The 57,671-nt window shown below is 36.6% G+C and carries 55 protein-coding genes (2 of these 55 cut by a window edge); 11 read left to right on the top strand and 44 right to left on the bottom strand.

All coding sequences use genetic code 11. From position 1 onward, the window contains the following. From SPB_RS10425 to treP, 8 genes are all read right to left on the bottom strand, one after another. Window positions 1-666 carry the start of a M13 family metallopeptidase gene (locus SPB_RS10425; protein ID WP_003104456.1) on the bottom strand. It extends 1,230 nt beyond the left edge of the window, so the window shows 666 of its 1,896 coding nt (coding positions 1-666); it begins with the start codon at window positions 664-666; its stop codon lies beyond the left edge, outside the window. Window positions 667-817: 151 nt separating this feature from the next. Further along, complete coding sequence (locus SPB_RS10420; RefSeq protein ID WP_003105340.1) at window positions 818-1,738, bottom strand: transketolase family protein; 921 nt, start codon at window positions 1,736-1,738, stop codon at window positions 818-820. Beyond that, window positions 1,738-2,592, bottom strand: coding sequence for a transketolase (locus SPB_RS10415; RefSeq protein ID WP_003104065.1), 855 nt, complete (start codon window positions 2,590-2,592; stop codon window positions 1,738-1,740). Before SPB_RS10415 ends, SPB_RS10420 begins: the two co-directional genes overlap by 1 nt. 3 nt (window positions 2,593-2,595) lie before the next feature. Then, entirely contained in the window at window positions 2,596-3,936 is a 1,341-nt protein-coding gene (gene ulaA / locus SPB_RS10410) for a PTS ascorbate transporter subunit IIC (RefSeq protein ID WP_003105031.1), read from the bottom strand. Window positions 3,937-3,948: 12 nt separating this feature from the next. Further along, window positions 3,949-4,233 (bottom strand): PTS sugar transporter subunit IIB, encoded by a 285-nt coding sequence (locus SPB_RS10405; protein WP_003103797.1) that lies wholly within the window; start codon window positions 4,231-4,233, stop codon window positions 3,949-3,951. Between the two features lie 4 nt (window positions 4,234-4,237). Beyond that, complete coding sequence (locus SPB_RS10400) at window positions 4,238-6,280, bottom strand: BglG family transcription antiterminator (protein WP_003104854.1); 2,043 nt, start codon at window positions 6,278-6,280, stop codon at window positions 4,238-4,240. Window positions 6,281-6,493: 213 nt separating this feature from the next. Beyond that, entirely contained in the window at window positions 6,494-8,119 is a 1,626-nt protein-coding gene (gene treC, locus SPB_RS10395; protein WP_003105838.1) for an alpha,alpha-phosphotrehalase, read from the bottom strand. Between the two features lie 67 nt (window positions 8,120-8,186). Then, window positions 8,187-10,172: a PTS system trehalose-specific EIIBC component gene (gene treP / locus SPB_RS10390; protein ID WP_003102755.1), complete on the bottom strand. Its 1,986-nt coding sequence runs from the start codon at window positions 10,170-10,172 to the stop codon at window positions 8,187-8,189. A 221-nt stretch (window positions 10,173-10,393) separates the two neighbouring features. On the opposite strand from treP, the gene treR reads away from it, so the two are divergent. Continuing rightward, the gene (gene treR, locus SPB_RS10385) at window positions 10,394-11,107 is read left to right on the top strand and encodes a trehalose operon repressor (RefSeq protein WP_037620338.1); all 714 of its coding nucleotides are present in this window, start codon (window positions 10,394-10,396) and stop codon (window positions 11,105-11,107) included. 23 nt (window positions 11,108-11,130) lie between these two features. On the opposite strand, the gene SPB_RS10380 is transcribed toward treR, so the two are convergent. Next, window positions 11,131-11,457, bottom strand: a complete 327-nt coding sequence (locus SPB_RS10380) for a winged helix-turn-helix transcriptional regulator (protein ID WP_003104509.1) — start codon at window positions 11,455-11,457, stop codon at window positions 11,131-11,133. Between the two features lie 201 nt (window positions 11,458-11,658). Here SPB_RS10380 and SPB_RS10375 point away from each other — a divergent pair, with 201 nt between their 5' ends. Together SPB_RS10375 and yaaA are read left to right on the top strand one after the other, a co-directional pair. After that, complete coding sequence (locus tag SPB_RS10375) at window positions 11,659-12,513, top strand: VOC family protein (protein WP_003104582.1); 855 nt, start codon at window positions 11,659-11,661, stop codon at window positions 12,511-12,513. A gap of 52 nt (window positions 12,514-12,565) precedes the next feature. Next, the gene (yaaA, locus tag SPB_RS10370; protein ID WP_003105405.1) at window positions 12,566-13,297 is read left to right on the top strand and encodes a peroxide stress protein YaaA; all 732 of its coding nucleotides are present in this window, start codon (window positions 12,566-12,568) and stop codon (window positions 13,295-13,297) included. 117 nt (window positions 13,298-13,414) lie between these two features. On the opposite strand, the gene nrdG is transcribed toward yaaA, so the two are convergent. From nrdG to argR, 19 genes are all read right to left on the bottom strand, one after another. After that, complete coding sequence (gene nrdG / locus SPB_RS10365) at window positions 13,415-14,029, bottom strand: anaerobic ribonucleoside-triphosphate reductase activating protein (protein ID WP_003104313.1); 615 nt, start codon at window positions 14,027-14,029, stop codon at window positions 13,415-13,417. 2 nt (window positions 14,030-14,031) lie between these two features. Beyond that, the gene (locus SPB_RS10360) at window positions 14,032-14,538 is read right to left on the bottom strand and encodes a GNAT family N-acetyltransferase (RefSeq protein ID WP_003105183.1); all 507 of its coding nucleotides are present in this window, start codon (window positions 14,536-14,538) and stop codon (window positions 14,032-14,034) included. 10 nt (window positions 14,539-14,548) lie between these two features. After that, on the bottom strand, window positions 14,549-15,481 hold the full coding sequence (locus SPB_RS10355; protein ID WP_003105306.1) for a Gfo/Idh/MocA family protein: 933 nt from the start codon (window positions 15,479-15,481) through the stop codon (window positions 14,549-14,551). Window positions 15,482-15,504: 23 nt separating this feature from the next. Further along, entirely contained in the window at window positions 15,505-15,654 is a 150-nt protein-coding gene (locus SPB_RS11405; RefSeq protein WP_003102372.1) for a hypothetical protein, read from the bottom strand. A gap of 89 nt (window positions 15,655-15,743) precedes the next feature. Further along, window positions 15,744-17,933: an anaerobic ribonucleoside-triphosphate reductase gene (gene nrdD, locus SPB_RS10350; RefSeq protein ID WP_003102395.1), complete on the bottom strand. Its 2,190-nt coding sequence runs from the start codon at window positions 17,931-17,933 to the stop codon at window positions 15,744-15,746. Window positions 17,934-18,032: 99 nt separating this feature from the next. After that, window positions 18,033-19,592, bottom strand: a complete 1,560-nt coding sequence (locus SPB_RS10345; protein WP_003103459.1) for a glycosyltransferase family protein — start codon at window positions 19,590-19,592, stop codon at window positions 18,033-18,035. A 148-nt stretch (window positions 19,593-19,740) separates the two neighbouring features. Further along, on the bottom strand, window positions 19,741-20,058 hold the full coding sequence (locus SPB_RS10340) for a DUF1292 domain-containing protein (RefSeq protein WP_003104776.1): 318 nt from the start codon (window positions 20,056-20,058) through the stop codon (window positions 19,741-19,743). Between the two features lie 10 nt (window positions 20,059-20,068). Then, window positions 20,069-20,488, bottom strand: coding sequence for a Holliday junction resolvase RuvX (gene ruvX, locus SPB_RS10335; RefSeq protein WP_003105581.1), 420 nt, complete (start codon window positions 20,486-20,488; stop codon window positions 20,069-20,071). Continuing rightward, window positions 20,485-20,754 (bottom strand): IreB family regulatory phosphoprotein, encoded by a 270-nt coding sequence (locus SPB_RS10330; RefSeq protein ID WP_003104158.1) that lies wholly within the window; start codon window positions 20,752-20,754, stop codon window positions 20,485-20,487. Before SPB_RS10330 ends, ruvX begins: the two co-directional genes overlap by 4 nt. Window positions 20,755-20,867: 113 nt before the next feature. Next, the gene (spx, locus tag SPB_RS10325) at window positions 20,868-21,266 is read right to left on the bottom strand and encodes a transcriptional regulator Spx (RefSeq protein ID WP_003104943.1); all 399 of its coding nucleotides are present in this window, start codon (window positions 21,264-21,266) and stop codon (window positions 20,868-20,870) included. A gap of 354 nt (window positions 21,267-21,620) precedes the next feature. Then, entirely contained in the window at window positions 21,621-22,760 is a 1,140-nt protein-coding gene (gene recA / locus SPB_RS10320; RefSeq protein ID WP_003102546.1) for a recombinase RecA, read from the bottom strand. Between the two features lie 79 nt (window positions 22,761-22,839). Further along, the gene (locus tag SPB_RS10315; protein WP_003103228.1) at window positions 22,840-24,111 is read right to left on the bottom strand and encodes a competence/damage-inducible protein A; all 1,272 of its coding nucleotides are present in this window, start codon (window positions 24,109-24,111) and stop codon (window positions 22,840-22,842) included. A 388-nt stretch (window positions 24,112-24,499) separates the two neighbouring features. Continuing rightward, window positions 24,500-25,051 (bottom strand): DNA-3-methyladenine glycosylase I, encoded by a 552-nt coding sequence (locus SPB_RS10310; RefSeq protein ID WP_003104649.1) that lies wholly within the window; start codon window positions 25,049-25,051, stop codon window positions 24,500-24,502. A 3-nt stretch (window positions 25,052-25,054) separates the two neighbouring features. Then, window positions 25,055-25,648, bottom strand: coding sequence for a Holliday junction branch migration protein RuvA (gene ruvA / locus SPB_RS10305; RefSeq protein WP_003103584.1), 594 nt, complete (start codon window positions 25,646-25,648; stop codon window positions 25,055-25,057). A gap of 1 nt (window position 25,649) precedes the next feature. Next, the gene (locus tag SPB_RS10300) at window positions 25,650-26,873 is read right to left on the bottom strand and encodes an MDR family MFS transporter (protein WP_003103803.1); all 1,224 of its coding nucleotides are present in this window, start codon (window positions 26,871-26,873) and stop codon (window positions 25,650-25,652) included. A gap of 10 nt (window positions 26,874-26,883) precedes the next feature. Continuing rightward, window positions 26,884-28,860, bottom strand: a complete 1,977-nt coding sequence (gene mutL, locus SPB_RS10295; RefSeq protein ID WP_003102604.1) for a DNA mismatch repair endonuclease MutL — start codon at window positions 28,858-28,860, stop codon at window positions 26,884-26,886. Between the two features lie 77 nt (window positions 28,861-28,937). Next, window positions 28,938-31,493, bottom strand: a complete 2,556-nt coding sequence (mutS, locus tag SPB_RS10290; RefSeq protein ID WP_003105604.1) for a DNA mismatch repair protein MutS — start codon at window positions 31,491-31,493, stop codon at window positions 28,938-28,940. Next, window positions 31,480-31,833, bottom strand: coding sequence for a YlbF family regulator (locus SPB_RS10285; protein ID WP_003104802.1), 354 nt, complete (start codon window positions 31,831-31,833; stop codon window positions 31,480-31,482). The genes mutS and SPB_RS10285 overlap by 14 nt, the downstream gene beginning before the upstream one ends. Continuing rightward, on the bottom strand, window positions 31,830-32,267 hold the full coding sequence (argR, locus tag SPB_RS10280) for an arginine repressor (RefSeq protein WP_003105697.1): 438 nt from the start codon (window positions 32,265-32,267) through the stop codon (window positions 31,830-31,832). Before argR ends, SPB_RS10285 begins: the two co-directional genes overlap by 4 nt. A gap of 286 nt (window positions 32,268-32,553) precedes the next feature. Between argR and argS the strand changes: the two genes are divergently transcribed. Beyond that, entirely contained in the window at window positions 32,554-34,242 is a 1,689-nt protein-coding gene (gene argS / locus SPB_RS10275; protein WP_003104213.1) for an arginine--tRNA ligase, read from the top strand. A 35-nt stretch (window positions 34,243-34,277) separates the two neighbouring features. Here argS and SPB_RS10270 read toward each other — a convergent pair whose 3' ends face one another. From SPB_RS10270 to hisS, 5 genes are all read right to left on the bottom strand, one after another. Beyond that, window positions 34,278-35,156 carry a YitT family protein gene (locus tag SPB_RS10270; RefSeq protein WP_003102528.1) on the bottom strand — a complete coding sequence of 293 codons (879 nt, stop codon included), beginning with the start codon at window positions 35,154-35,156 and terminating at the stop codon, window positions 34,278-34,280. Window positions 35,157-35,211: 55 nt separating this feature from the next. Next, window positions 35,212-36,090: a YitT family protein gene (locus SPB_RS10265; RefSeq protein ID WP_003102526.1), complete on the bottom strand. Its 879-nt coding sequence runs from the start codon at window positions 36,088-36,090 to the stop codon at window positions 35,212-35,214. 17 nt (window positions 36,091-36,107) lie between these two features. Then, a complete protein-coding gene (locus SPB_RS10260; RefSeq protein ID WP_003105610.1) occupies window positions 36,108-37,079 on the bottom strand; it encodes a YitT family protein in 972 nt (323 codons plus the stop codon). After that, complete coding sequence (gene aspS, locus SPB_RS10255) at window positions 37,072-38,820, bottom strand: aspartate--tRNA ligase (RefSeq protein ID WP_003105942.1); 1,749 nt, start codon at window positions 38,818-38,820, stop codon at window positions 37,072-37,074. Before aspS ends, SPB_RS10260 begins: the two co-directional genes overlap by 8 nt. A gap of 154 nt (window positions 38,821-38,974) precedes the next feature. Beyond that, window positions 38,975-40,252: a histidine--tRNA ligase gene (hisS, locus tag SPB_RS10250; protein WP_037620328.1), complete on the bottom strand. Its 1,278-nt coding sequence runs from the start codon at window positions 40,250-40,252 to the stop codon at window positions 38,975-38,977. A 396-nt stretch (window positions 40,253-40,648) separates the two neighbouring features. Here hisS and rpmF point away from each other — a divergent pair, with 396 nt between their 5' ends. The 4 genes from rpmF (at window position 40,649) to SPB_RS10230 (ending at window position 42,298) form a co-directional block, all read left to right on the top strand. Then, entirely contained in the window at window positions 40,649-40,831 is a 183-nt protein-coding gene (gene rpmF, locus SPB_RS10245; RefSeq protein WP_000290414.1) for a 50S ribosomal protein L32, read from the top strand. Window positions 40,832-40,846: 15 nt separating this feature from the next. Next, window positions 40,847-40,996 carry a 50S ribosomal protein L33 gene (rpmG, locus tag SPB_RS10240; RefSeq protein ID WP_002982147.1) on the top strand — a complete coding sequence of 50 codons (150 nt, stop codon included), beginning with the start codon at window positions 40,847-40,849 and terminating at the stop codon, window positions 40,994-40,996. A 163-nt stretch (window positions 40,997-41,159) separates the two neighbouring features. Beyond that, entirely contained in the window at window positions 41,160-41,720 is a 561-nt protein-coding gene (locus tag SPB_RS10235; RefSeq protein ID WP_003103928.1) for a GNAT family N-acetyltransferase, read from the top strand. A gap of 83 nt (window positions 41,721-41,803) precedes the next feature. After that, window positions 41,804-42,298, top strand: a complete 495-nt coding sequence (locus SPB_RS10230) for an NAD(+) diphosphatase (protein WP_003103021.1) — start codon at window positions 41,804-41,806, stop codon at window positions 42,296-42,298. 29 nt (window positions 42,299-42,327) lie between these two features. Here SPB_RS10230 and SPB_RS10225 read toward each other — a convergent pair whose 3' ends face one another. Beyond that, window positions 42,328-42,912, bottom strand: coding sequence for a helix-turn-helix domain-containing protein (locus SPB_RS10225; protein WP_003105558.1), 585 nt, complete (start codon window positions 42,910-42,912; stop codon window positions 42,328-42,330). 202 nt (window positions 42,913-43,114) lie between these two features. Here SPB_RS10225 and SPB_RS10220 point away from each other — a divergent pair, with 202 nt between their 5' ends. Further along, window positions 43,115-43,957, top strand: coding sequence for a DUF368 domain-containing protein (locus SPB_RS10220; RefSeq protein WP_003104418.1), 843 nt, complete (start codon window positions 43,115-43,117; stop codon window positions 43,955-43,957). Between the two features lie 31 nt (window positions 43,958-43,988). Here SPB_RS10220 and SPB_RS10215 read toward each other — a convergent pair whose 3' ends face one another. The 10 genes from SPB_RS10215 to SPB_RS10170 all read right to left on the bottom strand — a co-directional run bounded on the left by SPB_RS10215 (window position 43,989) and on the right by SPB_RS10170 (window position 56,824). Continuing rightward, complete coding sequence (locus SPB_RS10215; RefSeq protein WP_003104478.1) at window positions 43,989-46,190, bottom strand: helix-turn-helix domain-containing protein; 2,202 nt, start codon at window positions 46,188-46,190, stop codon at window positions 43,989-43,991. A gap of 122 nt (window positions 46,191-46,312) precedes the next feature. After that, window positions 46,313-47,884, bottom strand: coding sequence for an acyl CoA:acetate/3-ketoacid CoA transferase (locus SPB_RS10210; protein ID WP_003103740.1), 1,572 nt, complete (start codon window positions 47,882-47,884; stop codon window positions 46,313-46,315). Between the two features lie 26 nt (window positions 47,885-47,910). After that, window positions 47,911-49,449, bottom strand: a complete 1,539-nt coding sequence (fadD, locus tag SPB_RS10205; RefSeq protein ID WP_003102814.1) for a long-chain-fatty-acid--CoA ligase FadD — start codon at window positions 49,447-49,449, stop codon at window positions 47,911-47,913. Between the two features lie 42 nt (window positions 49,450-49,491). After that, the gene (locus tag SPB_RS10200; protein WP_003105854.1) at window positions 49,492-51,540 is read right to left on the bottom strand and encodes a 3-hydroxyacyl-CoA dehydrogenase/enoyl-CoA hydratase family protein; all 2,049 of its coding nucleotides are present in this window, start codon (window positions 51,538-51,540) and stop codon (window positions 49,492-49,494) included. 23 nt (window positions 51,541-51,563) lie between these two features. Beyond that, window positions 51,564-52,814, bottom strand: a complete 1,251-nt coding sequence (locus tag SPB_RS10195) for a thiolase family protein (protein WP_003105042.1) — start codon at window positions 52,812-52,814, stop codon at window positions 51,564-51,566. 70 nt (window positions 52,815-52,884) lie between these two features. Next, window positions 52,885-54,102: an acyl-CoA dehydrogenase family protein gene (locus tag SPB_RS10190; RefSeq protein ID WP_003104225.1), complete on the bottom strand. Its 1,218-nt coding sequence runs from the start codon at window positions 54,100-54,102 to the stop codon at window positions 52,885-52,887. A gap of 41 nt (window positions 54,103-54,143) precedes the next feature. Continuing rightward, a complete protein-coding gene (locus SPB_RS10185; protein WP_003103360.1) occupies window positions 54,144-55,007 on the bottom strand; it encodes a 3-hydroxyacyl-CoA dehydrogenase family protein in 864 nt (287 codons plus the stop codon). A 153-nt stretch (window positions 55,008-55,160) separates the two neighbouring features. Then, the gene (locus SPB_RS10180; protein ID WP_003105427.1) at window positions 55,161-55,496 is read right to left on the bottom strand and encodes a thioredoxin family protein; all 336 of its coding nucleotides are present in this window, start codon (window positions 55,494-55,496) and stop codon (window positions 55,161-55,163) included. A gap of 10 nt (window positions 55,497-55,506) precedes the next feature. Then, window positions 55,507-56,511 carry a permease gene (locus SPB_RS10175; RefSeq protein ID WP_003104528.1) on the bottom strand — a complete coding sequence of 335 codons (1,005 nt, stop codon included), beginning with the start codon at window positions 56,509-56,511 and terminating at the stop codon, window positions 55,507-55,509. Window position 56,512: 1 nt separating this feature from the next. Next, on the bottom strand, window positions 56,513-56,824 hold the full coding sequence (locus SPB_RS10170; protein ID WP_003103705.1) for an ArsR/SmtB family transcription factor: 312 nt from the start codon (window positions 56,822-56,824) through the stop codon (window positions 56,513-56,515). Between the two features lie 197 nt (window positions 56,825-57,021). On the opposite strand from SPB_RS10170, the gene SPB_RS10165 reads away from it, so the two are divergent. Further along, entirely contained in the window at window positions 57,022-57,348 is a 327-nt protein-coding gene (locus tag SPB_RS10165; protein ID WP_003104268.1) for a PadR family transcriptional regulator, read from the top strand. Further along, on the top strand, window positions 57,335-57,671 hold the 5' portion of the coding sequence (locus tag SPB_RS10160) for a DUF1700 domain-containing protein (RefSeq protein ID WP_003103158.1). 245 nt of this gene lie beyond the right edge of the window; only the first 337 of its 582 coding nucleotides appear in the window; the start codon lies at window positions 57,335-57,337; its stop codon lies beyond the right edge, outside the window. The genes SPB_RS10165 and SPB_RS10160 overlap by 14 nt, the downstream gene beginning before the upstream one ends.

Genomic DNA, 57,671 nt, shown 5'->3' with positions numbered 1-57,671 from the left:
TTTGCTAAAGTCAGCCCATTCGTATGGATGATAAAGCTTAACATATTCAGACGCTTCTTCTTGCGAAAGAACATACTGTGCCAATTGCTTATCTAGTTCAAGTGTTTTATCTAATAAGTCCGAAATTTCTTCGTCTGAAAAATTAAAGTTCCGCAGAATTTTTTCTTGTGACTGACGCCAAACCTGACGCAATTCATCAGCTTTTTCGTGCCCTTCTTCATAATAAGTTGTATCTGGTAATAAAATAGATGGTGCTTCTGCCCAAAGTACATTTAACTGAGCATTCATAAAGTCAGGTGCTACACCAAATGGGAAGAGGTTTGGTTTACCAGTCATTTCGAATTCAGCAATCTTAGAGGCAAATTCTTCAAACGAGTTTAAATTTTGGTATTCTTCAATCAAAGGTAAGACAGGTTGTACACCTACTTCTTCACGTTTAGCATAATCTGATGTCATTTGGTGAAACTTAATAAAGTTTCCTAAAATAGCATCTTGAGGTTGTTCTTGCCCTGCTAACCATTTGTCTGTTGTCTCTAACATGAAATTTTCAATTTCATCAGCTAAGTCTGAAAATCCACCAGTTCTAGGTTTATCATCAGGGATTACAGCTGTTTCAGCCCATTTACCATTAACAGCGTGATAAAAATTTTCTTTATAATCGACCATTATGTCTCCTTCTAATAGTTACTGCTATTACTTATTAAAAAGCAGTGTAATCTCTTACATTGTACCAAATTTCTAGTAAAAAAACTAAGAATATTCAGCTTTAAACACCATTTTAAAAAATGAGCAGCTTCGTATAAGCTGCTCATTTTTTTCATAAGGACATGACTGTTTCAACAATGTGATTAGTAGATAAGCCATAAACATCAAGTAGGTAATCACTTTTTCCGACTTGACCAAAGGACTCTTTTACACCCATTCGAGTAACAGATGTATTTTTCTCTGTTGATAGTGCTTCACAAATAGCAGACCCAAGACCACCAATTTGATTATGATTTTCTACAGTAACAATTGTTTTCCCAATAAGATTAGCTATTGATGATTCCGGTAATGGCTTAATTCTAAAGAGGTCAACAACTTCAACTTCTTTTCCTTTTTCTGATAAGAGCTCTGCTGCTTCCATTGCTTTTGCGACCATGATACCAGAAGCAACAATTGTTGCATCCTTGCCACTACGAAGAACTTTGTACCCTTGTGAGAAATCTTCGCCAGCTTCATATATCGGAAGTGGTTTTTTACGAATCGTTCTAATATAGGATAGTCCTGAAATACTTAATGTTTCTTGCAAAACAGCCTCAAATTGGATGTCATCACTGACTTCATAAACAGTAGCTTTTGGAACCAAGCGGAGTAATCCTAAATCTTCAAATGGCATATGTGTTCCACCATTCATCTCAGCACTCACACCTGCATCTGAACCAATAATTGTCGCTTGTAACTGTGCGTAACCAAGGGAGATAAATAGTTGGTCAAAAACACGTCTAGAAGCAAACGGACCAAAAGTATGTATATAAGGATGGTAGCCTTTTACGGCTAATCCGGCCCCTAATCCAATCATCTGCGCTTCCATTATTCCCAAGTTGACAAAACGTTTGCCTAACCTCTGAGATAAGTTGTTAGTAGCCATTGAACTTGATAAATCTGCTTCAAGTGCTGCTACTTGAGGATGACTATCACTCACTTCGGCTAAAAAGTCACGATAAACATGGCGCATTTCTTTTGTTTGTCTAGTCATTAGTCAACCTCCAATTCTTTTCTCAAATCATTTGCTGCAGAACTTAAAGCGGAGAGTTGTGCCTGATCTGGTCTTAAATGGTGGTTAGAAGTCATATTTTCAATTAATGATACACCTTGACCTTTAATTGTATCTAAAACAATGCACTTAGGTTTAGAGCTATTAGATAATTTTAAAGCTAATATTGCATCATAAATTGCTAGAATGCTACTACCATCGACACGGACAGCTTCAAAACCAAAAGCTTCAAATTTTTGAACATAATCACCTGGTTGACAGATTTCTTCAGTCAAACCATCCAATTGTTTTTTATTGTCATCGACGAAAACAAATAAGTTTGATAATTTTTGATGCGCAGCAAATTGGAATGCTTCCCAACACTGTCCCTCATTCAATTCACCATCACCAACAATTGTATATGTGAAGTGGTCTGATTTTTCAATTACTTGGGCATATGCAATACCGGTGGCTACACTCACACCCTGTCCCAATGACCCTGTTGTCATGTCAACTCCAGGTGTTAAATTTTTATCAGGATGTGAAGGAAGTCGTGTTCCATTTGCATTTAAAGAATGAAGAAACTCTTGATTAAAAAATCCTTTTAGGTACAAGGTACTATAGAGGGCCGGCCCAGCATGACCTTTTGATAAAACAAAATAATCACGATCTTTCTTGCTAAAAAGCTCTGGGGTCATTGGTATGATTTCACCATAGAGAACTGCCAATGTTTCAACAATTGACAAACTTCCACCATAGTGACCAAAGCCCAAATGGTTCAGCGTTTCTAATATATTCACTCTAATCTCTAGAGCAAACTGTTCTAGTTCTGCTAGTTTTGCTTCACTTAAGGTCATTCATTACGCCTCCTTAGATTGTTTTCCTACAAATGAGAATGCTACGAGGGTTACTAAAATAAGAACAAGTCCAATAGCAATAGCAGTCGCACCACCGATTTTATTAAGCATGCCAAGAACGATACCTGATAAACCAAAGTCTGCATCAGAGAAGGTTGTTCCTTTAAATCCTAGTCCACCAAGTACTGGCATCAAGAAGATTGGAAGATAACTAATTAATACCCCTTGCATAAATGCACCTACAGTTGCTCCTCTAACACCACCTGCAGCATTACCAATAACACCTGCAGTAGCTCCACAGAAGAAATGAGGGACAACTCCTGGTAAAATAACTGTTGTACCAGTCATAATCATCACAGCCATACTTACTAACCCACCTGCAAAACTTGAAATAAAACCAAGTAATACTGCGTTAGGTGCATATGGATAAACAATTGGACAATCCAAAGCAGGTTTTGAATTTGGAACCAATTTTTCTGAAATACCTTTGAAGGCAGGGACAATTTCACCCAAAATGAGACGAACCCCTGCAAGAATTACAAAGACACCTGCAGCAAATTGTCCAGCTAATTGAAGAGCAAATACAAGTCCGTGTGTTCCATTACTCAATTCTTTAGCAATCCATCCTGGTCCAGCAAAAATCGCAACAATCAAGTAAATTATGGCCATTGAAATAGTAATACTTACTGTACTATCACGTAAGAAAGATAAAGATTTTGGAAATTTAATATCTTCAGTTGATTTAGATTTGTCACCAACTAAACCACCGATAGTTCCACTTAGCCAGTAGCCAAGTGAACTAAAGTGCCCCAAAGCTACTTTATCATTACCTGTCAATTGAATCATAAATTTTTGAACAAATGCAGGAGAGATACTCATAATAATACCTAATGCTAAACCGCCAAAGATGATAAGTGATGCTGACTTAAATCCAGAGACACTCATTATCACAGCAATCATACATGCCATATAAAGCGTATGGTGACCAGTTAAGAAAATGTATTTAAACTTTGTAAAGCGGGCAATAAGAATGTTGAAAATCATACCTGCAAACATGATTAGAGCGGTTGCTGAACCATATTTTGTCAAAGCAACAGCCACAATTGCTTCATTATTTGGTACTACGCCTGACAGATGGAAGGCGTGTTCAAACATTGTTCCAAATGGATTTAATGAACTTTGTACAATACCGGCCTCGCCAGATACAACAAGGAAGCCAACGAAAGTTTTAATACCACCCTTGACAATATCAGGTGTTGCTTTTTTTTGAAGCAAGAGACCAATAACCGCAATCAAGGCAACCAAAATAGCTGGTGTACTGGCAATATCAACTAAAAATTTCATTTCTCTCTCCTCCTAGATTAATCCTTTTTCCTGACAGATAGCTGTAACCAATTCTCTTAATTCATCCATATCAATAATACTGTTCAGGATACGAACATCCCCAAGGTGCCCAGCAGAATCTTCTAGGTCACGTCCCACAATCCATACATCAGCTGCAGAAGGATCTGCGCCTCCTAGGTCATAATGCTCTACTTCAACATCAGTGACACCAAGATCTTTAAGAATAGATTCGATATTCATTTGTACCATAAAACTTGAGCCCAACCCTGAGCCACATGCTGTACCAATTCTTAACATTATATTACGCCTCCTGATTAATAATTTTTTTTATTTCCTGGTAGTTACGTGAAGCAAGTAATACCTTAACATGCTCATTATCTCTTAAAATTGTGGTTAATTGTGACAAAGCCTTTAGATGGGTTTCATTATCCACAGCAGCGATACAAATCAGTAAATGGATTTCTTGCTTGGGATCATCCAAAAGGTAAATTGGCTGTTCAAGGACTAACATGGACATACCCACATCGACGACACCATCTTCGGGTCTGGCATGTGGAATGGCTATCCCTTTCCCAAGATTGATAAATGGTCCAAATTCCTCCACCTTTTCAATCATTGCTTGGGGATAATGGTCCGTAATTTTTCCTTGATCAAGCAATGGCTGAGCAGCCAGTTTGATTGCTTCTTTCCAATCTAGCTTTTGTGAGCTGGTTTGATAAGTCTGTTCTGTAATTAATTCGTGCAGCAAGGGGCTCACGTCCTTTCTTAATAAATCTTGTTTCAATATTTTACGCAATGCAATCCGTAGTTCTTTTTCCTTAGTCACTGTAGCGTAATGCTTAATAGTAGTAAGTATTTTTTCAACTTCTAAATCCTCATCAGCAAGATTTGGAAAATCTTGACAAACCAAGTCAACTAGTTGAAAAGATTGTTCTTCGGTCATTATCATTGGTACTAAGTAACATGGCTTTTTTCTATCCAAAATGATAGTCGAAAAAATCATGTCATAATCATTTGGGTCGATACCATCTAACTGATCAACTCGTGAAATACCTTGAAAACTGAGCTGAGGAAAAAGGATTTTTAAATTTTCCTTAATGATTAAGGAGGAACTAACCCCATTAGGACAGATAATGACTGCCCGATATTTGCTTTCAAAGACTGATTTTTGCTGGTGTAAGTAGCCACCAAAATGTAAGACAAAATAAGCAATTTCACTGGATGGAATTGGATAACCCACTTCTCTTTCAAGTGGTTGCAAGGCTTGCCGAACCATGGTAAAAAGCTCTGGGTAATCCTGCTTAATCCGATAAGCATAATCATTTGATGAAGATAAACCAAATTGCAGTCGATAATAAGCTGGAATCAGATGACGCTTCATGGTTGCCAACATAGCTCCCTTATCTTCAAAGCGCAACAATGATATGCCCTCCAACTGATTAATGATTTCTAATGTCAACTCACTAAAATAATAGTCATCACTATCCTGGTCACCTTCAAAAGACCCCGAAAGCAAAAGTCGCAGATAATTTTGTTGAGGATCTGTGAGCTCTAAATCGACCTTCTCCTCTTGCTTAACCTCATTTGCCACCAAACTAATCAGATCTTCTATTTCCTTGGAAATCGGTGTCCGGTTATCTTCGATTCGAATAACAGGACGCTGATAACGACTAAGGATAAAGATAATAATGTAGAGACACTCTTTCAAACGATCGAGAATTGGTGTCATTTGGAAAGTCTGATAATAATCAGTGACTTTCTGCTCCAGTAACTCATAAGAAACCTTATAATCCCACTCAGATAGAATGTAGTCAAGGGCCCATCGTCCATTGGCTGATTGAATCAAATCCGTGATTATCTTGATAGCCATCCGGTGTTTATCTTGTTCTTTGCCTCTTAAGGTATAGCCAAGTTGACGAGAGTAGATTAACTTCAATTGGTAACTGGCCATTAAGGAACGTAAAGCCTTGATATCCGTTAAGGTCGTATTTTTACTGACTTTCAAAAAATATTGATAGTGAGTATTGGATACAAAATCTTTCCGACAAAAGGTATAAAGGTAAATAAAAGCTATTCTTTCTTCTTGTCCAAGAAAAATATGCTGTGAATTTAATAAGTTAAAAATTAATTGTGACTTATTTTCTAACTTTTTTGAAAGGCTGTAGTTGCCATTAGAGATGACAAGTTGGGGAAATTTATTTGCTTCTAACAACTGATTGATTGTTGCTATTTCATCTTTTAAAGTTTTTATGGAAAACTTTGTCTTTACAGATAATTCATAAAGAGAAAGTTGTTGATTTCTAATCAACGTCATCAATATTACTAGTGATTTATTATCAACCATAACCTTACCTTTCCTCTTTCATTTTAGACTATTGACCGAGAGCTTCCTAGTCCCTATTGGGCACAATTTAATCTATCTATTATTTAAAATACTTTGTGCTAAAGTCAGATAATCCTATTATACAATGCCTCTAAGCAGATGAGAACACAAAAAAGCCCAAGCAAAACAGGTATCATCTACCTCTTTCCTTAGGCTTATATCTTTATTTCTATATTATTTAGCGAGAATTGCAATTGTTTGATAAGCTTCTAAAGTTAGATTTGTACCAACTAAGTCGACCTCATAATTACTAATTAACACTCGTCCATTTTGATACTCAATTGGCAGTTCAACTTGAGCTTGATCAGAATAGAAATTATTTAGGACTAATAATTTTTGTCCATCCAACTCACGTTCAAAGGCATAAATGCGCTCACTATCTTTGAGAGCTGCTTTATAATCTCCCTCAGAGATTAATGGCATTTCTTTACGTAATTGAATTAATTTTTGATAGAATGGGAAAATCTTTCCATTCTTCTCTGCTTCAACATTAATTTCTTTGTAAGTCTTACCTGCTTTGAGCCATGGAATTCCAGTAGTAAATCCAGCATTTTTACTGGCATCCCATTGCATTGGTGTACGTGAATTGTCCCGAGATTTTGCACTAATAATTGTAAAAGCTTCTTCTTCAGTCTTACCTTCATCTAGAAGCATTTGATAGGCATTTAAACTTTCAATATCAACGTAGTCAGTCATGGTATCATAATCAGGATCAACCATACCAATTTCTTCACCCATATAAATATAAGGTGTTCCACGTGATAAGTGAATTGAAGCAGCAAGCATTGTCGCACCTTCCTCACGGAAGTTTTGGATATCTACAAAACGATTCAATGCACGTGGTTGGTCATGGTTATTGTAGAATAAAGCATTCCAACCATTACCAACACTCATTCCTTCACCCCAAGAATGGAAAAGGTCACGCAAGGTAATAAAATCAAAATCCATTAAGGTCCATTTTTGACCATCTTTGTAGTCAACTTTTAAATGGTGGAAATTAAATGCCATTGATAATTCTTCCCGTTCAGGAGCTGTATAAAGAATACAATTTTCAATAGTCGTTGCAGACATTTCACCAACTGTCATAAATGAATCATCTTTACCAAAGCTGGCATTATTCATCATCTTTAGGTATTCGTGCGTAATTGGTCGGTCAGTGTAAGCAGGTTTACCATCATTGATAGCACAATCTTCTAAGACTTCATCTTTACCAATCAAGTTAATAACATCAAAACGGAAACCTTTTACGCCTTTATCTTTCCAGAAATTAACAACTTTAAAGAGTTCTTCGCGAACATTAGGATTTCTCCAATTCAAGTCAGCCTGTGTCACATCAAATAAATGAAGATAATATTTGCCAGTATCACCAAACGGTGCCCATGCATTACCACCAAATTTTGATAACCAATCTGTTGGTTGATCTCTTAAAATGAAGAAATCTTGATAGTATTTATCACCAGCTAATGCTTTTTGGAACCACTCGTGTTCCGTAGAACAATGGTTTAACACCATATCTAACATAAAGTCAATCTTATTTTCCTGACCAACTCGGATTAGTTCTTCAAAATCTTCCATAGTTCCAAAATCAGGGTTTACAGCAGTGTAATCTGCTACATCGTAACCATTATCTCGTTGTGGACTTGGATAAAAGGGATTTAGCCAAACCATGTCAATTCCTAATTCACGCAAATAAGGAATTTTTTCAATAATGCCACGTAAATCACCTACGCCACTTCCATCAGTATCTTTATATGATTTTGGATAAATTTGATAGACAACTTTTCTTTTGTCAATAGCCATATCTCTTCCTCCCTAGAAATGGAGACAGGAACTGCCTCCAGTTCCTGTACTCTCTATTTGAATTCTTTTATTTTTTAACAGCAGTCATTAATGGTTGTTTACGAGAAATCTCAGATGGCAAAGTAGCATCTACAGTAACATCGTAAGCATCTTGATTTGTGACAACAAATGGTGTTTCAGTTGGATATCCAGCAGCTTTAATTGCTTCCATATCAAATGAAATTAATTTGTCGCCAGCTTTAACAATATCACCTTGGTTAACGTGGGCTGTGAAGCCTTGGCCATCTAGGTTAACGGTATCCATACCAATATGCATTAAAATTTCAACGCCATCAGTAGAAACAAGTCCTACAGCATGTTTAGTTGGGAACAATACTGACACTTGTCCATCAACTGGTGAAACTAATTCACCTTCGGTTGGTTGGATCAGAACACCTTGTCCCATTACTGCTTGTGCAAATACTGAGTCAACAGCTTCACTTAAAGGTTTTACTTGACCTGTAAGTGGGCTAACCATTTCAACTTTAGAACCTGAAGTAGCAACAGTTGATGTCGCTTCAGTAGCAACAGGAGCCGCTACTGCTGAATCAGCTAAACGATCAGCAATTGCTTCATCTTCAGCTTTAGTCATGATGTTTGATTTACGGAAAAAGAAAGTTAAGAACATTGGAATTGCAATAGCAACTGCCATACAGATAAAGAATGGAATCATTGATTTAACGTGGATTGCCATGAAACCTGGAAGTCCACCAACACCAATAGAGTTAGCTTGAACGTTCATTGTTGTTGCAAGTAAGCCAGCAACACCAGAACCAATCATACCAGCAACAAATGGATAAACATATTTCAAGTTAACCCCAAATAATGCAGGTTCAGTTACACCTAGGTAAGCTGAGATTGTAGCTGCTACAGAAACTTCTGCTTCGCGCTCATTATGACGGTTCATTAAGTAGTAAGCAAATACAGCAGAACCTTGTGCAATATTTGAAAGTGCAATCATTGGCCATAGACCTGTTGTATGAGTTGCAGTATCTGCAATCAATTGAGTATCAATGGCATTTGTCATATGGTGCAAACCAGTGATAACAAGTGGCGCATATAAAGCACCGAAGATAGCACCGAACAACCATTTCACTGGACCAGTTAAACCAGCAAGTACTACAAATGAGATACCTTTACCAATTGTCCAACCTAAAGGACCTAAAACCGTATGGGCTAAGATAATTGCTGGAACTAATGATAAGAATGGTACAAAAATCATAGAAACTACTTCTGGAATACGTTTACGCCAGAAAATTTCAAGATAAGCTAATGTTAAACCGGCAAGTAAAGCTGGAATAACTTGAGCTTGATAACCAATACGGTTAATTGTGAACGATCCAAAATCCCATACCCAGTTTTTAGCAATTTCAGAAGCTGGAGTGCTTGCAACTGCATAGGCATTAAGTAATTGTGGAGAAACCAAACAGATACCTAGAACGATACCTAAGATTTGAGTTGTCCCCATTTTACGAGTTACCGACCAAGTGATACCTACTGGTAAGAAGTGGAAAATTGCTTCCCCTGGTAACCATAAGAATGAATCAACACCAGCCCAGAATTTTGAAACTTCTACAATTGTTTTCCCATCAAGGAAACTCCATGGAACACTATCAATAACGTTACGGAATCCTAAAATAAGACCCCCAACGATAATAGCTGGAATAATTGGTGTGAAAATTTCAGCCAACATTGTCATAACACGTTGGAATACATTTTGATTACTTTTGGCTGCCGATTTAGCAACTTCTTTCGAAACGCCTTCTACACCAGAAACAGCTGTAAAATCATTATAAAAAATTGGAACATCATTACCAATGATAACCTGGAATTGACCAGCATTTGTAAAAGTTCCTTTTACAGCAGAAATTTTTTCAATTTCTTTGACATTAGCTTTGCTATTGTCATTCAAAACAAAACGCATGCGGGTTGCGCAGTGTGTAACAGCTTTGATGTTTTCTTTACCGCCTATGGCAGAAAGAAGTGTCTTAGCTTCATTTTCAAATTTTCCCATTTGATTTCCCCTAGTTTTTCCATAATTAAAACCGACTGAATAATTCAGTTGCTTTCAATGAATAAGTGATGTAACAGACCAATATTAAATTAGCTTATACTTTAATTGTAATCGATTCCAAACTTGTAGGCAAGTTGTTTGCTTGAAAATCAGGATATTTCTGTTAAAATAAGATAGGTTGTCCGTAAAAAAATAGACAAATGAAAGAAATAATTACGATTATGAAAAAATATGAACGCATTTTCAAAGATTTAGAAGAAAAAATTGCCAAAGAAATTTATGCTATTGATGACTTTTTACCAACTGAAATTGAACTCTGTAAAGAGTATGATGCAAGTAGAGATACTATTCGTAAGTCACTGAACCTTCTAGCGAAAGCTGGACTAGTTAAAAGCCAACAAGGTCGTGGAACTCAAGTCATCAAACACCATCAAATATTATTCCCCATTTCTGAATTAACGAGTTATCATGAGTTAGTTTCCTACTTCAATATGGATTCGAAAACAAATGTTATTGCTATTGATAAATTAATTGTAGACAAATATGTTTCAAAATTAACTGGCTTCAAAGAAAATACAATTATCTGGCGAATCACCCGTCAGCGTGTTGTTGATGGCGTTGCCTCAGTTTTAGACATTGATTACTTGAATAAGGATATAGTCCCTACAATCTCAAGAGAAATTGCTGAAGTATCACTTTATCAATATTTGGAGAAAGAACTCCACTTACCAATTGATTTTGCCTTAAAAGAAGTTACAATTGACCAAATCAATGATCGGGATAAAATTTTACTAGATTTAGGATCTGACAAACATGTTGTCTCTGTGAAATCAAAAGTCTATTTGTCAAATAATGAACAATTCCAATTTACAGAAAGCCGGCATAAATTAGAAAAATTCAAATTTGTTGACTTTGCCAGACGAAATCCAAAATAAAAAAGAGGTGCCTAGCACCTCCTTTAGTTAGTCAGATATTTTTCTTGGTAGTTTTGCCCCCAAGCTAGCATTGAATCGATGACCGGTTCTAGACTAAGGCCCGTTTCAGTCAGTGAATATTCAACACGAGGTGGAACTTCTGCAAAGACTTCACGGTGAACTAGACCATGGGCTTCCATATCACGTAATTGACTGGTTAAAACTTTTTGACTGACCTTGCCAATTGATTTTTGCAACTGACTAAAACGCATGGTCCCCTTCAACAAATCCCTGAGGATCAGAATCTTCCACTTATCCCCAATTAAGGATAAGGTAGTTTCCACAGGGCAAACTGTATTTTCTTCTGACATGGGGGTACCTCATTTCATTAGTATCATTTTGTAACTTACTTTACATTATATCCTAAAAAATTTTTTGTGACAAGTAGGTTAAAAACACTTAAATTACACATTTGTTACTTATAAGTAACTTACTTACTAAATTGTGCCTACTTTTCATTTAGAAACTAAGGCGATAAAATATACTTATTACCAATACAGGAGATTTTAAATATGACTTACACATACAATTCAGCTATTCGCTTAGGAATGGTCTCACTAAATGTCAAAGACCTGACAAATATGACTAACTTTTACACAGAAATTATTGGCTTATCCATTCTTAGTCAAGACGATAACAAATCATTACTAACTTTTGACGGCAAAGAAGCCATTATTGAACTTCGCTTAGTTAACTCCGACCAAGAAGCAACTTATGGACTTTACCATACTGCCATCTTAGTTCCAAATCGTAATGCTCTCGGCCTTGCCTTACGGCAAATCTTGGTTACACAAGCGCCACTTGATGGTGCCGCAGATCATGGTTACAGTGAAGCCATTTACATTAGCGACCCCGAAGGAAATGGTGTCGAAATCTATCGCGATAAAGATGTTTCCGAATGGGATGTTAAAGAAGATGGGCAAATCATCGGTGTGACAGACCCAATGGATGGTCAAAGTATGCTTGATAACTTAACTGAAATTCCTGAGGTTTACAAGTTAGACCCAGCAACAATAATTGGTCACGTTCATCTTAGTGTCCATAACGCCTTAGCGTCGTCTCAACTTTATCAAAAAGTTTTCCAAATGGGCAACAAAATGACGATTCCAACTGCCTCATGGATCGCCTCAGGGCAGTATCACCACCACCTAGCCTTCAATAATTGGGGTGGACCTAGCTTGCAGAAACATCAAGAGAGCAATCTTGGCCTAAATTACCTAACAATTGAGTATAGTGATCAGATTTTTTTTGATGCGACATTTAAAAAAGCTCAGCTTCATGGCATGATCGTCATTGAAAAAGAAAAGAATAATTATCTTCTTGAAGACTTGGATGGGATAAGAACACACGTTACTTTAGTGAAATAATTCAGATAGTCCACTCTTGACAAGTGGGCTTTTACTTTACTACAATGAAGTTATGTTAAAATTCCTGATTCCAACGGCCAAGGAAATGAAAGTGCCAACAGAAAGTTTTCCACCACTTATCCCCAAGTTCAGCCAGCCAATTATTGCAATGATGGCAGAGCTGACTTTGGAGGAACTTGCCTCAGTTTACAAAATTAAGCCTGAAGCTGCGCAAAAAGAATTAAATCGAATCAGGGAAATCCACCAAAATCAGGCCCTAACTTATCCCGCTTATAAGCTCTTCAATGGCTTAATGTACCGTTATATTAAACGCGAAAACCTCAGTAAAAAAGAGGAAAACTATTTAACCAAACGGACTTATATTACTTCATCTTTATATGGTATTATCCCCATGGATTTCCCAATTGCAGAGCATCGACTTGACTTCCAAACGAAAATAAAAATCAATGGTCAAAATTTAAAAGCTTATTGGCGTCCACGTTACGACCAATTTTTATCACCTGAGGATGTTTATATCTCTTTACTTTCTAGTGAATTTGAGGATATATTCTCCACAGATAAACGAAAACTGTGGATAAGTATCACCTTTTTAGAAGAAAAAGACGGCATCCCCAAAAGCCATTCCACAATTTCCAAAAAAGCTCGAGGCGCATTTTTAACCGCAGCCATGGAAGCAAATTGCCAATCCTCATCACAGTTAAAAGCCTTGAAATTCAATGGTTTCAGCTATTTTTCTGATTTATCTAATGCTGATCATTTTGTTTATATTAAAAAAGAGGCCTAGGCCTCTTTTTAGTTTATTCACATTTTTTATGACTTATGCACAAGCTGTGGATAAGTTTGAGGATAAATTGAGGAAAACTACTTCAGATCCTTTGATAATCTCATTCTCAAGATTATTTTAAAGTAAATGATCCCGACTGACTTGCTCAAAAGATGCGTCACCATCATTTAGCTTATCCCATATATGAACTTGTCCTTGGGCCAGTGATTTTTTGACATCAATAATTCGCTGATTTGAAGAGCCACGAAATTGTAGCATTAAATTTTTCTTACTAATATCAAATCGCCCATCGACAAGAATATCAATCAAAGAAAGCATCTCTAATTTATCTTCTGTCTCTTGCATCATTTCTTCCCAAGTATATCCAGTCCAGGACCAAATATCTTTTTCTGGCAATTCTCTTTTAATTCGCTTAATAAGTGGTAATAAGAAACTTGTATTTAAAAATGGTTCCCCGCCAAGGAGCGTTAAACCTTGTACATAAGGTTGAGCTAAGTCGGTCATAATTTGCTCTTCCAATACGTTGGTATAGGGTATCCCTGCTCTAAAAGACCAAGTGGCAGCATTATAACAACCTTTACAGTGAAACATACAACCTGATACATACAAAGAATTTCGAACACCCTCACCATCAACAAAATTAAAAGCTTTATAATCAATCACTCGTCCTTGGCTAAGTTCTTCACTTTTCCATTCTTTAGCTTTAGGTGTATTCCATGTTGTTTCTTCCATTATTACCTCACTTTTAAAGTAATCCAATACCGTTCTACATGATTACGGATATCTTCTAATTTACCAAAATTAGCCATGATAACTGCTCGACTAGCCGGATTATTGTCATGACATGTTATTAAGACATCTTGGATATTTTTTTGCCTAGCAACTTTTATCCCCTCTTTTAACATCGATTTTGCAATGCCATTATTCCTCTGACTTGGTCTGACAGAATAACCAATATGACCACCTGATTCTATAAGGTAGGCGTTTAAACGTAATCTCAAACTGAGAAACCCAAATGCATTTCCATTCTCATCAAAGGCTACAAATTGAATCGAGGGAACCCTATTTGGGGGTAAATTTAATCCCACTTCATTATCATAGTTTTGCTGTAACCAATTTGAATAATCAAACTCCTCATTTGACCAAAAACCACCATCATGTGCAGAATCATGTTCTTCAAATTCAGCCATCATTTCCATGACAGAATCCTTATCATCTATATCAGGTCTTCTTAATTGCATCTTTTAACCTCTACATTGGTAAATTTACGTCTAACTCTCCAAAACTCATTTCTGACTTATTGATTTGGTCACAAATCCAATGACTTAAGAGACTAGTCTCAGGTGACACTGGATTTTGTTTGCTTTCGAGCGCCTCTATGAATTCTTTGATAATTGACTCAAAGCCACGTTTATAAAGCGTTGTATCCCATGAAGTAAATCCTATCCGATGACTATTGGTTCCTTCAAAGACGGTTAGTTCATCTAAATTTTCCAGATGATATGTCTGCTCTGGTGATTGAACTTCAATGACTTCTCTGCGACTACCTGAGCGAAGATTCATGCCAACATGTATAATTTCATTGCTTGTCACAACATTTACTGCAACTTGACAGATTTGATTTTCTTCTCTTTGAACAATAAAATTACCATGTAAGAGTTCCCCATCAGCTAGAAATAAAGCTGTGTCTAGTGGATGAATAAAGAAATCAAATAGTTTAAATGTAGTTTGGCCAGGCCTATTAATATCATTCTTCTCAACATAAACTTTACACTTATTTGACAAGGTTGACATCTCCTTGACACGGGGTGCAAAGCGTCGATTAAAGCCAGCCATTAGAAAAGTCCCATTGTCAGCTGCCATCTGATAGAGATCTTTACTCAATTGATAGTCTTCTGTCAATGGTTTATCCATATAAACAGGAATGCCTTTTTCTAAGAAAACTTTAGCAATCTGATAATGTGCCGATGTTGCAACATGGATAAAAACCCCATCCAATTTTACACTAGCTAAGTCATCAAGGTCAGAATAGACAGAGGCACTTCCAAATAAATTAGCAACTTCCTGTCTAACTTGTTGGTTACGAGTTGATAAATGCCAGTGAATATTTGGTAATTGACGCATATAAGGTAAATATGCTTTCTGAGAAATCCCACCTAGTCCTACAATTCCTATTTCCAACATAATAAACCAACTTTCTCAGTTCTTTATTTTTTCGCAGCTTTTTTAGCTTTTTCTAAAAATTGAGCTTTCAAATCTTTTCCTGCTAATTTTTTTGATGCTGTTTTAGTTGAATTTTTTTCATGAAATCGTTCAACTTGTTGCATCCCTTTATAGTCTAATTGAAATTTTCCCATTGTTTTTTCCTTTTCTTGATAAATAAAAGATTGCTTGCTATAAGCAACCTTAATATCATAACATCTTTTATCAGTTATCCAAAGTTATTTTATAGGCCTGGATATTTAATTGTTGAGCCATTCATATGTTTTACACGTGATGTAATTTCTTTATGACGTCCATGAACCATTGGTCGTGCTTGTGGATTACCTAAATAACCACAGGTTCTTTTAACAACGTCAACTGTTTTAGGATCATTATTACCACAGTTAGGACAAGTAAAACCACGTTCAGTAGCTTCAAAATCACCTTCAAATTGACACTCATAGCATCTATCAATCGGAGTATTGGTACCAAGATAACCAACTCGGTCGTAAGCATAATCCCATACAGCTTCTAAAGCTTTTGGATTTTGTTGCAATACTGGGTATTCACAATAATGAATGAAACCACCTGAGGCTCCAGATTCTGGATATACTTTTTCAAAGTCTAATTTCTCAAACGGAGTGGGATTTTTACGAACATCATAATGGAATGAGTTGGTGTAATATTCTTTATCCGTAATGTTTTCAATTTTTCCAAATTTTTCTGTATCTAGACGACAAAAACGATCAGTTAGGCTTTCAGAAGGAGTTGAATAAACTGAGAAGTGGTAACCATACTCATCCGACCAATCTGCACAAGCGTCTTTCATTGCTTTAATGATTGAAACCGTGAAATCTTTAGCTTCTTGATTATCTTCCCATTCGCCGCCATAAAAGACAGAAGCAACTTCATATAGACCAATATAACCTAGTGAAATTGTTGCACGGCGATTTTTAAATAAATCATCGACATTACCATCTTTATCAAGACGTTTGCCAAAGGCACCATATTGATAAAGAATTGGTGCATTAGCTGGTGTAGCTTCTTTGACACGACCTACTCTATAAACAAGAGCATCTTTCCCGATTGATAGGCGTTCATTAAATAATTCCCAGAATTTTTCCATGTCGCCATTTGATTCCATGGCTATACGAGGTAAATTCAAGGTTACCACACCTAAATTCATACGACCTGAATTGACTTCAACCCCGTTTTCATCTTTCCAACCTTGAAGGAAAGAACGACAACCCATAGGCGCCTTAAATGAGCCTGTAAGGTCGATAATCTTGTCATATGATAACATATCAGGATACATGCGTTTAGTGGCACATTCCAATGCTAATTGCTTAATATCGTAGTTTGGTGAATCCTCTTCTAAATTCAATCCACGTTTAACAGTAAAAATGAGTTTAGGAAAAATTGCTGTACGATGTTCACTACCCAAACCTTTGATCCGAATTTCCAAAATCGCTTTTTGAATTTCACGTTCAAACCATGATGTTCCTAAACCAAAACCAAGTGACGTAAATGGTGTTTGCCCATTTGACGTAAATAAGGTGTTGATTTCATACTCAAGGGACTGCATTGCATCATAGATGTCTTTTTGAGTTTTTTCATAAGCATATTCTTCTTGCTTATCTTCAACAACCCATTTTTCAGCATCGGCCATATGCTTCTTATAATTCAATTCGGCATATGGGGCTAAAAATTCATCGATGCGATCTGCTGTACAACCACCGTACTGACTAGAAGCAACGTTGGCAATGATTTGGGAAATCTGAGCTGTCGCTGTTTGAATTGATTTAGGACTTTCAACCTCAGCATTACCAATTTTGAATCCATTGGCTAACATCCCTTTAAAATCAATTAAACAGCAATTAGTCATTGGTGTATAAGGACTATAGTCCAAATCATGGTAATGAATATCCCCTTTTTGGTGGGCATTGGCCACGTGAGGTGGTAACATCTTCAACCCAATTGATTTGCCAACAATCCCAGCAGTTAAATCACGTTGCGTATTAAAAACATCACTGTCCTTATTGGCATTTTCATTAACTACAGATTGATCCTTATTCAATAATTGATCAATTGTGAAATTAATGTCAGTTGCTTGAGAGCGCGCAAAATCACGTTGGGTACGGTAATTAATGTACTCCTTAGCAATAGCATATTCATTAGCTGCCAACAATTCATGTTCTACGATATTTTGAATTTCGTATATTTTAATATTATTTGGGAAACGGTCGCGGATTTCGGCAATGACACGCTCCGATATTGCTTCTAATTTTGCTTCAAGTACTGGTGACATTTTCGTCACTTCCACACTTGCCTTTAATAGGGCGCTATAGATTTTAGTGGTGTCAAAATTCACGAGACGACCATCACGTTTAATTACTCTTATATCTGGCTGTTCTAAAACTTTTTCTTGTGTCATTAGTCCAAATCTCCTTACTTGAACTATTATATCACCCAAATAAAAAAAATCAATATCTTGTGTTATCATTTTTTTGAAAACACAAGATATTGATATTGGCTATTTTTTTTTGTAGATTGCAAAGCCTGATAGATTAACCTTTTCATCTAATTTCAGATTTTTTCTGAGAATTTTTTTTACTTTTTCAGGAACTTTTAACTTTTTATTGACAATTATGTATTTTGCTTTGTTCTGTAATAATTCATCATAAAGCATCTGTTTATTTTTCAGATTATTAGTATTTATTACAGGGGAAGCAAAATGTGATGCTGATTTTGCAACTGTTTGCTGATAAATGATTGAATTTGTATCCCAAACATAAATAGCTTGACCTGGTTGGATTTTTTTCTTCAGAGTTTGAACAATCTTATGACGATCTTTATTGGCAGTTATTTCTTTAGAAATTGTCATATATTGGAAAGTCAAAAGTCCAACTAAGAGCAATATTGGCAAGTAAAGACACTTTGTAAAGTAAAATTGTAATACTGGTCCCATTCCTTTTTTACCACGGCTTCTGCGATGATTCCCATGATTCAATGAGATATTAAATTGATGTGCAATCGGCACTGCCGTCAGAATTAAACCAAATGGTAATAAGAATAATTGGTGGTAGGCAATGACATCACCAGATAGCACAGCCATTAGCAAATAAATCAAGAACGAGGCTAAAATGACCCATTTAACCATCGCATCTGCGTCACTCTTATGTTTTTTCATGAAATAGATAGGACCAAATAAGAGTCCCGATGCCAAACAAATAGCAAATTGGACAAGGATTCCTATCACTAGTGGATAAGTACCAAGATTAAAGTTAGTAAATTGATAGACAAATGCTTGTGTAAAATATGGGCCGAGAATTTGCAGATTTAAGATAAAATAGCCGGCAATATAAAAGATAAGCAGCATTCCAAAAAGGGCTGCTAGTAATTGGTAAAAACCTCTTGCAAAATGTCTGTTCTTACTATTAAAGACAATAACTGCAATACTTGATAGGACAAAATAGACCAGTGTCTTTGGTTCAATTAACATGGCCATAGCACCAGCTATTCCTAATAAAATAAAGGCTTCATCTTTAATCAATCCTGCAAAGTATTTTGTTAAATTCCATAAAGATACTAAGATTAATGGCATTGCAAACTGGATTGGATAAAGTCCTCCAAAACCAAATACAAGATTCATCACAAAAAAGAGGAATGTAAATGTTGCTGCAATCTTTTGGCTACTAGCAAAATAATTAACTAATTTATAAAAATAAACCCCAGCTAGGTAAAAGCACAATACTTCTACTAAGACTAGCCAAATTGTTGATCCTAAAAAGTAGCTTAAGGCAATCATCACAAAATAAAGCATCCCACCAGTGGTAAAAATGTCACTATAAGGAATTTGTCCTTTTGTCAACATCATTCCAACATAGAGATTTTGTGATTGCAAATTATTCGCAAATTCTGTCAAAAAAGGCGTTGCTACACTGAGTAAGGCCACAATGATGCTATAGAAAAAAATATGAAATTTATGTAAACTCGGTACTTTTGTTTCATATTTAGTAGTATGGAGGGTTGACCCATCATAGGCATAATTATTCCCTAATCCATTATTATTATCTGTTCTAATTTGGCTCACGCAACTTCTCCTTGAAATGTCATACAAACAGTATAACAAAATCTAACCTAGAGTTAAATATCCAAATTCTTTTATCCCAATTATTTCATTCGTTTTTTGCATAAATAAAAAAGAATAGCCACTAGCTACTCTTCTTATATCTGATTTTTTATTCTTCGTCTAAAAAGCTATTGAAGACTTCTTCAATCATATCCCATTCAGCATCTGAATCTTCAGGGATTGGTTGTAAATCTCCTTCTGTACCATCTTCATTTTCTGTAAATGAATAAGCTTGAATTTCAATTTCGCCAGCTTCATCTTCTTCAGACCCAGCAGGTACTAATAATACATAGTTTTTACCGAATTCTTCACGTCCATCAATTGTTAACAAGATTTCGAATAAGGATTCATTTCCTTGTTCATCAACTAATGTAATTACTTCACGTTCGTGGTCATGATCGTGATCATGTTCATGATTTTGTGCCATACTTTTCTCCTTAATAGATTCTATCTAAATAATTTTGTAAAATTAATTGGGCGGCTAATTTATCAATGACTTTTTTTCGCTTCCCACGACTAATATCTGCTTGTTCAATTAACATACGCTCTGCTTGTACAGTCGTCAAACGTTCATCCTGATATTCAACAGGAATATTGAACTGTTCTTGAATAAGGTTTCCATATGCCTGACTTGCCTCAACTCGCGGACCACTTGAATTGTTCATATTCTTTGGTAAACCAACAACAAACTTATCAACTTTATACTGATTTACTAATTCTTCAAGTCTAGCTAAACCAAACTCTTTCTTATCTTCATCAATTTTGATAATTTCAAGTCCTTGAGCAGTAAAACCAAGTGGATCACTAATGGCTACGCCAACAGTTTTTGAACCAACATCCAGTCCCATTATTCTCATTTAAAATCAATTCCATTTCCTTGCAAATAATAGCGTACAAGTTCTTCTACAATCTCATCACGTTCATATTTACGGATTTGATTTCTAGCATCGTTGTAACGAGGAACATAAGCTGGGTCGCCACTTAATACATAACCTACAATTTGATTTATTGGGTTATAACCTTTTTCCTCAAGGGAATGGTAAACCGCAGTAAGGGTTTCACTAATTTCCTTTTTGTCACCATCATCTAATTTAAAGCGAACTGTTTCATCTGTAAATCCCATACTTACACCTTCTTTCTAACTTTAGTGCTATGCTTTATTATAGCATAATTTAGAATGAATTAACAAGAATACTAATTAAGACATTATAAAAAGCCCAAATAAATTTGAGCTTTTTATAATGCCGCGCGCAAACGGGCTTCGGTATTTTCAATATTACGGATTGAACGAGGTAAGAAAGCACGAATGTCATCTTCCTTGTAACCAACTTGAAGGCGTTTGTCATCAATTAATATCGGACTTTTAAGAATACGAGGATTGTCCTGAATTAAATCAATCACTTCACTGACACTGAGTTCATCGATATTGCAGTTTAAAGCTTTAGCATAACGATTTTTGGATGATACAATACTTTCAACACCATTTTCTGTTTTAGAAAGAATGGCAATAATTTCTTCTTTTGTTAGTGGTTCTTTACCTAGGTTTTGTTCTTTATAAGGGAGCTTGTGACCATTTAACCATGTTTTAGCCTTTTTGCAGCTCGTACAACTTGAAATCGTATAAATTTTAATCATGTTGTTGTCTCACTTTCTATTTCGTGATATGTATATATTGTAGCATAGAACATTTTTAGGGACATAGGTCTTCGGACCTATTTTTGATAATTTTTAAGCGATTTTATAAATTTGTAGTTCTCTGCAAACTCTTCAAAACACTGATATATCGGCGTCCGCAGAGATTATGTAAACTGACCATATTTGCTTAAAATAATGTTGTCTTTTTTTGTAAAAACAAATTTTTTTGTCATATAAACAGGTTTTTGAATGTCAAAACGATAAATTTCTTCTTAAAATAATAACCCAACGGAACTCTATACTCACTCTCTTGTTTCTAAGATCGTGAAAAAAAGACCCACTGGGTCTTTTTTTTTAATCTTCAATTTCAATACCGTTATCCAAATCAAGGACTAGGTTATCTGATTCTACTTCTTCTTGTTTTTCTGGTGCTTCTTCTGCTTGGTCATCTGCAATTAAACCAACTTGTACACGTACTTTATGGTCAATTTCATCAAAGATTTCAGGATGATCAGCTAAGAATTTCTTAGCATTTTCAGACCCTTGTCCAATTTTCTCACCATTATATGAGAACCATGCGCCAGCTTTCTGGATAATGTCTAAATCAGAGGCGATTTTTACTAATTCTCCTGTACGAGAAATACCTTCACCATACATGATTTCAACTTCTGCCACTTTAAATGGTGGTGCAATTTTATTTTTAACAACTTTAATTTTTGTTTCTTTACCGATACTACTGTCTTTTTGATCACCAGTACCTTTAATTTGAGTATTCCCACGAACATCTAAACGAACAGATGCATAAAATTTCAAAGCACGTCCACCAGGAGTTGTTTCTGGATTACCAAACATAACTCCAACTTTTTCACGTAATTGGTTGATGAAAATAGCAATTGTTTTGGTTTTATTAATTGATGCAGACAATTTACGCATTGCTTGACTCATCATACGTGCTTGTAGACCAACGTGACTATCACCAATGTCTCCATCAATTTCTGCACGTGGAACTAAAGCTGCTACTGAGTCGATAACTACTAAGTCAACAGCACCAGAATCAATTAATTTACCAGCAATTTCAAGTCCTTGTTCACCAGAGTCCGGTTGTGATAATAGCAATTCATCAATATTAACACCTAGAGATGCTGCATAAGCAGGATCCAAGGCATGCTCAGCATCGATAAAGGCAGCAATTCCACCTTCTTTTTGTGCTTGTGCCACTGCGTGTAGAGCAACAGTTGTTTTACCAGATGATTCTGGTCCGTAGATTTCAATAATACGACCTTTAGGGTAACCACCAGCACCTAGGGCAATATCCAATGCAAGACTTCCTGAACTCATGACTTGAACTTTTTGTTCGGCACGTTCGCCAAGACGCATTACTGCACCTTTACCAAAGTCTTTCTCAATATTTTTTAAAGCATCATCAAGCGCTTTACGACGATCATCACCAAATTTTTTTGTGATTTCTTCTGTTTTTTTAACTTTTTTTGCCAATTCATTCTCCTCTTTTTGGAAGTAATTTAAAACCAAGACATGATTTTTATCTAAAGACTATTACTCCATACATATTCCATTATAACAAATTTTGGGTATTTAATAAAGTTTTTCGGACTAGGTTGAAGGCATGTAAGCAAGCTATATATCTGACATCTGAGCGACTCCTGCCGCCAATTAGTACCTTATATGATTCTACTTTTTCTTTTGTCGAAATACCAATAAAAACTGTTCCTGCTTGTTGTCCTTCCAAGAAATCCGGACCAGCAACGCCAGTTAAGCTAACACCAATATCACTTTCAGTTAAGAGTCGTGCTTGATTAGCCATTTGTTTAGCAGTATAATCACTAACAACACCTTTTCGTTGTAAATCAGCAAATGGAATCTCTAACATTTTTGCCTTTTCTTCGATACTATAGGTAACAAATCCACCGTTAAAAATACTGGATGACCCTGGAAAATCAGCAATTTTAGATTGGAATAGCCCTGCTGTTAAACTTTCTGCAGCTGTAATTGTCTTATCTGCTTTTTTTAACAACTGGAAAGTCTCACGCGCCAGGCTATTATCCTCACCATATCCATATAATAAGTCTCCTAATAATTGTCCATCTATAGTTGAAATGGCCTTAATCTGACTTTCTAATTGATCCAATTTTTGATAAGCTAGCTCTTGAGAATCAGACTTAGTTGACAAGCGCAATGTTACCTCGCCGATTTTGGCATAGGGAGCAATTGTTGGGTCTGATTGATTTGCAATAAGATCAGCTAAAATAGTAACTAATTGGCTTTCTCCAATTCCAAAAAAACGTAAAACACGAGAGTAGAGTTTAGTTTCCTCATTCAGCAACAGTGGTAGTAGATACTGATTAACCATTGGTTTCAATTCACTAGGCGGTCCAGGTAAGACGACATAAGTTACACCAGCTTTTTCGATTAAACCACCAACAGCTAGACCTGTAATATTTTGAATAGGTTTGGACCCTTCAATCAACTGTGCTTGCCTCTCATTATTTGGAGTTCTAGAACTCTCAGACCGAGAGGAAAAAAATTGGTCCAGTTTTTGACTAGCTTCTCTGTCAAAGACCAATGACAGACCTAAAAACTTAGCTAGCGTTTGTTTAGTCAAATCATCCTCAGTAGGTCCCAAACCGCCACATAATATCACTAAATCACTACGTTTACTTGCAACTTCAAGGATATTTAATAATCTGATTTCATTATCGCCTACTGCTGTATGATAATAGACATCAACTCCAATCTCTGCCATTTTTTCTGATAAAAACTGTGCGTTCGTATTAACTATTTGACCGGTCAAGATTTCTGTTCCGACTGCAATTAATTCAGCTTTCATTTTGCCCCCTACTTACTTATCCGATATATTTCTACATTTTATCAAAAAAATCTTTATTTCACGAATAAAATAAGGATTTTTCTTTTCTCTTACTGACAAGTCTACAATGTCAGTCTTAGTACATTGGTATCAGTTCTTTCTTTTTGAATGAGATAACTACTTCACCTCACTTTATCATTCGAAAAGACATACCAATTTTTACCTAAAAAACAAAATTTATGAGATGACAATTGTTCCTAAATGATTTAAATAACTATAATTCAGAAAATCCGAGTCTGCACCTATACTATATCCTATCCTATTTTCAAAATCAAGAACATCTCTGTCACAAAAAAAGTCATATGTCTTCTTATAGTTAGCCTGTAATGCTGGACATATAACATATTAATTATTTAAAATGGCAAGTACTTTCATGATCATTGACCATGCCTGAAGCTTGCATAAAGGAGTAGATTGTTGTTGGGCCTAAAAATTTAAAGCCTCGTTTTTTTAAATCCTTTGCTAATTTCACTGATAAGTCAGTTTGAGTTGGAACTGTGTGCTCTTGGTTGACGAGGTTGTCAATTGGATTTCCACCAACAAAGTTCCAAAGATAGGCATCAAAGCTTCCAAATTCAGCTTGAACTTTTTGCACCGCCTGAGCATTGTTGACAGTTGCTGACAGTTTCAACCTATGGCGGATAATTTGTGGATTCTGCAAAGCGGAAGCCATTTCCGCTTGACTAAACTGAGCGACATAATCAATGTCATAGTTATGGAAAACAGCATTGAAGGCCGGCCTTTTCCTTAAAACAGTCAGCCAAGAGAGGCCTGACTGATAGGACTCTAAACAAAGGAGCTCAAAAAGAGCTTGGTCATTATGAAGAGGCTTCCCCCATTCCAGGTCGTGGTAATTACAGTAGAGGGAGTTATCTAGAGGTACCCAAGAACACCGTTTCATCATTTAACCTTTCATCAACATTTTAAGAGCTGATTTAATATACTGCTCAGCTGTTTCATCTGTTCCTTCAAAGAAAGCTCGAATTTTCTTCAATTCTGTTGCTTTGTAGCCCAGTGCAAGTAGTGCTTCAATAGCTTCATCAAGTTGTAGATTGCCACCCGCGTTTGCTTTACTTGTTGGGGCACTATCTTTAGGTGCCTCAACAAACTTACCAGCTAAGTCTAAAATCATTTGCTGAGCTGTTTTCTTACCAATTTTAGGGAATTTCATTAAGTACTTGATATCACTGTTGTCAATGGCCATGACTAAGCCTTCATTATCGTCGACGGCGACAATCGCAAGCGCAGTCATAGGACCAATTCCAGAAACTGAGATGAGTTTCAAGAAGACATCTTTTTCCTCTTCTGTATGAAAACCAAATAAGAGGTGAGCGTCCTCACGAATAACTTGGTGTAAATAAATAGTGACCTGTTGATTGACACTGTCAGAAAAACTATAAGGATTAGCAACATAGATAATATAGCCTAAACCATTAGCTTCGACCACAATATATTTAGCAGTAATTTTAGTTAATTGACCTTTTATATAATCAAACATGTTAAACCTTTTTCTTCATTTTGGCTGAGAGGACAATTAAGTAAAGTCCTAAAGTGGCAATAATAATAAACGCAATTTGGACCCCTAAACGACCCGTAAAGTGACTGATGGAAACTGTAAAAGCAGCTAAAATAGCCCCTAATGGTTGAGCCATCGAGATAAATCCTGTATAAGAACCAATTTTCGACTGGTCCATCATTTCTGCCCGTAGGACTTGATTGGCCGGAACATTTATCATTTCTCCAACTGTAAAAATAAGGACTGCAATCCAGATCCAAATAAACTGGTTAAAAGAGAATGATAGTAACATGCCAAACGAAAATACCAAAGAACCAATGATTAGTTGTTGTAATAAATCCCATTTTTCTGTCAATTTATTAACAAAGGCCATTAAAGTAACTATTAAGACAGTGTTTGTCAGAACCATCAAAGACAACATCTTAGCACTTGTAATGGTATAGCCAAAAATTGCCGTTGGCTGGAAATATAATTTGAGGTGTACTGGGACATAGTTATCCATCTGCATCCAGATACATGAAAAGAGAATTGACCCTAAGGTGAAAACTAGAAAGGCTTTGTCATCTAGCACTTGTCGATAATTCTTAAAGGTCCCAACAATACCGGTCTGATGCTCAAATTGCTGGTCAGCTGGCTTAGTCTCTCCAAATTTATAGTAGGCAATAAAGAAACATCCCAAATTAACAATAAAGAGTGCTATCAATAATTCCCAAAAATAGTGGTCATAGAATAATCCGGAAATTCCGGCTCCAAACATGACCGCAATATTAATGAACCAATAGTTTATGGTATAGACAAAACGTCGGTTACTAGCATCAGTTAGGTCAATAAGCATGGCTTCATAGGCTGGGGCATAAAAGGCAGATGATAGCTCTACCAATAGGATCCCAACAAATGTGATCCAAGGGAAAGGATGCCCAGGTACATTAGCGATGATTGTAAAAAGCCAACCAATCGTTGAACCAATTGATCCGATAATGACAACCTTTTTACGGCCAATGGCATCAGATAAATGTCCGCCATAAAGACTGCCTACGAAACCTGTCAAACTAGTCACCATCATCAAAAGCCCAGTCCAGAAGGTTCCAAAATAGGTCGTGTAATACATGGCCATAAAAGGGAAGATGCTGCTACCCAAGGTTATGGTGATAAAACGGACAAGCTGCCTAATCTGAATATCTTTTGGCAGTTTGAAAAAATCTTTCATTGTCTTCTTTCTAATATTTTCCTAAATCTCTCAAGCTAGTATGATTTTCTTGTATCCGTCGGAACATTTTTTCCATATCCGCTTTACTAAAATTAATCAAGACAGGTCGCCCATGTGGACAGTTATATGGATTTTTACATTGTGCCAGTTGCAATAGTAATTGCCGTGCTGAATAGTCATCTAGACTATGATTTGCTTTAATTGATCGTTTACAGCTCATCATGATGGCTAACTCTGCACGATAAGTTTTAATGGACACATTATTTGTCAACAAAAGCATATCACACATTTCATAGACACCAGATTCAATTTCATTTTCCTTCATCCAAATTGGATGTTCGCGGAGAATGAAGGTATTTTGTCCATATTCTTCTAGATAAATGCCAACTTGATTTAGTAAATCCATCTTTTCTTGCAGATTAATAAAATCTGACCCAGAAAATTCAAAGAGATAGGGAACTAATAATTGTTGCAAACTATTGTCGACCTGACCAATTTTTTCTCGATAATACTCATATTTAACACGCTCTTGAGCAGCGTGTTGATCAATGATAAACAATCCACCATTCCCCTGAGCAAAGAGATATGTTCCATGCATTTGCCCAAAGTAATCTAACTCGGGGAAAACCGAAGTTTCTTCGTTCTCTAAATTTTCAATCAGTTTTGTTAATTTTTTCTGATTAGATAAATCCAAATCTGGATGATTGGCATCATCCACATCACTTATCGTGCGACTAGCATGCTTGACAGAGAATGTTGGACTTGTCTCTTCAACTAAAGGCGGTACTTGGTCACCTATCTTTACACCGCTGTCAACTATATTACTTTGACCAGGTTGGTTAGAGGGCTCTTCTTTTCTATTATCAACTGTAAAGAAATCACCTTTTTCTTTATCATAGTAAATTTTATTGGCTTGTAAAGGTAGACTTGTTTGTTCAAATTTATTATTGTTTCTTGTCGTTGACTTGGCTAAATTTTCCAAGGCATCAGGAATCAAATCCTGTAAACGGAGACTCTCTGAAATTGCTGAACTAATTAAACTCATTAATTCACGTTCTTTTGAAATCCGCACTTCCTGTTTAGTTGGGTGGACGTTTACATCAGCTAAATAAGGATCGATTTGAATATCAATAACGACAATTGGAAAGCGTCCAACCATTAATTTTGATCCATAACCATCTAAAATTGCCCTGTTCAAGAGAAAGTTTTTGATATAACGCCCATTGATTAAAATAGTTATGTAATTTCGATTTGCCCTTGTTAATTCGGGTAAACTAACAAAGCCCGAAACCTCAAAGTCTAAATCTGCCGTTGAAATCTCGACCATTTTCTTCGCAGTGTTAATACCATAGATACCTGCAATAGCTTGTTTTAAATCAGCAGTTCCTGAGGTCTTAGTTAACTCCCTTCCATCACAAATCAATGTAAAGGCTACTTCTGGATGAGCTAAGCTAAGACGATTGACCACATCGACAATATGCGCAAGCTCAGCTTGCAGACTCTTCATGTATTTTAAACGAGCAGGCGTGTTGAAAAAGAGATTTTCAACTTTTATCTTTGTTCCAACTGGCGTTGAGACTGGTTCAATTGATTCAACTTCTCCACCCTTGGAGATTAGTTGATTGCCATAGTCTGCTTCAGCTGTTGCTGATTTAATTGTCAGTAAACTGATAGAAGCAATTGAAGGTAAAGCCTCACCACGGAAACCCAAAGTTCTAATTCTGAAAAGATCACTTTGATTTTTTATCTTACTGGTTGCATGACGTAACAAACTAAGGGGTAAGTCTTCTTTTGACATCCCATCCCCATTATCAGTTATAGTAATTGATTTAAGTCCTGATTCTTCAATCTCAATTGTAATTTGACTGCTTTTGGCATCAATAGCATTCTCGACCAATTCTTTCACAACACTTGCTGGCCGTTCAATAACTTCACCAGCCGCGATCTGATTGGCGAGAACCTCTGGTAATTCTACAATCTTTTGCATCTTCCATTTTCCTCGCATTCTTATGGTCTATTATAACATAAAGCAAAAGGGCAATCTCCTCTCAGATTGCCACTTTTTTATAAGTTCTTTTTCAGTTCATAGAGGGCAGTCATAGCCTCCATTGGGGTCATATTGATAACATCCATGGCTTTCAATTGCTCAATGACTTGGTTCTCCTCAGCATCTGGGGCAAAGAGTTCCAATTGTTGATTCTTGTCGGTCTGTGCTTGTTGGGATTCCTCTGCATTGGCAACTAGTGTCAACTGAGTCGATTGGTTCTCTAATTTTTGGAGAATGGCATCCGCACGTTGTAAGAGTTCTTTTGGCAGCCCAGCAATTTTGGCCACGTGGATGCCGTAGGATTTATCCGCCGGTCCTTGGGCAATCTTATGAAGGAAAGTCACTTCGCCATTTTCTTCCAAGGTTGCGACATGGACATTTGTCAGGCTTTTTAGGCGGCTTGACAGGTCTGTCAACTCATGATAATGGGTGGCAAACATTGTTTTTGCTCCCACGTGGTCATGGATAAACTCAATAATTGATTGAGCTAGCGCCATGCCATCATAAGTAGCTGTTCCTCTTCCTAATTCGTCAAATAGAATTAAAGACCGTGGGCTTGCGCCTTTGATTGCTTGGTTGGCCTCCATCATTTCGACCATGAATGTCGATTGTCCAGAAATCAGGTCATCTGCTGCGCCAATTCTTGTAAAGATGGCATCAAAAATGGGAATTTCTGCAAGGTCTGCTGCCACATAAGAACCAAGTTGGGCCATAATACTGGTTAAAGCTAACTGCCTCATATAAGTTGATTTACCACTCATATTAGGTCCTGTAATGAGCTGGATATTCGTTTCTTGACTAAATTGAATGGTGTTGGGAATATATTCTTTGACGCTCATCACTTTTTCAACCACTGCATGGCGACCATTAATGATATTAATTTCTTGATGGTCGGTGAAACTTGGTCTGATGTAATGGTTTTTCTCAGCCACAACTGCTAAACTTTGGAGGACATCGACGGCAGCAATTGATTTGGCAAGTTGTTGAAGGCGATCAATATAATTTTCCACCCGTGAGCGCAATTGCATAAAGATATCGTACTCAAGAGTTGAGGATTCTTCTCTAGCTTCCAACATTTGTCCTTCAATTTTAGCTAATTCCGTGGTTCCATAACGCTCAGAATTTTTTAAGGTTGCTTTCCTAAAGAAATGGTCCGGAACAAGGGATAAATTAGAGTTTGTGACATGGAAATAGTAACCATCTTTTTTATTGTAATCAATTTTAAGATTGTTAATACCACTTGCTTGGCGCTCTTTCATTTCAATGTCTGCTATCCAGCCCGTGCCTTCTTTCATGACCTTCCGATAATGATCCAATTGTTTGTCAAAACCAGTTTTGATGATATTACCTTCACTAATTGTTGCAGGCGCATCTGGATCAATAGCTGATTGAATTAGGTGTTCTAACTCAGGGATTGGGTCGATACCAGCAATGAGTCCCTCTAAGTGAGGACTATCCATACTTTCCAAAATGGCTTTAATTGTTGGCACTTGAGCTAAGGTATGTCCTAGTTGCAATAAGTCTTTGGGATTAACCTTACCGAAAGATACACGACTTGAAAGTCTTTCAATGTCATAGACACCTTTTAAGCTATCACTTAAATCAGAACGCTCAATGAAATTATCAAGTAAGACTTGAATAATTTCTTGGCGCTGGATTACAGCTTCTTTACTAATTAGAGGACGGTCAATCCAAGCACGCAGAAGTCGCATCCCCATTGCTGTCTTGGTTTGATCTAATAACCAGTATAGACTGCCATGTTTTTTTCCGGTTCGAGCATTTTCTAGTAGATCTAAGCTTGATTTAGTAGCATAAGACATTTGTAAGTAATCGTTTATCTCATAGTGAACGACTTTTTGAAGGTGAATTAGGTCGCGCATTTGCGTATGGTGTACATAAGCTAATAACTTACTTGCGACCATTTTTTCAATGATTGACAAATTATTATCTAAAAGTTTACTGTCATCAATTTCTTCCTCTTCATAAGATAGTAATAGATTATATTGTTTTACTAAAATTTCTTCTTCTTGGCCACTTAAGTCATATCCAACAAGAACTTCTTTAGCTTTCAAATTTAAGATTTCACTGCAAATACTTGCGAAATCCTCCAGAGCTGTCACAAAGAATTCACCAGTAGCTAGGTCCATATAAGCCAAACCATAATTGCTACCATTATAATCAATCGCAACTAAGAAATTATTTGAACTGGTTGGTTTAGCTGAATCGACAACAGTTCCGGGAGTAATCACTTGAACCACTTCACGTTTAACAACGCCGACAGCTTTTTTAGGATCTTCCATTTGTTCAGCAATGGCTACTTTATAACCTTGCTCAATTAAAACATCAATATATTGTTGTGCTGAATGGTGGGGCACTCCCGCCATGGGTATTGGGTTTTCAGCATTCTTGTTGCGACTGGTTAAACCAATTTCTAATATTTGAGCTGCTTTAACAGCATCGTCATAAAATAATTCGTAAAAGTCACCCATCCTAAAAAGCAAAAAAGCATCTGGATAATTTACTTTTATGTCCAGATACTGTTGCATTCCAGGAGAAACTTTAGGCTCTGTCATCCTTTATCTCCTTATTAATTTTCTCTTCAATGGTTTTAGTTACATATTGAATTAAATCACTGGCATCTTGCATTTTTTGTCTATAATCATTAATTAATGGCTGATCTTCTAAACTGTCTTGCAATTTCCTTGCCTCTATGTTTGATTGTTTAGCAGCGTTTGTTTTTTCAAACTTTTCAAACAAGAGAGCATTCTGTTGATTTAGTTTCATTAAATAAGCATCGTTCTTATATTTTTCTAAAAACTGATTATTTTGACTAATAGCTTTAAAATCCTTGATACTGCTATGATTTTCAACGGCTTCGATCAATTGCTTTAAAGATTCTTGATAATGTATCATAAGCTGGCAGCCAGATCTTTTTCATACCTTTGGGCAATTTCTTCATTACGACAGATTATTAATAGCGTATCTGCGCCAGCAATTGTCCCCAAAACATCTGCTATATTATCACTATCTACTAGATTAGCCAAGACATCTGCCTCTCCTAAACTAGTATGTAAGACCAACATAAATCCTGCTCGGTCGACACTTTGAATATAGTACCGGACATCAGGGCTAAAAGGTGTCGCCATAGGTTCTGATAGACTATAATATAATTTTCCCTTTTCATCACGCAACTTGAGAAGTCCAATCTCTCTTAAATCCCTAGACAGTGTTGCTTGAGTAACATTAATTCCATCATTCTGAAGGAAAGTTTTAATGTCTTCCTGGGTTCCAATATGCTGAGCTTGAATAATCTGCTTTATATGATTTTGACGCTCAATTTTATTCATAAGATTCCACCCCAATTGTATAATTATCCTCTAGATTATATCAAATTTCTTACTTTATTTCATCCAAATCCATCACAATTTTAGAATTTATGAATAAAATTTATAGATATAAGTCCCTTTTTTATCTCTTTTTTTAAAAATATTTATTTTTTGAACTAATTTATTAACTTTTTTAAAATTGACTGTTTTACCTTTTAGATTTATGGTATAATTTCTCAATCGAACTCTCGTTTATTTTGTTAAAATGTGATAAAATGAAATGACAAACTATTTTAGGAGAAAACAAATGGATACTAAAACACTCGTTGCAAATGAAATTGCAAAAGTTGTTCCTGAGTTGGAACAAGATACCATTATCAATTTAATTGAAACACCAAAGAATTCTGAAATGGGTGACTTAGCCTTCCCAGCTTTCAGCTTGGCAAAAGTCCTTCGTAAAGCCCCACAAATGATTGCTAGTGACCTTGCTGAAAAAATTAATGCTGACCAATTTGAAAAAGTTGTTGCTATTGGTCCTTACATTAACTTTTTCCTTAACAAATCACTTATCTCTCAAGATGTAATGAAAGACGTTATTACTGAAAAAGCTGATTTTGGTCAACAACATATTGGTGATGGTCAAAACATTACCTTAGATATGTCTAGTCCTAACATCGCAAAACCATTCTCAGTTGGTCACCTTCGCTCAACAGTTATTGGTGATTCTATTGCTAGTCTTTACTCTAAACTAGGCTATAATTTATTCCGTATTAACCATTTAGGTGACTGGGGTAAACAGTTTGGGATGTTGATTGTTGCTTACAAACTTTGGGGCGATCCAAAGGCTGTTGAAGCTGACCCAATTGCTGAACTTTTGAAATTATACGTCCGTATTAATGCCGAAGCGGAAGAAAAACCTGAACTTGATGAAGAAGCTCGTCAATGGTTTAAAAAATTGGAAGATGGCGACAAAGAAGCTTGGGATTTATGGCAATGGTTCCGTGATGAAAGTCTTGTTGAATTTAACCGTATCTACGAAAAACTAAATATTACTTTTGACCATTACCATGGGGAAGCCTTCTATAATGATAAGATGGATGAAGGTCTTCAAATTCTTGAAGATAAAAACCTTCTTCATGACTCTAAAGGTGCTAAAATTGTTGACCTTGAAAAATACAACCTTCCACCAGCACTTATCAAAAAATCTGATGGTGCTACCCTTTATATCACGCGTGATATGGCCACAGCAATGTACCGTAAACGTACATTTGACTTTGTTAAAAATATTTACGTTGTTGGTCAAGAACAATCACATCACTTCAAACAACTAAAAGCAGTTCTTAAAGAAATGGGATTTGACTGGTCAGACGATATGGTTCACGTTTCATTTGGTCTAGTTACTAAGAATAAGAAAAAACTATCAACTCGTAAAGGTAATATCATCTTACTTGAACCAACTTTAGACGAAGCCGTTTCTCGTGCCCTTACACAAATTGAAGCAAAAAATCCTGATTTAGAAAATAAAGAAGAAGTTGCTAAACAAGTTGGTATTGGTGCCATCAAGTTCTATGACTTGAAAACAGACCGTGACAATGGTTATGACTTCGACTTAGAAGCAATGGTTTCATTTGAAGGTGAAACTGGTCCTTATGTTCAATATGCTTATGCTCGTATTCAGTCAATTTTACGCAAAGCTAATTTCACTCCAGATGCTAGTGCTAACTATTCATTAAAAGACACTGAAAGCTGGGAAATTATCAAGTTGATTCAAGCCTTCAGCAAAACTATCCAACGTGCGGCTGAAAAATATGACCCATCAACCATTGCTAAGTATGCAATCCAATTGGCTCAAGCCTTTAATAAATACTATGCACACACACATATCCTTGATGAAAGTGACGAGCGTGACAGCAGATTAGCATTATGCTACTCAACTGGTATAGTCCTTAAAGAAGCCCTTCGTCTACTTGGCGTTGAAGCTCCTGAAAAAATGTAAATATATAAAAAAACAGTTCCTTGGGAACTGTTTTTTTATACTGGTTTATCATAATTTTTGCGACGTATTTTAAAGTCCGAACTAATTACTTCGTCAACATCAACAATTGAGATAAAGGCATCTGGATCAAGATCAGCCAAGATTCGTTTGACTTCACGGACCTCATTAGGACTTAAAGTGATGTACATAACATTGTACTCATTACCAGAATAAGCTCCCTCACCTCTCAAGTAGGTAACCCCACGATTGATTTCAGTTAAAATCTGTGCAGCTGCAGCTTTTGAATGCTTAGTAATGATAATCATACCACGAATTGTGTAACCACCATTTTGAACAACTGTAATGACTTGACTAAAAACAAAGGAAGCTACTAAGGTGTAAAGCATATGTTTGAGGTCAATATAGGATAAAGAGGCAATTAGAACTAATGCATCTATAAAAAGCAACGTTTGTCCTAACTTAATGCCCAATTTTTCTTCAGCAATTCGACCAATGATATCTGTTCCACCAGTAGTTGCACCATATCGAAAAACAATTCCACTACCAAGACCGGCGCATAACCCCCCAACAACTGCCACTAACATCATATCGTGTTCCAGTCCCATGGCAATAGGAACCTTCTGCCAAAGCCAGATAAAAATTGACATTGTTACAGTGCCATAGATTGTAAGGAATAGCGACCGCTTACCAAAAATTTTCGCTCCCAAGATAAATAAAGGAATGTTTAGAATCAGAGAAGAATAGGCTGGGTTAATCCCTATCATTGCATGGAGTATTAAAGTAATTCCAGCTACACCACCTTCTGCCAATTTGTTTGCCATATTAAAATTTACAAAACCAAAAGCATATATTGCTACCCCAAGAGTAATGAGGACTAATTCTTTTAGCCTATTTAAACGTTCTATATTGTTCATCATTTCACCTCATTCTTTCACAAAAAACTAGCCGCTTCATGTAGAAGCAAACTAGCTATTTTTTCTTTTTCCGATTTTTCGGTTTATTAATAAAGAAATCAGGACTATTAATTTCATCCATATCAAATATTGAGATAAAGGCTCTCGGATCAATTTCATTAGCCATTGCTTTCAACTCGCGAACATCCGTTCGACTTAGAGCGGCATAAATGACTTTCTTTTCTCTTGCTGAGTAGGCTCCTTCACCATTCAAATAGGTTACTCCTCGCCCTAATTCCTCCATGATAAATGTTGCAATATCAGAATAATTTTCTGAAACAATAATTGTTCCTCGAACAGAATAACCACCATTTTGCACCAAGTGAGCAATTCGACCATACATAAAACTTGCTATTAAAGCATACATCATATCAGGCAGTGAAATATAAGTTAGGGAAACAATCATTACAAAAACATCAATCCCTAATAGTGCTTGGTTTAATTGTAAACCAAATCTATTTTCAATCATTTTTGCAATAATATCAGCTCCACCAATTGTTCCACCAGTTCGAAAAACGATGCCCCCGCCAACACCACCAATGATACCAGCCATTAACGACACTACCAGACTATCATGGTCTAAATCGATGATAAATGGAATTTGTTGGAAAACCCAAACAAATAAATACATGGCAACAATTCCTGTGACAGTGTAAACTGTTGATCGCTTACCAAAATATTTTACTCCAAGAAAAACTAAGGGCAGATTAATCAAATAACCTGTGATTGTTGGATTAATATTAAAGAGTGCTTTGGCAACTAATGTTAAACCTGCTAAGCCATTTGCGGCAATCCTGTTTGCCATATAGAAATAAACAAACGCAAAAGCATATATACCTGCTCCTAAAATAATGAAGAAGAAGTTTTTAATTTGTAGTTTATTATCTATGGGCATAATCCCTCCTGATTTTTCTAATCATCCTCAACGAATCGACCAATGATTCGAACATTTTCTGCAACTGATATAAAAGCTTTCGAATCGGCCTTGGCCATAATCCATTTAAAATCATTGTATTCTTCCTGGGTTAAAATGGTAATCAGGACAGACTTATGTACATGTTTATAGGTTCCTTCCGCATCATTAATACAGGTTACCCCACGATGCAGTTTTTTATGGATTGCTGCAATAACACGATCTGGATGCTCCGTTACAATCATGGCTTGCATTTTCTTCTGTTTCGTATACAGAGCATCTGTCACACGACTAGATACAAAAATAGAAACCATTGAGTAAAGAGCATATTGCCAACCAAACAGAAGTCCAGCAATCGTCAAAATAACCCCGTTAATAATTAATGCAATAACTCCAACATCTTTACCAGTGGATTTTCTTAAGGTTAAACTAATTATGTCAGTCCCACCACTAGAAATTCTTGAGCGTAATGAGTAGCCTATGCCGAGACCCATAAACAGACCACCAAAGATAGCATTAATCAAGGGGTCAGTCGTTAAGGTAATCTGAGGCATCAATTGGATAAAGAGAGAGCTCATTGAAACCGTTATGAAGGTAAAGACTGTAAATTTATGCCCAATTTTATACCAAGCTAATAACATCAAAGGCATATTAATAAGGTAGTAGGCCACTGATATAGGGAAAACAAAGCCAAAAAAGCGATCTGATAGGGCAGATATAATCTGTGCTAAACCAGTTGCTCCACTGGCATATACATGCCCTGGCTGATAAAAAATATTAACAGCTATACTTGATAATATCCCATATAAGAGTGAAGCAGATATTTTCTCTCCATACTTGTCTCTGGAAATACTTCTCAACGTGTTTAGTAAACCGACACGTTTGGCACCTCTACCGATGACATACTTCACTCGTTTTTTATAGGGACTTTTCTTATAATCAGGTTTTTTATAAGCAGGTTTTTTAATCATGATCTTGTATTTGTAGACTCAATTCCTCTAATTGTTTTACTGAAACTGTACTTGGAGCTTGTGTCATTGGATCTGACGCTTTATTATTTTTAGGAAAGGCAATAACTTCACGAATATTATCTTTACCTGCTAGCAACATGACAAAACGGTCGAGTCCAATTGCTAATCCACCATGTGGCGGGAAACCATAATCCATTGCTTCTAACAGGAAGCCAAATTGTTCTTTGGCGTCTTCTTCTGTAAAGCCTAAGGCTTTGAACATATTAGCTTGCATATCTTTTTGATTAATCCGAAGGCTACCGCCTCCTAATTCATAACCATTAAGAACGATATCGTAAGCAACGGCACGAACTTTGGCAAGGTCGCCATTTAAGTATTCTATTGTCTCTTCAGTAGGTAAGGTGAATGGGTGATGTGCTGACATATATCGATTTTCTTCTTCAGACCATTCAAACATTGGCCAATCAATAACCCATAGGAAATTGAACTTATCAGCGTCAACTAAGTTTTGCTCCTTAGCAATGCGTGTTCTTAAGGCGCCTAAAGTATTGTTAGCAACTTCTAAACTATCTGCTACAAAGAGAATTAAATCTCCCTCACCAGCATCTAAGTGACTTGTTAATTGATCAGCAATTGGCACTAAAAATTTAGAAACGGGACCAGTTAATTGCCCATCAACAACTTTGGCCCATGCTAAACCTTTGGCACCAAATTGTTTAGCATACTCTGTCATTTTATCAATGTCTTTACGTGAGTAGCTATCTGCTTTACCTTTGACAACAATACCTTTTACTGTTTCTGCTTGAGAGAAGACTTTAAAGTCAACTTCCTTAACAACTTCAGTAAGATCTTGTAATAGCATCTCGAAGCGCGTATCTGGCTTATCAGATCCATATCGGTTCATTGCTGTATCATAAGCCATACGTGGGAAAGGAAGTGTCACTTCAATTCCTTTCGTTTCTTTCATAACTTTAGCAATCATGCCTTCAACAATCTCTTGAATCTCATATTCATCAAGGAATGATGTTTCTAAGTCAACTTGGGTAAATTCTGGTTGACGGTCACCACGAAGGTCTTCGTCACGGAAACATTTAACAATTTGATAATAGCGGTCAAAACCTGAATTCATCAACAATTGTTTTGTGATCTGTGGACTTTGTGGTAAGGCATAAAAATGTCCTTGACTGACACGACTTGGTACCAAATAGTCACGCGCGCCCTCAGGTGTTGATTTAGTTAACATTGGTGTTTCCACATCAATGAATTCTAAGTCATCAAGATAATTACGAATTGAATGTGTTACTTTAGCACGTAATTTAAAGTTTTCTAACATCTCTGGACGACGCAAATCAAGGTAACGGTAACGTAACCGTGTTTCATCACTAACTTCTACTTGATCTTTAATTTCAAATGGCGTCGTTTTAGAAGTATTCAAAATTGTTAAGCTTGTTACTTTAAGTTCAACTTGACCAGTTGCTAAGTTGTCATTGGATTGTTGACGAGCCTCAACTTGACCAGTTACCTCAATCACATATTCACTACGTAAGCCTTCAGCCATTGCCATGAGCTCACTTGATACTTCTTCTGGATTAATAACAAGCTGCATGATCCCTTCACGATCTCGTAAGTCGATAAAAATAAGACCACCTAAGTCTCGACGACGACTTACCCACCCTTTTAGGGTGATTTCTTGTCCGATATGTTCAGATCGGACACGTCCTGCATACATGCTTCGTTTCATTCTATTACTCCAATACTTTTTTAGTCCCTACCATTATAACAAAAAGGCCATAAAAACCCCACCTTTTGTGAGGACTTTCTGAAAATCGCTGAGAAATTTTGGGTCAAAATTTCAAAGATAGGAAAAGACGTGAAAGTTTCCACGTCCTATTCTTTTAGTTTAATTTTGCTAGCACAGCTGCAAAGTCATTTGTTAGTTCTTCAAAAGTCACTTCTAACTCTTGGCGCGTTTGATTGTTTTTGATGGTTACCTTACCTGCTTCAACTTCACTTTCACCTAAAGTGATAATGGCTTTAGCTTTAAAGACATCCGCAGACTTAAATTGCGCTTTAATCTTACGACCAAGATAATCACGTTCTGCTTTGAATCCTTGACGGCGGATGGCTTGAACAAGCTCTAAAGCTTTGCTATTTGCTCCATCCCCAAGAACGGCCATATATAAATCAAGATTTTCTTCAATTGGAAGCTCAATCCCTAATTTTTCGATAATCATCAAGAGACGCTCTAAACCTAGACCAAAGCCAAATGCAGCAGTTTCTGGCCCATCAAAGTAAGTGACTAAGCCGTCATAGCGACCCCCACCACAAACGGTTAATTCAGAATCTTCAATTTCGGTAATGACTTCAAAAATCGTGTGATTATAGTAGTCCAAACCACGAACCATGTTGGTGTCAATTGTGTAGGAAATTCCTAACATATCTAACATGTCGCGTACCCCATCAAAGTGAGCTTGACTTTCTTCATCCAAGAATTCCAAGATTGATGGTGCATTTTTTACAGCCTCGATATCTTCTTTTTCTTTAGAGTCTAAGACACGTAATGGATTTTCTTCTAAACGACGTTGGCTATCTTTTGATAACTTATCTTTTTGTGGCGTTAAGAAGTCGATTAGGGCTTGGCGATAAGCTGCGCGACTTGATGGATTTCCAAGACTATTGATTGACAGTTTCAAATTCCCAATTCCAAGTGCATTAAATAAATCATAAGCCATAGCAATTGTTTCAACATCTATAGCGGGATTGGCTGAACCAAAGCACTCTACCCCAATCTGATGGAATTGACGAAGGCGACCTGCTTGTGGACGTTCATAACGAAACATTGGCTCGATATAGTACATTTTTAGTGGTTTTTGCACTTCTGGAGCAAAGAGTTTATTTTCCACATATGAACGCACAACAGGAGCTGTTCCTTCTGGACGTAACGTAATGTGACGGCCACCTTTGTCATTAAAGTCATACATTTCTTTGGAAACAATATCTGTTGTATCACCGACTGAGCGGCTGATTACTTCATAGTGTTCAAACATTGGTGTTCTAATTTCACCATAATTGTACTTTTTAAATGTTTCACGTGCAACATGTTCAACATACTGCCATTTGGCAGCTTCAGCAGGAAGAATGTCCTGAGTTCCCTTTGGTTTTTGTAATTTCATTTGATAAGATACTTGGAGTCCTTTGGTTTTCATCAGTTATTGGTTAATAAATTTTTGATATAAAATAGCTAGGACTCTATCCTTTCTTTAACATTTAATCATAACTATTTTACCACAAAAAAGATTGACTAGCATTTATCACAGCTAGTAAATTACGCTTTCATCAACTGAATTCTTGCTTTTTGTTTTATGTAGAAAATAACTTTTGAAAAAAGTGTCAAGTAACTTTACTTTACAAAAAAGATATGATATCATGTTAAAGTTGATGAAAATCACGTAAACTAAAAATGAATCAGGGTTGCTAGTAACTCAAAATTCTCATGAACCTTTTTGATTCAGAGCATTTAAATCGCTACTACAATAAACCCTACATAATTTAATCGGAGGATAGAAAAAATGGCAGTTCCTGCACGTCACACGTCTAAAGCTAAAAAGAACAAACGTCGTACACACTACAAATTGACAGCTCCATCTGTACAATTCGACGAAACTACTGGAGATTACTCACGTTCTCACCGTGTATCACTTAAAGGATACTACAAAGGACGTAAAATCGCTAAAGCTAACGAAGCTAAATAATAGAAGGGAGATACCATGCGCGTAAATATTACACTTGAACACAAAGAATCTGGTGAACGCTTGTACCTTACTTCAAAAAACAAACGTAACACTCCAGACCGTCTTCAATTGAAAAAATATTCACCAAAATTACGTAAACACGTAACTTTCACTGAAGTTAAATAATTGAAACAGCTAAAGTCCTTGAAAGATTTCTTTCAAGGACTTTTTTCTATCTCTTATGCTACAATTAAAGCAATATAAACAAGGAGGATAAGCCTATGTCTCAATTACAATCACATCAATCGGACTCAGAAATTAGTAGCATTATCAAGAAAGAGGATTATTATTGGAAAAATTCACAATTGAAACAGAGCGTCTAGTTATTCGCCCACTTTCCGAAGGAGATTATCAGGCCTGGTTTCAGGGTTTTGATAACCGTCACGAATCGCAACATGCTTTTGATGACGGCCGTCTGGACATGACCATCTGTGATTCCCAGTGGTTTCAGAAGTTAGTAGCTCGTCATCAGGAACTTTGGGATAAGGATGACACCTATATCTTTGCTGTTTTTGATAAGACTGGCCAGCACCTTGGCATGCTCAATATCGCCACCTTAGCCCGCACCAACATGCAGTGGGGCGAACTGGGCTATTTCATTCATAACCAGCACTGGCGTAAAGGCGTTGCCTACGAGGCGCTATCAGCTTTAGTAGAGGCCAGCTGGAAGGAGCTGGGCTTCCATCACTTAGAAGCTCAAATTTCCCCGGAGAATAACGCGTCACAGCAATTGGCTGAGAAATTAGGTTTTGTCTATGAATGTCGCCGTCCCAAGTTTGCCTTTGAAGCAGGTCAGTGGGTTGACAAGGATATTTACAGTAAGAATTTACATGAGCAGCCCTTAAATTAATTACTTAGAAGTCTATTGGGCTTCTTTTTTTACAGTCATGCTATAATAGTCAGAGATATTAATGATATAAAAGGAAGTTACTCATGCAAAAACACTGTCAAGAATGTGGTACAAAACTCATTGCCAAAGAATTGGTAAACGAAGGTCAAATTCCATTTTGTGAGACCTGTGACCAATTTCGTTTCCCAAGTTTCAATACTGCTGTCAGCTTAATTGTTGTTAACCAAAGCAACAACAAGATTCTCCTCATCCAACAATATGGACGGCCCCGTAAAATCTTAGTAGCCGGTTACGTTGGTAAAGGTGAAAACCTTGAAGATACGGCCTTACGTGAATTAAAGGAAGAAACTGGCTTGACAGGTTTGTCAATTTCCTTTAACAAGAGTCAATTCTTTGAGCCATCCAATACACTCATGTGTAACTTTACTGTGTTTGTCAAAGACGATAGCGACTTTCAAGTAAATCACGAGATTGATGCCTATGATTGGTACAGTGCTGAAGAAGCCCGACAACATATTTTTCCCAATAGCTTAGCCGCTGCTTTCTTAAATCATTATTTAGATCAAAAGAAGATCTAAAAAGGTGCCACGAAGGCACCTTATTTTATTTAGAAAAGACTATTTATTATAAAAACTGAAAGCCCCATAATCAGACAAAAGAGAAGGGTGTAAGCAACTACTATCAATGGTTTCTGATATGGGTATTTGGCTTTTTCTGCGATACTTTCAACCTTATCTAGGGTTTGACCTTTCGAAACGGCTAGGATTTCTTTGTAAGTTTGGACACTATTTTCTTTTTTGAATTTTTCAATGCGTAAGGCAAAGAACATGAGGACAAGCCATTCCACTATCAGCATTATAAATCCTGATTTCCCCAAAAAATGAATCAACGGATAAGCCGTAATAGCCATCAAAAGAGAACCGATAGTCATGCCCCAAGCATCCCGGTTAAACGTTTTTAAGTCATCACTTTGAACAATTTTTTTCATTTCGTCAATATCTCCTTCTACTAATTGATCTAAACTTAGCTGGAAGAGGTTCGCCAAAGCAATCAAACTGTGAATGTCCGGATAGGATTTGTCATTTTCCCAATTTGAAATGGTTTGACGTGAAACATAGATTTTTTCCGCTAAGTCTTCTTGAGAGAGCCCAGCCTTTTTACGACAAGAGCTCAGTTTCTTTCCAAGTTCCATTTTTTCTCCTTTCAGCTTAAGTTTATCTTAGTGGAGGTTTCTTAACTATCAAATATCTTTGACATTGGCTTGATTCAGACCTCATTTCTTGTCTAATTGCTTTTACTTTACACCATTGTCAACCAATTGACAAGCTTAGTCCAAAATGTATTTAATGAAAACAATATGTTACAATAAATAGACTATCATCTAGGAGGAAATAATGGTTTCGTTTTTAGGTCGTCTTCTTAAAGGTATGATTATTGCCTTAGGTTTTATATTACCCGGTGTTTCTGGTGGTGTTCTGGCAGCTGTTTTAGGTATTTATGAACGCTTAATTCGCTTTATTGCCCATATCCGTGATAATTTTTGGGAGAATCTTATATTCTTTTTCCCCGTTGGTATCGGCGGTATCTTGGGAATTGCCCTCTTTTCATTTCCAGTAGAGTACTTGCTTAGCCATTACCAAGTTCCCGTCCTATGGGGCTTTGCGGGGGCTATTATTGGAACCCTACCAAGTTTATTTGAAGAATCTACACAAAAATCAAAGAGAGACAGCATTGATATCGTCTATTTAGTGGCAACTTTTGTCATTTCTGGACTATTTCTCTATTTTCTTAACGATTTAACTGGAACTATTCCAGCCAACTTTATGACCTTTATCTTAGCAGGAGCTTTGATTGCACTTGGTGTTCTTGTTCCTGGTTTAAGCCCTTCTAATCTTTTATTGATTATGGGGATCTATACTCCCATGCTCAAAGGCTTTAAAGGGCTTGATTTAACTGGAACCTTCTTACCTATCGCCATTGGTGGGCTATTAGCTATGGCTGCCTTCTCAAAAGTCATGGATTACGCCCTTGACCACTACCACTCCCGGGTTTATCACGTGATTATCGGGATTATCTTATCCAGCACCTTATTGATTCTGATTCCCGTTCCTAATAGTCCTGAGGCTATTGACTATAGCGGAGCAGGATTGGCCACTTGGGGAATGGCTTTGCTGTTATTTGGCCTAGGCATCTGGCTAGGACTTTGGATGAGTCAATTAGAGAATAAATACAAATAAAAAGTTGGAAAATTTTCCAACTTTTTATTGTTTAGTCGAAGATGCTTGGGCCGTACAGATCAAAAAGATGGTAAGCCAGTAGCAAATTAAATTGTGTATGTTCCTGATTAATATCAAATCCAAGGATATCTTTAATTTTTTCCAAACGATATAAAAAGGTCGAGCGATGGATATAGAGTTGATCTGAACTAGCTTTAATCTGACATTGATTCTCCAAATAGACACGTAGGGTCTGGAATAAATCTAAGGATTGTTCTTTTGAAAATAACCAGATGCCACCCAATTGCGCTTTAACAAAGAGTTTGGAGTCATCACTATGAGTTAAGGTATTAAGTAGTGAATAAGAACCCAGCTCACTAAAGGAAGCCACCTGTTTGCCATAAGCAGTATTCTGCATAACATTTAAAACATGTTGAGCTTTCTTATAGCTGTCTCGATAATCCACAATTTGTTTAACACTGCTACCAACGGCCAACCATAGGTTAACTTGCTCAGATTGATGAGCTTGCAGATAATCATAAAGCTTTTCCCAGTATCCATTATCTGATAAGCTTTCTTGAGATTTGAAGAGCAATAGTTTCCCTTTAAAAATAGCTGAGATCAAATGCTTATCGTAATTATTCAGATGGTAAACCATTTCATTAAAGAGTTTATTACGTTGTATCCGTTGATTAATGAGATCTTGGTGATCAACTTCTTGACTGTGAACATCAACTACTGCCACTGTATGGTATTGATTGATATCAAAATTGAAGTAAGAAGCATAATCAATAATTTGGTCCATTTCATCACGCGCTTTACTTGATAAGAGAGCGCCGACAAATGAGTTTTTCAATTGGTTGAGGGCATCGCGTTCAATCTTATACTTCATAAAGAAAGTAGCGTAGATACTAATAGCCATGGAAATAGCTAGGCTGAAGTTTTCTTGGTTGCTTGGTCGGTTCTTTTGACTATAAACCAAATAACCTAGGGCTTCTCTATCCCCTTCAATTTTATTAAAGACTAGTTTTTCTTCAGCCACCTGTAAGGTAAATCTCGAAGGCTTATTCTGATAGGAACTTTTTTCCTTTTGAATTTCTGCCACCACTAAATCTAATGGCAATTGGCTATCTTTGAGCTGATTATAAGCTGTCAGATTAAAAAATGGGTCAAAAACCAGTACATCGTTCATGATAAATTCTGACAGTACCTGGTTCATCTCATCAATATCAACTTGGTCTATCGATTTTTTGATTAAATTAGTTTGCAGCGCTAGCAATTCTTCCAAGGCCTGACGACGTTCAAACTCACTCCGACGCAAGGACAAGTTTTCGTACATGGCGCTAAAATAATTAGTATAAGTCTGAAGTAACTCAAAATCTTTGGCTGAAAAGATGTTGTCTCCTGATTTTTGGCAGAAAAGGGCTCCTACTAATTGACCATTTAAGCTAATAGGCATTGTGATTTGTTGGAAGCCAATCTGTTCAACGTGAGGGAAGTAATCACGAAGGGCATTGCCACGACTGAGTCGGATATAATGGTCTTTTGGAACGTAGCCAAAGGTTGGTTTTTGTAAGAGCATGGCTTCTCGACTTTCATCCAACAAATATATCCCCGTATAATGGGTCTTTGCTTCACGTCCAGACAAATTGATAATCTGAGCCAAGAGGTCCTCAATGGAATCTTGCATCATCAATTGATGGGCTGAATGGGTAATCAGACGGAGATTCTTCTGACTATTTTCATTTTTTTGAATCATATCCATAGCAATGGCTACGTATTCACCCAACTCTTTAAAAACAGTCCGCATCTCATCAATGAAAGGTCTCTCATCAAAATAACCGACAATAATTAACCCTTGGTTGGATTGATTCTCAGTAATAGGAATCGTGAACCAAGAAGCAATCTGATGCTCTTCAAAATACTTGATTAGAACAGAATCTTCTCGTAGGAGATGGTCATCTGACTTGATGCTTTGCTGATAAAGAATTGGATCTACTTGATCAGTAGGATAAGGGAATAATTCCCGAATAGACTCCACCCCGCTTAGGTAATGAAGTCGCAAATAATCTTTGACATTAATGCCAATGCAAACAAAATCAGCTGAGAGAAGCTCCCTAAAACTTTGGCCAACAATTGTTAAAATTTCGTCCCGAGAATTCCGATTTAATAATTGACGTGAAGTCTTTTTCAAGTGAGTTTCAATATTCTCAATAAATTTTTCACGGCTTTTATTATTTATTACTTTTGTCATTTATAAAGCCATCCTTTTTCATCTTTCCCCTCTATTGTAAACAATGAAAGCCGTTTCAACAACTATTTTGCATGAAAAAACAGTTCCTTTTCTTGAAAAGAAGCTGTTTTTTACTATTTCATTTAAGCTTTTTTTGAATCAATAATGTCAGCTAGTTTACCCCAGTTTTCACTGAAGAGACCAGAATCCATTACTCTTAAATCTTCAGCAATTGATGGTGTAAATTCCATTTGATCAAGGATATCTTTTTGTAAATCAACACCAGGTGCAATTTCAATCAAGCGAACTTGACCTTCATGTAAATCAAAGACCGCACGTTCAGTAACATAGAGGACTTCTTGACCGGATTCTGTCGCATATTCCCCAGAGAAACTTACCTGTTCAACATTCTTGATGAATTTAGGTCCACGGCCTTGCTCATCAATGATTAATTTACCATCCTCACAGTGTACTTTACCACCAACTGTAAAGGTTCCGATAAAGACAATCCGTTTAGTATTTTGTGAGATATTAATGAATCCACCAGGTCCAGGTACTTTTGGACCAAATTTAGTAACATTGTTGTTACCATATTGGTCAATTTCACCAATACCAAGAACTGTTAGATCTAGACCATTTCCATCATAAAAGTCAAACTGATTAGTCATTGGGATAGACGCTTCATGGTTCAATGCCGAACCAAAGTCTAAACCAACTGCTGGAATTCCTCCCCAAAGTCCCATTTCAAGTGTCGCATGGTAGCGATCGCTTACACCTTCTTCTGCAGCAACTTGGGCTACCATATCTGGTGAACCAAAACCTAGATTAATGGTATCACCAGGGCGTAATTCCATAGCCGCACGACGGGCTGTGATTTTACGTGTTGTTAATGGTGCAGGAACAACTTTATCATGGTTTACTGGCACCCTAATGTCACCACAAAGGACTGGATCGTAGATAGTTCCCATGGTTTGTTTATGGTATTCATCCTCACCAATAACCACATAGTCAACTAAACCAAATGGAATTTGAACATCTTTTGGATGAATTTGCCCATTTTGAACAACTTTTTTGACCTGGCAGACAACAATCCCACCAGAATTTTTAGTCGCCATAGCTAATTCCAATTGTTCTAGCTTACATGTTTCATCTTTTAGTGAGATGTTTCCATTTTCATCAGAGTAGGTTCCACGAATAAAGGCAACATCGATCTTCAAGTTTGGATAATGTAGCCATTCTTCACCATTAAATTCAACTAATTTAATCAACTCTTCTTTAGTGATTGATGTTGATTTAGATCCTTCTAAGCGTGGGTCAACAAAGGTTTTTAGACCAACTTTAGAGAGGTAGGGTTTGCGTCCAGCAATTGAACGATACAATTGAGTGATAACCCCTTGTGGCCACAAATAAACTTCGTACTCGTTGTTAACAATTTTCTCAACCATACCTGGTGATGAACCAACGTGACCTGCAATAATCCGTTTAACCATACCTGGTGCGGTCATATGATCGGCACCACGTCCGTATTGGTTATTACCAATACCACAAGACCACATAAAAGTAATATCTTTTGGATGTTGTTCTTCTGCATAACGCTCTTCAACACCGATAAGTAATTGCTCTGGCAAACCACCTAGACCAAAGGTCAGGGTTGCAAGTAAATCACCGTCTTTAACGAGATTGGCTGCTTCTCTGTAGCTAATCAATTTTTCCATAGTTATCCCTCTTCAGATCTTTTCTTTTACATAATAATTTGTTGTACTTTTTCACGACTTGCATGTCTTTCTTCTTCTTCTTTAGCCATTGCAAGTAAAGCTTTTTTATCTATTTTTCCAACTGGTGATTTTGGAAACTCTGCTAAGATATAATAGCGTTTTGGTGTTTTGTAGCCAGCTAAGTGTTCTCTAGCAAATTCTTTTAATTCTTCAAGGATATCACCGCTATCTTCTTTTAGAATAATAGCTGCTACAACACTCTCTCCCCATTGTTCAGCAGGAATTCCAAAGACTGCTGAATCCATGACTTGAGGAAATTGATTTAAGACTGTTTCAACTTCACTTGGGTAGACATTTTCACCACCCGTAATAATCATTTCTTTACTACGACCAACGATAAAATAGTCACCATCAGCATCTATTCTTGCTAAATCTCCTGTATAGACGTAACCATCTTTAAGTGTTTTAGCAGTTTCTTCAGGTTTATTCCAATAGCCTGAAAAACGGGCCTCGTTACTAATAATCAATTCACCAATTTCTCCATCAGCTACATCTTGTCCATTCTCATCTACTAAACGAACTGTGTTGAAAAGAATTGGTTTACCAACTGAAGTTGGTTTACTTTTTTGTAAAGCTGGGTGAATTGAGAAATTATTTGGACCAATTTCTGTCAATCCATAGGAATTAACCAGTGGTAAATCAAGGTCTGCAAATAAGCGATAAACTTTTTCAGACAGTGGTGCACCACCTGAAATGACCATTTCAAGAGATTTGAAATTTTCTTTGACAAATAAATCGGAGTCAGCCAACATGTAACACATTGTCGGTACAAAGAAGGCTTTTGTTGGTTTAAAATCTCTAATAATTTCAATGGTTTCATCTGTGTAGAAAAAGCGTTGAATAATAATTTGTCCACCAGCAACTAGGATTGGGATTGTGAAACAAAACAGTCCTGCTGTGTGAAACATCGGTGTCGTTGTCATCCCACGATCTTTGTCAGACAAATGCCAGCTAGGAATACTGGTCAAAGCATTAGTGATGATTGCCTTATGACTAATCATTGCACCTTTGGGTTGGCCAGTTGTTCCACTGGTATAAATTAATACGGCAATGTCTTCAGCTGGGAAGACTTTTTCTCTAATCTCATGTTTGACTTCTGGATTAACCAAAGCATTGTACGCTTCAGAATCAATATCTAAATCAAGCAAGTGCTCATCAACAAGGGTTAATCTTGTTTTATGGATTCTTGAGTAGAGAATTATTTTAGGAGCAGAGTCCTTAACAATTTGCTCTACTTCGGTATCTCTTAGGCGCCAATTCAAAGGAATAAAGATCGCACCTATTTTGGTACAAGCAAAGAGCAGATCAAAGTGGGCAATATCATTTGATGAAAAAAGAGCTACACGATCACCAGGTTCAATACCTTGTGATTGTAAATAGTATGCTAGGTTAATAGCACGCTGATTCATTTGCTGAAAAGTCCAACGATGACCCTTTTCAGCTTCTATTATTGCAATTCTTGAGCCACTTAAACGAGCTCTTTCAGCTAACCAATCATTTTTCACTATTGGCTCCTTTATCTATTTAAGGGCTTGGCCCTAATTATCCTATTTTAATCCACTATAGTCTGGACGTTTACCTGCTAATGAAGCTTCTAAACCAATGAGTGCTTCTTCTTTTGCGAATGTTTCATTGAGTAATGAAAGCTCGTAGGCAATGCCTTCATCCAAAGTTAATTCAGCCTGTTGATCAATCATTTCTGGGATTAATTTAACAATGCCAGGACCTTTGTATGAAATTGTTTTCGCCATTTTAGCTGCAAATTCAGGACTAACTCCCTCAGAAGCTTGGCCATTCACCGTATTAGCAAAGTTTGCATCTGAGAAGGCAGCTTTAATTTCAGCATATTTTTCTGGTAATGGACGGTCACGGTATTTATCAGGACGTCCCGCAGTTACTACTTCTTCAATCGCTTCGTTAAGATTTCCTGCTTCAGCAAGTTTTGTAACAATTCCTAAATCTGCTGCATCTTTTGCTGTGATTCCACGGCCAGTAAGCACATAGTATTTAGTCAATTCTTTACCAATTTGATGGTTGGTACGGAGCATTCCACCTAATCCTGGGTAAATACCAAGTCCACTTTCTGGGAATCCCATAGAGCCTTTTTCAGTAGCGATGATTGCTTGACAAGCAAGTGCTAATTCAGAGCCACCACCTAATGATAAGCCATCAAGTAAAGCAATAGTATATTTTTTGCTTAATTCAATACGACGAAGTAATTTATGTCCACCTGATGTGAAAGCATAGTTTTTATCAAGTGAATTTGTCTTGATAGCATCAACGAAGAATTTCAAATCTGCTCCAGCAACAAAGGCTTTACCAGCTCCTGAGAAGACAATTGCACGAACAGCATCATCTGCTTCAGCTTTGTTAAAGGCTTCTTCAAGTTGTCCAACAACTGTTGGGTTAAGAGCATTCATGGCTTCTGGACGGTTGATACGGATGCGAGCAATACCATTAACGACTGAGTAGTCAACAAAGCTGAAGTCGAAGTCTTTATCAAGTTCTGCTTGTTTCTTCAAAAGGTTGCTAACTTCAAAACCTGGACGTTTTTCAGCAAGTTTTTCGACCATCTCATAGGCTTTTTTAACACCAATTTGGTTGGCTAATTGGAATGGACCAACTTTCCAACGAAGACCAACAACCGCACCACGGTTGACATCCTCAATTGATGCTACACCCTCTTCAACTAATTTACCAGCAACACTGATAACAGTAGCAAGTAAATGATCTTGAACAGCTTGGAATTTGCTTTCGTCAATAGGACCATCTTCTAAATCCCAAAGTTGGCGAGATTCTGTTTGTTCTTTCAAAAGTTGTGATGGGTAATATGAATCACTAACTTCACGACCAAGGGTATTTGCTGAGTGGTAAGCTACTGGGATACCTGTAGCATTCATCAAGGCAAATGGACCCATACCAATTTTGAAAGCTGCACGCGCCGCTGCATCGATTGTTGCTTTATTAGCAACTCCCTCTTCAAAAAGTTTAACAGCTTCAGTTAACCAAGGAACGAAGAAACGGTTTACCGCAAAACCAGGAGCATCTTTAACAGTAATAGCTGTTTTACCATGCATATCAGAGAATTTATTAGCAATTGCGACAGTTTCTGGACTTGTTCCTTCATGCGAAATGATTTCTAATAAACGGTTTTTAGCTGGGTGGAAGAAATAGTGCATTCCAATAAAACGGTCTGGACGGTTAGTGGCTTTAGCTAAGTTTTTAATATAGAAACTTGAAGTATTTGAACTTAAAATTGTTTTTTCATCACAAATTTGATCTAGTTTGCTTAAAACATCTGCTTTAACTTTTTCATCTTCAAATACTGCTTCGATAACAAAATCTACTGATTTAAGATCTTCATAATTTGTTGTTGGAATAAGGTTCCCTAAAGTCGCTTCAACAAAAGCTTCAGTGAAAACTTTACGCTCTTTCCCTTGGTCCAACATCGTTTTGATGATACCCATACCGCGATCAACAGCTTCTTGAGAAACATCAACTAAGTAACATTTAATACCCTCTTGAGCAATTTTTTGGGCGATTCCTGAGCCCATCGTTCCTGCGCCAATTACGGCAACTGTAAATTCTTGTGTCATAAAGCCTCTCCCTTGTCTAAATCTTATTTACCAGTGTAATAGCCATTTTCTAGAAGTAAAGCAATACCTTGTCCACCACCGATACATGCCGAAGCAATGGCATAGCGTTTATCTGGGTTATTCTTGAACTCATATAAGAGTGATGTAATAATCCGTGCACCTGACATCCCAAGAGGATGTCCTAGAGCAACTGCTCCACCATGTGGATTGAATTTGTTTTTGTAGAAGTCAGTATCCATATCAATACCAAGTTCAATCAAGCATCCAATTGTTTGACCAGCAAAGGCTTCGTTAATTTCAAGAACATCAATATCTTTAACTAAGTCAAGTCCTTGACGTTCTAACAAGTCATTGATAGCATAGACCGGACCAAGTCCCATTGTTTCAGGAGCACAACCAGAGATTTGATAATCTACAACACGCGCCATTACTTCAAGGCCTTTTTCTTTTGCAAGTGACTCAGTAGTGAAGATTTCAAATGCTCCACCATCATTTAAACCAGATGCATTACCTGCAGTTACAGATCCATCTTTCTCAAATGCAGGTCTTAGTTTAGCTAAGCTTTCTAAGGTTGTATCTGCACGTGGATGACCATCTTTTTCAACAATAGTAACTTTACCTTTACGTCCTGGAACTTCAACTGGTACAATCTCTTGAGCAAAGCGACCATTATTCATCGCTTGAGCTGCTTTCATTTGAGACTCATAAGCAAATTGATCTTGTTTTTCACGAGAAATATTGTATTTACGAACAACATTTTCTGCTGTATTTCCCATGTGTTCAATGCCAGAGTTACGACCTGATGCAGAACGGTGACCTTCTAAGTTAGCATCAATTAATTTAACATCACCTAAACGGAAAGCTTGGTAACGAGCACTGTCAGGTAATTGATAAGGTGCACGTGATAGTGATTCTGCACCACCAGCTGCGATGATTTTTTTATTAGAATGAAGTAATTCTAAAGTTGCTGAAACTGCTGACTGAATACCTGATCCACAAATACGGTTTACAGTCATCCCTGTTGATGTTTCTGGTAAACCACTATTAATACCAATAACATTTCCTAAGTTATTCGTTGTTTGTGATCCTGTAACATGACCGACAATAACTTCGTCAATATCGTTTACAGTCAAGTTAGCACGTTTTACAGCTTCTTTTAAAGCTACTTCCCCAAGAACTTCAACTGGTACAGTTTTTAAATCACCAAGAAATGCTCCAACAGGAGTTCTAGCTGCACCAACAATAACAATTTCTTCTTCTTTAGTATGTAACATTTTATTTCCTCTTCTAATCTTTCCTTATCATAAGATTGGTCGAACCCGAAGGCCCGACTCAAACCTTTTCTTAAATAAATGCTGAAATTCCTGTGTAATGTCTTCCAATAATTAATGAATTAACTTCGTGAGTTCCTTCATATGTATACATACCTTCGATATCAGCGAAGAATCTTGGAATATCATATTTCAACAAGATACCATTTCCACCACCAACTTCACGAGCCAAGGCTGCTGTTTCACGGGCACGGAAACCGTTATGCAGTTTAGCCATAGATGATGCTTCTTCACGGTAAATACCTTGTTCTTGTTGTTCAGCTAGACGAACAGCGATAGCCAAAGTTGCTTGAGCGTTCATGGCCATACGTGCTAATTTTTCTTGAATAAGTTGGAAGCTTGCAATAGGTTTACCAAACTGTAAACGTTCACGTGTGTAAGCTAGAGCTGCTTCGAAAGCTCCCGCAGTCGCGCCAGCCAATAACCATGCAACATCCGAACGTGTATTACGTAAAATACTTGCACAATCTTTCCAAGAATTCACATTTTGTGCACGTTGTGATTCATGAACACGAACATCTTTGTAAATAATTTCTGCATTAGGCATTGATCTAAAGAATGCTTTTTCAGGTGTTACAAATGTTTCTACCCCTTCAGATTCACGCTCTACGTAGAACAATTTAACTTGATTATCATCAACGTCGCGTGCAAAGAATGCATGCCATTTTGCAAGAGTTCCTGCACCAATCCATTTCTTATGACCATTTAGAATCCAATAGTCGCCATCACGTTTTGCAGTCGCAGCCATTCCCCCTGCAATATCCGAACCATGTTCTGGTTCAGTCATAGCGAGTACGCCTAAGCCTTCCCAAGAATAAACACCTGGCATTAATTTATCAATTTGTTCTTGACTTCCACCTACTCGGACACATTCATGGAAAAGTCCACCATTTGCAGTATAGAAAGTTCCTAATACTGGGTCAGTTTTTGCAAGAGTGTAAGCACGGAATCCTCTAAATAATTCGGAGATACGACCATCTTCGCGTCCTTCTAGTAAACGTGGGTCATCCATTAAATGTAAATCAATAACTTTTTTGAATTGCTCTAATGGGAAAGTTGCATTATGCCAATTTTCAGCAAGAACTGGTTTTAAATCATTTTTTAAAACTTCTTCCAATTCTTTTAAGACTTCTTTTTCCCCTGCAGTTAATCCATCTGCAAAATTATATAAATCAGAAAAATACATTTCACCTTCATTAAATAATTTATCTGCTCTTGATTCTTTAACCATTATGTATAGCCTCCGTTAGGTTTGATTTTTTTATGTATTATTTATTTTTTATCGTAGTCGTAGAAACCTTTACCAGATTTTTTACCATTACGACCAGCACGAATCATGTTTTTCAATAATGTTGGTGGAGTCCAACGGTTATCCCCAAATTCTTTTTCAAAGTAATTCATTACATGGTAACCAATATCAACACCTGCATAGTCTTGTAGTTCAAATGCTCCCATTGGATGATTCAAACCATAACGCATTGCTTTATCAATATCTTCTTTTGAAGCAATTCCTTCTTCAAGAACTTTAATCGCTTCAATAAATTGAGGAATCATGATACGATTTACAATAAATCCTGGAACGTCTTTTTTAACAATAACAACTTCTTTACGAATGCTTTCAGCAAGTTCTTTAACGATAGCGATTGTTTCATCACTTGTTTCTAATCCATAAATGATTTCACATAATTTCATTACTTGGGCTGGATTGAAGAAATGCATTCCTGCAAAACGTGATGGATTTTTTAAAGCACTTGCAATTTCAGTAATAGATAAAGAAGAAGTATTTGTTGATAAGATAACATCTTCACGAACAATGCCTTCTAATTCTTTAAATACTGATTGTTTGATATCCATACGTTCAATAACGGCTTCAACTACGAAATCCACATCTTTAAAATCTTTTAAATCTGTAGTTGTTGTAATACGTGCAATTGTTTCGTCCATTTCTTCTTGACTTAATTTTCCACGTTTAACACTACCTTCCATAAATTTTGTGATGCGTTGCATACCAGTGTCGATGAAACGTTGTTCAACGTCACGAAGGATAACGCGATATCCATTTTGTGCAAAAAGATTGGCGATTCCGCCACCCATAGCTCCTGCTCCAACTACACCGACAGTTTTAATGTTAGTCATTTGATTTCTCCTTTGATGATTATTAATCTTTATGTGTCCATTATACAAATTTAAGTAAACGTTTTCATCGCCATAAATAAGGAAAGAAAATAAAATTTTCCAACATTATGTAGGACAACAAAAAAAAGACCCAGTCCTAGTGAGTCTTTCCTATTAAAAATTTTCGGCAATAACTTCTTTTACCTCGTCAACTGTTAAAACTTTACCATATGAAACAACATCTTCATCTAAAACCAAAGCCGGTGTTTGCATCACGCCATAGGCAGCAATCTCTGAAAAATCTTTTACATACTTGATGTTGACGAGTTTATTCATTTCTTTACAAGCTTGTTTTACATTTTCCTCTAAAGTTATACACTTCTTGCATCCTGATCCCAAGACTTTAAAGGTATGGTCAGATCCCTCAAGAATGTTATCTTGTGATACTTTACCACATTTGCAGTTTCCACATTGACAAGTCTTTTCTTCTTTATTTCCAAATAATCCCATTTTTTCTCCTTTATACTATAAATGTTTGTAACATATTAAATAAATATCCAATTACAATAATGCCGACAGTGCATATTCCAATAAATAATCCGAATAATTTCGGTTTGACTGCTTTTTTCAACATAATCATGGAAGGTAGGCTCAAAGTCGTAACTGCCATCATAAATGCTAAAACCGTTCCTAGTTGGGCTCCTTTTGCTAAAAGTGCTTCCGCTACGGGGATTGCACCAAAGATATCACCATAGATTGGTACCCCAATCAAAGTGGCTACTATCACACCCATAGGATTTTTAGTACCTAGAATACTTGTAATCAAACTTTGAGGAATCCAATTATGAATGATTGCACCAATCCCTACACCGATTAGAATATATGGAAAGACCTTTTTGAAGGTATCTACAACTTGCCTCTTTGCAAAAGCTATCCGGTCTGCCACCCTTAACTCTTCACCTTCCAAAGCAATAGGTTTGGCACTCTTGATAAAATCTTCAATATAAGCTTCCATCCTCAATTTCTCAATCAGACTACCACCTAAAATTGCAAGAACTAATCCAAGTATGACATAAACTAGAGCTACTTTAAGCCCAAAAATACTAGTCAAAAGTACTAAACTTCCCAAATCAACCATCGGAGATGATATTAAAAAAGAGAAAGTAACCCCAATAGGAAGACCTGCACTTGTAAATCCCATAAATAATGGAATTGAAGAACATGAACAAAATGGTGTTACTGTACCTAGTAAGGCTGCAACTATATTGGCCCATATACCATCAAATCGACCTAGTATTTTCTTACTTCTTTCAGGTGGAAAAAATGACTGAATATAGGAAATGAAGAATATCAAAAAGCAAAGCAAAAAAGTAATCTTCAAAACATCATAAATAAAAAAATGAAGACTAGCTCCTATCCTATTACCAATATCAACTCCAACAGATTTCAGTAGTTGTCCTATAAAATCATTTAGCCACTTCATCCCCAGTACTTGATTTTGGATAAATAGGCCAATTCCGTTCATATTATACTCCTTTACACTGATAGCTTGACAGTTTATTTACAGAATGAAAATATTTATCAATCTTACTTTGTAATTGCTCATTAGCATTATCATTTAACTGATAATGTTTCCATTTTCCAACCTGTTCACTTTTTACAAGTTTAGCCTGACAAAGAATTCTCATATGATATGACAAGGCTGTCTGGGGAATTCCAAGATTATCAGATAAATCACAAGCACAAGATTTTCCTTTTTTTAGGTAGTCAAGGATCCTTAATCGATTTGAATCTGCTAAAGCTTTAAATACTACTAAATCACTTGAAATATCAAGCATCCTAGTCTCCTCATATCAAAATATTTTTATATGTTTAGGATACACCTTTGTGCACTTTTTAGCAATTAGAAAAACAAAAAATAAAATATATAAAATTTTTATATATTAGTGTTGACAAACCGAATTTTTAATCTTATACTTAATATGTAAAATATTTATATATAAAATTTATACACATTATTAATCAGGAGGCTCCTATGTATTTTCCTACATCAGCAACCTTGATTGAGTATTTGATTATAGCTATTGTTAATAAGGAAGATTCTTATGGTTATGAAATTAGTCAAACCATTAAATTAATAGCAAATATTAAAGAATCTACACTTTATCCTATCTTGAAAAAATTGGAGAAAGAAAACTACCTGACAACCTATAGTCAAGAGCATCAAGGCAGAAAACGTAAATACTATGCCATCACAACAGAAGGCAAAGAACAATTTAACTATCTAAACCAGGAATGGCAAACCTATACAGAAAATATCACAGCTATTATACAGGGGAGATTAAGACATGACAAAGACTGAGTATCTCAATCAACTAAGTAAATACCTCAAAAAGCTTCCACAAAGTGATTACGAAGAAACTATGGAGTATTACACTGAATATTTTGAAGAAGCCAATCCAGAGAATGAAACTCAAATAATTGAGGAACTTGGCTCACCTAAGGAAGCAGCTAGCGAAATATTATCAAAGTTACTTGATGAAAAAATTTACCAAAGTAGTAAAACTCCAAAATCAACAGTGACTATCATTTGGATAACAATATTAGCACTATTAGCAGCACCTCTTGCCTTACCAATTGCTATATCTATCTTGGCTTTAATATTTGCTGCTATTATCTTAGTTG

The sequence above is a fragment of the Streptococcus parauberis NCFD 2020 genome (genome assembly GCF_000187935.1).
GTDB classification, from domain to species: Bacteria; Bacillota; Bacilli; order Lactobacillales; family Streptococcaceae; genus Streptococcus; species Streptococcus parauberis.
This window is presented reverse-complemented; position numbering and strand designations above follow the sequence as displayed.

Bases quoted from the DNA above. Each gene is read 5' to 3' on its own strand.
- nrdD (WP_003102395.1), bottom strand. From the start codon at position 17,933: ATGACACAAGAAAAAGTTTTAGAACAGCCAGATATAAGAGTAATTAAA.
- SPB_RS10260 (WP_003105610.1), bottom strand. From the start codon at position 37,079: ATGATTAAAAAACCTGCTTATAAAAAACCTGATTATAAGAAAAGTCCC.
- SPB_RS10185 (WP_003103360.1), bottom strand. From the start codon at position 55,007: ATGACTAACATTAAAACTGTCGGTGTAGTTGGAGCAGGAGCTATGGGT.
- SPB_RS10380 (WP_003104509.1), bottom strand. From the start codon at position 11,457: ATGTCAGAAGAAAATACAGTTTGCCCTGTGGAAACTACCTTATCCTTA.
- SPB_RS10415 (WP_003104065.1), bottom strand. From the start codon at position 2,592: ATGACCTTAAGTGAAGCAAAACTAGCAGAACTAGAACAGTTTGCTCTA.
- SPB_RS10400 (WP_003104854.1), bottom strand. From the start codon at position 6,280: ATGGTTGATAATAAATCACTAGTAATATTGATGACGTTGATTAGAAAT.
- SPB_RS10190 (WP_003104225.1), bottom strand. From the start codon at position 54,102: ATGGTTAAAGAATCAAGAGCAGATAAATTATTTAATGAAGGTGAAATG.
- SPB_RS10375 (WP_003104582.1), top strand. From the start codon at position 11,659: ATGACTTACACATACAATTCAGCTATTCGCTTAGGAATGGTCTCACTA.
- rpmF (WP_000290414.1), top strand. From the start codon at position 40,649: ATGGCAGTTCCTGCACGTCACACGTCTAAAGCTAAAAAGAACAAACGT.
- SPB_RS10405 (WP_003103797.1), bottom strand. From the start codon at position 4,233: ATGTTAAGAATTGGTACAGCATGTGGCTCAGGGTTGGGCTCAAGTTTT.
- ulaA (WP_003105031.1), bottom strand. From the start codon at position 3,936: ATGAAATTTTTAGTTGATATTGCCAGTACACCAGCTATTTTGGTTGCC.
- SPB_RS10200 (WP_003105854.1), bottom strand. From the start codon at position 51,540: ATGACACAAGAATTTACAGTTGCCGTAATTGGCGCAGGAACGATGGGC.
- SPB_RS10265 (WP_003102526.1), bottom strand. From the start codon at position 36,090: ATGCCCATAGATAATAAACTACAAATTAAAAACTTCTTCTTCATTATT.
- SPB_RS10310 (WP_003104649.1), bottom strand. From the start codon at position 25,051: ATGAAACGGTGTTCTTGGGTACCTCTAGATAACTCCCTCTACTGTAAT.
- SPB_RS10195 (WP_003105042.1), bottom strand. From the start codon at position 52,814: ATGTTACATACTAAAGAAGAAGAAATTGTTATTGTTGGTGCAGCTAGA.
- SPB_RS10420 (WP_003105340.1), bottom strand. From the start codon at position 1,738: ATGACTAGACAAACAAAAGAAATGCGCCATGTTTATCGTGACTTTTTA.
- mutS (WP_003105604.1), bottom strand. From the start codon at position 31,493: ATGACAGAGCCTAAAGTTTCTCCTGGAATGCAACAGTATCTGGACATA.
- ruvX (WP_003105581.1), bottom strand. From the start codon at position 20,488: ATGAGAATAATGGGACTGGATGTTGGTTCAAAAACTGTTGGCGTAGCC.
- nrdG (WP_003104313.1), bottom strand. From the start codon at position 14,029: ATGGAAGAAACAACATGGAATACACCTAAAGCTAAAGAATGGAAAAGT.
- SPB_RS10230 (WP_003103021.1), top strand. From the start codon at position 41,804: ATGCAAAAACACTGTCAAGAATGTGGTACAAAACTCATTGCCAAAGAA.
- SPB_RS10175 (WP_003104528.1), bottom strand. From the start codon at position 56,511: ATGAACGGAATTGGCCTATTTATCCAAAATCAAGTACTGGGGATGAAG.
- yaaA (WP_003105405.1), top strand. From the start codon at position 12,566: ATGTTAAAATTCCTGATTCCAACGGCCAAGGAAATGAAAGTGCCAACA.
- SPB_RS10330 (WP_003104158.1), bottom strand. From the start codon at position 20,754: ATGGGATTTACAGATGAAACAGTTCGCTTTAAATTAGATGATGGTGAC.
- SPB_RS11405 (WP_003102372.1), bottom strand. From the start codon at position 15,654: ATGGGAAAATTTCAATTAGACTATAAAGGGATGCAACAAGTTGAACGA.
- SPB_RS10300 (WP_003103803.1), bottom strand. From the start codon at position 26,873: ATGAAAGATTTTTTCAAACTGCCAAAAGATATTCAGATTAGGCAGCTT.
- treP (WP_003102755.1), bottom strand. From the start codon at position 10,172: ATGGGAAAATTTGAAAATGAAGCTAAGACACTTCTTTCTGCCATAGGC.
- treC (WP_003105838.1), bottom strand. From the start codon at position 8,119: ATGGCTATTGACAAAAGAAAAGTTGTCTATCAAATTTATCCAAAATCA.
- treR (WP_037620338.1), top strand. From the start codon at position 10,394: ATGAAAAAATATGAACGCATTTTCAAAGATTTAGAAGAAAAAATTGCC.
- spx (WP_003104943.1), bottom strand. From the start codon at position 21,266: ATGATTAAAATTTATACGATTTCAAGTTGTACGAGCTGCAAAAAGGCT.
- SPB_RS10360 (WP_003105183.1), bottom strand. From the start codon at position 14,538: ATGCAATTAAGAAGACCTGATATAGATGATAAGGATTCTGTCATGGAA.
- SPB_RS10210 (WP_003103740.1), bottom strand. From the start codon at position 47,884: ATGGAAAAATTGATTAGCTACAGAGAAGCAGCCAATCTCGTTAAAGAC.
- SPB_RS10285 (WP_003104802.1), bottom strand. From the start codon at position 31,833: ATGATACATTATCAAGAATCTTTAAAGCAATTGATCGAAGCCGTTGAA.
- rpmG (WP_002982147.1), top strand. From the start codon at position 40,847: ATGCGCGTAAATATTACACTTGAACACAAAGAATCTGGTGAACGCTTG.
- SPB_RS10220 (WP_003104418.1), top strand. From the start codon at position 43,115: ATGGTTTCGTTTTTAGGTCGTCTTCTTAAAGGTATGATTATTGCCTTA.
- hisS (WP_037620328.1), bottom strand. From the start codon at position 40,252: ATGAAATTACAAAAACCAAAGGGAACTCAGGACATTCTTCCTGCTGAA.
- SPB_RS10355 (WP_003105306.1), bottom strand. From the start codon at position 15,481: ATGTTGGAAATAGGAATTGTAGGACTAGGTGGGATTTCTCAGAAAGCA.
- SPB_RS10180 (WP_003105427.1), bottom strand. From the start codon at position 55,496: ATGGGATTATTTGGAAATAAAGAAGAAAAGACTTGTCAATGTGGAAAC.
- argR (WP_003105697.1), bottom strand. From the start codon at position 32,267: ATGAATAAAATTGAGCGTCAAAATCATATAAAGCAGATTATTCAAGCT.
- mutL (WP_003102604.1), bottom strand. From the start codon at position 28,860: ATGCAAAAGATTGTAGAATTACCAGAGGTTCTCGCCAATCAGATCGCG.
- SPB_RS10225 (WP_003105558.1), bottom strand. From the start codon at position 42,912: ATGGAACTTGGAAAGAAACTGAGCTCTTGTCGTAAAAAGGCTGGGCTC.
- SPB_RS10165 (WP_003104268.1), top strand. From the start codon at position 57,022: ATGTATTTTCCTACATCAGCAACCTTGATTGAGTATTTGATTATAGCT.
- SPB_RS10170 (WP_003103705.1), bottom strand. From the start codon at position 56,824: ATGCTTGATATTTCAAGTGATTTAGTAGTATTTAAAGCTTTAGCAGAT.
- argS (WP_003104213.1), top strand. From the start codon at position 32,554: ATGGATACTAAAACACTCGTTGCAAATGAAATTGCAAAAGTTGTTCCT.
- ruvA (WP_003103584.1), bottom strand. From the start codon at position 25,648: ATGTTTGATTATATAAAAGGTCAATTAACTAAAATTACTGCTAAATAT.
- aspS (WP_003105942.1), bottom strand. From the start codon at position 38,820: ATGAAACGAAGCATGTATGCAGGACGTGTCCGATCTGAACATATCGGA.
- SPB_RS10215 (WP_003104478.1), bottom strand. From the start codon at position 46,190: ATGACAAAAGTAATAAATAATAAAAGCCGTGAAAAATTTATTGAGAAT.
- SPB_RS10315 (WP_003103228.1), bottom strand. From the start codon at position 24,111: ATGAAAGCTGAATTAATTGCAGTCGGAACAGAAATCTTGACCGGTCAA.
- SPB_RS10270 (WP_003102528.1), bottom strand. From the start codon at position 35,156: ATGAACAATATAGAACGTTTAAATAGGCTAAAAGAATTAGTCCTCATT.
- SPB_RS10340 (WP_003104776.1), bottom strand. From the start codon at position 20,058: ATGGCACAAAATCATGAACATGATCACGATCATGACCACGAACGTGAA.